Source organism: Moritella dasanensis ArB 0140 (assembly GCF_000276805.1).
Classification (GTDB): domain Bacteria; phylum Pseudomonadota; class Gammaproteobacteria; order Enterobacterales; family Moritellaceae; genus Moritella; species Moritella dasanensis.
Genome location: NZ_AKXQ01000029.1, coordinates 1 through 57,671, shown reverse-complemented (window position 1 = coordinate 57,671; position 57,671 = coordinate 1). Strand labels below are relative to the sequence as shown.

At 40.8% G+C, this 57,671-nt stretch carries 53 protein-coding genes, 2 tRNA genes and 1 pseudogene (1 of these 56 running past the window's edge); 20 read left to right on the top strand and 36 right to left on the bottom strand.

Going from position 1 to position 57,671, the window contains the following annotated elements:
* The 5 genes in view from A923_RS0119075 to A923_RS0119055 are tightly spaced (at most 41 nt apart) and all read right to left on the bottom strand, a layout consistent with a single transcriptional unit that may run on beyond the window.
* Positions 1 to 1,928 carry the 5' portion of an iron ABC transporter permease gene (locus tag A923_RS0119075; RefSeq protein WP_026006364.1) on the bottom strand. Its footprint begins 64 nt before the window's first position, so the window shows 1,928 of its 1,992 coding nt (coding positions 1–1,928); it begins with the start codon at positions 1,926 to 1,928; the stop codon falls past the left edge of the window.
* Positions 1,918 to 2,904, bottom strand: a complete 987-nt coding sequence (locus A923_RS0119070) for an ABC transporter substrate-binding protein (RefSeq protein ID WP_033197666.1) — start codon at positions 2,902 to 2,904, stop codon at positions 1,918 to 1,920. The genes A923_RS0119075 and A923_RS0119070 overlap by 11 nt, the downstream gene beginning before the upstream one ends.
* 20 nt (positions 2,905 to 2,924) lie before the next feature.
* The gene (locus tag A923_RS0119065) at positions 2,925 to 3,740 is read right to left on the bottom strand and encodes an ABC transporter ATP-binding protein (protein WP_017223295.1); all 816 of its coding nucleotides are present in this window, start codon (positions 3,738 to 3,740) and stop codon (positions 2,925 to 2,927) included.
* Positions 3,741 to 3,745: 5 nt separating this feature from the next.
* Positions 3,746 to 5,959 carry a TonB-dependent receptor gene (locus tag A923_RS0119060; RefSeq protein ID WP_017223294.1) on the bottom strand — a complete coding sequence of 738 codons (2,214 nt, stop codon included), beginning with the start codon at positions 5,957 to 5,959 and terminating at the stop codon, positions 3,746 to 3,748.
* Positions 5,960 to 6,000: 41 nt separating this feature from the next.
* On the bottom strand, positions 6,001 to 7,305 hold the full coding sequence (locus A923_RS0119055; RefSeq protein ID WP_017223293.1) for an MFS transporter: 1,305 nt from the start codon (positions 7,303 to 7,305) through the stop codon (positions 6,001 to 6,003).
* A gap of 118 nt (positions 7,306 to 7,423) precedes the next feature.
* On the opposite strand from A923_RS0119055, the gene A923_RS0119050 reads away from it, so the two are divergent.
* The 3 genes from A923_RS0119050 (at position 7,424) to A923_RS0119040 (ending at position 11,503) form a co-directional block, all read left to right on the top strand.
* A complete protein-coding gene (locus tag A923_RS0119050; protein WP_017223292.1) occupies positions 7,424 to 9,223 on the top strand; it encodes an IucA/IucC family protein in 1,800 nt (599 codons plus the stop codon).
* 93 nt (positions 9,224 to 9,316) lie between these two features.
* The gene (locus A923_RS0119045) at positions 9,317 to 10,321 is read left to right on the top strand and encodes an alpha/beta fold hydrolase (protein WP_017223291.1); all 1,005 of its coding nucleotides are present in this window, start codon (positions 9,317 to 9,319) and stop codon (positions 10,319 to 10,321) included.
* 324 nt (positions 10,322 to 10,645) lie between these two features.
* A complete protein-coding gene (locus tag A923_RS0119040; protein ID WP_017223290.1) occupies positions 10,646 to 11,503 on the top strand; it encodes a patatin-like phospholipase family protein in 858 nt (285 codons plus the stop codon).
* Between the two features lie 54 nt (positions 11,504 to 11,557).
* Here A923_RS0119040 and A923_RS0119035 read toward each other — a convergent pair whose 3' ends face one another.
* The 3 genes from A923_RS0119035 to A923_RS0119025 all read right to left on the bottom strand — a co-directional run bounded on the left by A923_RS0119035 (position 11,558) and on the right by A923_RS0119025 (position 14,460).
* Positions 11,558 to 11,821 carry a DUF5062 family protein gene (locus A923_RS0119035; protein WP_017223289.1) on the bottom strand — a complete coding sequence of 88 codons (264 nt, stop codon included), beginning with the start codon at positions 11,819 to 11,821 and terminating at the stop codon, positions 11,558 to 11,560.
* A 113-nt stretch (positions 11,822 to 11,934) separates the two neighbouring features.
* Entirely contained in the window at positions 11,935 to 12,276 is a 342-nt protein-coding gene (locus A923_RS0119030; protein WP_017223288.1) for a hypothetical protein, read from the bottom strand.
* A 147-nt stretch (positions 12,277 to 12,423) separates the two neighbouring features.
* Positions 12,424 to 14,460 (bottom strand): NADPH-dependent 2,4-dienoyl-CoA reductase, encoded by a 2,037-nt coding sequence (locus A923_RS0119025; protein ID WP_017223287.1) that lies wholly within the window; start codon positions 14,458 to 14,460, stop codon positions 12,424 to 12,426.
* A gap of 198 nt (positions 14,461 to 14,658) precedes the next feature.
* Here A923_RS0119025 and A923_RS0119020 point away from each other — a divergent pair, with 198 nt between their 5' ends.
* A complete protein-coding gene (locus tag A923_RS0119020) occupies positions 14,659 to 15,756 on the top strand; it encodes an AraC family transcriptional regulator (RefSeq protein WP_017223286.1) in 1,098 nt (365 codons plus the stop codon).
* On the opposite strand, the gene A923_RS0119015 is transcribed toward A923_RS0119020, so the two are convergent.
* Positions 15,737 to 16,198: a tRNA-uridine aminocarboxypropyltransferase gene (locus A923_RS0119015; RefSeq protein ID WP_017223285.1), complete on the bottom strand. Its 462-nt coding sequence runs from the start codon at positions 16,196 to 16,198 to the stop codon at positions 15,737 to 15,739. The genes A923_RS0119020 and A923_RS0119015 overlap by 20 nt on opposite strands.
* A 307-nt stretch (positions 16,199 to 16,505) precedes the next feature.
* Between A923_RS0119015 and A923_RS0119005 the strand changes: the two genes are divergently transcribed.
* Entirely contained in the window at positions 16,506 to 16,967 is a 462-nt protein-coding gene (locus A923_RS0119005) for a GAF domain-containing protein (protein WP_017223283.1), read from the top strand.
* A 45-nt stretch (positions 16,968 to 17,012) separates the two neighbouring features.
* On the opposite strand, the gene A923_RS0119000 is transcribed toward A923_RS0119005, so the two are convergent.
* The 13 genes from A923_RS0119000 to A923_RS22370 form a co-directional block, all read right to left on the bottom strand.
* Positions 17,013 to 17,591, bottom strand: a complete 579-nt coding sequence (locus A923_RS0119000) for a flavodoxin family protein (protein WP_017223282.1) — start codon at positions 17,589 to 17,591, stop codon at positions 17,013 to 17,015.
* 201 nt (positions 17,592 to 17,792) lie between these two features.
* The gene (gene der, locus A923_RS0118995) at positions 17,793 to 19,262 is read right to left on the bottom strand and encodes a ribosome biogenesis GTPase Der (RefSeq protein WP_017223281.1); all 1,470 of its coding nucleotides are present in this window, start codon (positions 19,260 to 19,262) and stop codon (positions 17,793 to 17,795) included.
* A gap of 111 nt (positions 19,263 to 19,373) precedes the next feature.
* Entirely contained in the window at positions 19,374 to 20,564 is a 1,191-nt protein-coding gene (bamB, locus tag A923_RS0118990) for an outer membrane protein assembly factor BamB (protein WP_017223280.1), read from the bottom strand.
* The gene (locus A923_RS0118985; protein WP_017223279.1) at positions 20,554 to 21,225 is read right to left on the bottom strand and encodes a YfgM family protein; all 672 of its coding nucleotides are present in this window, start codon (positions 21,223 to 21,225) and stop codon (positions 20,554 to 20,556) included. The genes bamB and A923_RS0118985 overlap by 11 nt, the downstream gene beginning before the upstream one ends.
* Before the next feature lie 50 nt (positions 21,226 to 21,275).
* The gene (gene hisS / locus A923_RS0118980; RefSeq protein ID WP_017223278.1) at positions 21,276 to 22,556 is read right to left on the bottom strand and encodes a histidine--tRNA ligase; all 1,281 of its coding nucleotides are present in this window, start codon (positions 22,554 to 22,556) and stop codon (positions 21,276 to 21,278) included.
* Positions 22,557 to 22,680: 124 nt separating this feature from the next.
* Complete coding sequence (gene ispG / locus A923_RS0118975) at positions 22,681 to 23,799, bottom strand: flavodoxin-dependent (E)-4-hydroxy-3-methylbut-2-enyl-diphosphate synthase (protein WP_017223277.1); 1,119 nt, start codon at positions 23,797 to 23,799, stop codon at positions 22,681 to 22,683.
* Positions 23,800 to 23,815: 16 nt separating this feature from the next.
* The gene (locus tag A923_RS0118970) at positions 23,816 to 24,754 is read right to left on the bottom strand and encodes a RodZ domain-containing protein (RefSeq protein ID WP_017223276.1); all 939 of its coding nucleotides are present in this window, start codon (positions 24,752 to 24,754) and stop codon (positions 23,816 to 23,818) included.
* Entirely contained in the window at positions 24,744 to 25,514 is a 771-nt protein-coding gene (gene pilW / locus A923_RS0118965; RefSeq protein ID WP_017223275.1) for a type IV pilus biogenesis/stability protein PilW, read from the bottom strand. The genes A923_RS0118970 and pilW overlap by 11 nt, the downstream gene beginning before the upstream one ends.
* 25 nt (positions 25,515 to 25,539) lie before the next feature.
* Positions 25,540 to 26,655: a dual-specificity RNA methyltransferase RlmN gene (gene rlmN, locus A923_RS0118960; protein ID WP_017223274.1), complete on the bottom strand. Its 1,116-nt coding sequence runs from the start codon at positions 26,653 to 26,655 to the stop codon at positions 25,540 to 25,542.
* 400 nt (positions 26,656 to 27,055) lie between these two features.
* Positions 27,056 to 27,481, bottom strand: a complete 426-nt coding sequence (ndk, locus tag A923_RS0118955; RefSeq protein WP_017223273.1) for a nucleoside-diphosphate kinase — start codon at positions 27,479 to 27,481, stop codon at positions 27,056 to 27,058.
* A gap of 224 nt (positions 27,482 to 27,705) precedes the next feature.
* Positions 27,706 to 29,043: a TIGR03503 family protein gene (locus tag A923_RS0118950; protein WP_017223272.1), complete on the bottom strand. Its 1,338-nt coding sequence runs from the start codon at positions 29,041 to 29,043 to the stop codon at positions 27,706 to 27,708.
* Positions 29,044 to 29,061: 18 nt separating this feature from the next.
* Complete coding sequence (dnaQ, locus tag A923_RS0118945) at positions 29,062 to 29,799, bottom strand: DNA polymerase III subunit epsilon (RefSeq protein ID WP_017223271.1); 738 nt, start codon at positions 29,797 to 29,799, stop codon at positions 29,062 to 29,064.
* Between the two features lie 91 nt (positions 29,800 to 29,890).
* Positions 29,891 to 30,640: a class I SAM-dependent methyltransferase gene (locus A923_RS22370; RefSeq protein ID WP_237716245.1), complete on the bottom strand. Its 750-nt coding sequence runs from the start codon at positions 30,638 to 30,640 to the stop codon at positions 29,891 to 29,893.
* A gap of 65 nt (positions 30,641 to 30,705) precedes the next feature.
* On the opposite strand from A923_RS22370, the gene gloB reads away from it, so the two are divergent.
* Complete coding sequence (gene gloB, locus A923_RS0118935) at positions 30,706 to 31,482, top strand: hydroxyacylglutathione hydrolase (RefSeq protein ID WP_017223269.1); 777 nt, start codon at positions 30,706 to 30,708, stop codon at positions 31,480 to 31,482.
* Positions 31,483 to 31,576: 94 nt separating this feature from the next.
* The gene (locus A923_RS0118930; RefSeq protein ID WP_017223268.1) at positions 31,577 to 33,181 is read left to right on the top strand and encodes a LysM peptidoglycan-binding domain-containing protein; all 1,605 of its coding nucleotides are present in this window, start codon (positions 31,577 to 31,579) and stop codon (positions 33,179 to 33,181) included.
* Positions 33,182 to 33,385: 204 nt separating this feature from the next.
* On the opposite strand, the gene A923_RS0118925 is transcribed toward A923_RS0118930, so the two are convergent.
* Both A923_RS0118925 and A923_RS0118920 read right to left on the bottom strand, forming a co-directional pair.
* A complete protein-coding gene (locus A923_RS0118925) occupies positions 33,386 to 33,937 on the bottom strand; it encodes a chalcone isomerase family protein (protein ID WP_017223267.1) in 552 nt (183 codons plus the stop codon).
* A 196-nt stretch (positions 33,938 to 34,133) separates the two neighbouring features.
* On the bottom strand, positions 34,134 to 35,549 hold the full coding sequence (locus A923_RS0118920; RefSeq protein WP_017223266.1) for an alanine/glycine:cation symporter family protein: 1,416 nt from the start codon (positions 35,547 to 35,549) through the stop codon (positions 34,134 to 34,136).
* Positions 35,550 to 35,869: 320 nt separating this feature from the next.
* Here A923_RS0118920 and A923_RS22810 point away from each other — a divergent pair, with 320 nt between their 5' ends.
* A complete protein-coding gene (locus tag A923_RS22810; protein ID WP_017223265.1) occupies positions 35,870 to 36,037 on the top strand; it encodes a DUF3545 family protein in 168 nt (55 codons plus the stop codon).
* Positions 36,038 to 36,129: 92 nt separating this feature from the next.
* Here the strand turns inward: A923_RS22810 and A923_RS0118910 are convergent, their stop codons facing one another.
* Together A923_RS0118910 and ung are read right to left on the bottom strand one after the other, a co-directional pair.
* On the bottom strand, positions 36,130 to 36,711 hold the full coding sequence (locus A923_RS0118910) for a hemerythrin domain-containing protein (RefSeq protein WP_017223264.1): 582 nt from the start codon (positions 36,709 to 36,711) through the stop codon (positions 36,130 to 36,132).
* A gap of 133 nt (positions 36,712 to 36,844) precedes the next feature.
* Positions 36,845 to 37,531, bottom strand: a pseudogene (gene ung, locus A923_RS0118905) (uracil-DNA glycosylase); the annotation flags it as partial.
* A gap of 115 nt (positions 37,532 to 37,646) precedes the next feature.
* On the opposite strand from ung, the gene nfo reads away from it, so the two are divergent.
* Together nfo and A923_RS0118895 are read left to right on the top strand one after the other, a co-directional pair.
* Positions 37,647 to 38,498, top strand: coding sequence for a deoxyribonuclease IV (nfo, locus tag A923_RS0118900; protein WP_017223262.1), 852 nt, complete (start codon positions 37,647 to 37,649; stop codon positions 38,496 to 38,498).
* 113 nt (positions 38,499 to 38,611) lie between these two features.
* On the top strand, positions 38,612 to 39,355 hold the full coding sequence (locus tag A923_RS0118895) for a methylenetetrahydrofolate reductase (RefSeq protein ID WP_017223261.1): 744 nt from the start codon (positions 38,612 to 38,614) through the stop codon (positions 39,353 to 39,355).
* A 47-nt stretch (positions 39,356 to 39,402) separates the two neighbouring features.
* Here A923_RS0118895 and A923_RS0118890 read toward each other — a convergent pair whose 3' ends face one another.
* Both A923_RS0118890 and A923_RS0118885 read right to left on the bottom strand, forming a co-directional pair.
* Positions 39,403 to 39,870, bottom strand: a complete 468-nt coding sequence (locus tag A923_RS0118890; protein WP_017223260.1) for a phasin family protein — start codon at positions 39,868 to 39,870, stop codon at positions 39,403 to 39,405.
* 171 nt (positions 39,871 to 40,041) lie between these two features.
* Entirely contained in the window at positions 40,042 to 40,716 is a 675-nt protein-coding gene (locus tag A923_RS0118885; RefSeq protein WP_017223259.1) for an alpha/beta hydrolase, read from the bottom strand.
* A 394-nt stretch (positions 40,717 to 41,110) separates the two neighbouring features.
* On the opposite strand from A923_RS0118885, the gene A923_RS0118880 reads away from it, so the two are divergent.
* Complete coding sequence (locus A923_RS0118880; RefSeq protein ID WP_026006361.1) at positions 41,111 to 41,554, top strand: DUF3010 family protein; 444 nt, start codon at positions 41,111 to 41,113, stop codon at positions 41,552 to 41,554.
* A 147-nt stretch (positions 41,555 to 41,701) separates the two neighbouring features.
* Here A923_RS0118880 and A923_RS0118875 read toward each other — a convergent pair whose 3' ends face one another.
* The 4 genes from A923_RS0118875 to trpR all read right to left on the bottom strand — a co-directional run bounded on the left by A923_RS0118875 (position 41,702) and on the right by trpR (position 44,748).
* Entirely contained in the window at positions 41,702 to 42,145 is a 444-nt protein-coding gene (locus A923_RS0118875) for an acyl-CoA thioesterase (protein WP_017223257.1), read from the bottom strand.
* Positions 42,146 to 42,182: 37 nt separating this feature from the next.
* Entirely contained in the window at positions 42,183 to 43,070 is an 888-nt protein-coding gene (locus A923_RS0118870) for an endonuclease/exonuclease/phosphatase family protein (RefSeq protein ID WP_017223256.1), read from the bottom strand.
* 168 nt (positions 43,071 to 43,238) lie between these two features.
* Complete coding sequence (locus tag A923_RS0118865) at positions 43,239 to 44,480, bottom strand: aromatic amino acid transporter (protein WP_017223255.1); 1,242 nt, start codon at positions 44,478 to 44,480, stop codon at positions 43,239 to 43,241.
* A 4-nt stretch (positions 44,481 to 44,484) separates the two neighbouring features.
* On the bottom strand, positions 44,485 to 44,748 hold the full coding sequence (gene trpR, locus A923_RS0118860; RefSeq protein ID WP_017223254.1) for a trp operon repressor: 264 nt from the start codon (positions 44,746 to 44,748) through the stop codon (positions 44,485 to 44,487).
* A 333-nt stretch (positions 44,749 to 45,081) separates the two neighbouring features.
* Here trpR and A923_RS0118855 point away from each other — a divergent pair, with 333 nt between their 5' ends.
* Complete coding sequence (locus A923_RS0118855; RefSeq protein WP_017223253.1) at positions 45,082 to 45,840, top strand: helix-turn-helix domain-containing protein; 759 nt, start codon at positions 45,082 to 45,084, stop codon at positions 45,838 to 45,840.
* Positions 45,841 to 45,941: 101 nt separating this feature from the next.
* On the opposite strand, the gene A923_RS0118850 is transcribed toward A923_RS0118855, so the two are convergent.
* Complete coding sequence (locus A923_RS0118850; RefSeq protein WP_017223252.1) at positions 45,942 to 47,264, bottom strand: OmpP1/FadL family transporter; 1,323 nt, start codon at positions 47,262 to 47,264, stop codon at positions 45,942 to 45,944.
* Between the two features lie 430 nt (positions 47,265 to 47,694).
* Here A923_RS0118850 and A923_RS0118845 point away from each other — a divergent pair, with 430 nt between their 5' ends.
* The 6 genes from A923_RS0118845 to A923_RS0118820 all read left to right on the top strand — a co-directional run bounded on the left by A923_RS0118845 (position 47,695) and on the right by A923_RS0118820 (position 53,498).
* Positions 47,695 to 48,225, top strand: coding sequence for an NUDIX domain-containing protein (locus A923_RS0118845; RefSeq protein WP_017223251.1), 531 nt, complete (start codon positions 47,695 to 47,697; stop codon positions 48,223 to 48,225).
* A gap of 109 nt (positions 48,226 to 48,334) precedes the next feature.
* Positions 48,335 to 49,834: an FMN-binding glutamate synthase family protein gene (locus A923_RS0118840; protein ID WP_017223250.1), complete on the top strand. Its 1,500-nt coding sequence runs from the start codon at positions 48,335 to 48,337 to the stop codon at positions 49,832 to 49,834.
* Positions 49,835 to 49,997: 163 nt separating this feature from the next.
* On the top strand, positions 49,998 to 50,501 hold the full coding sequence (locus A923_RS0118835; RefSeq protein ID WP_017223249.1) for a hypothetical protein: 504 nt from the start codon (positions 49,998 to 50,000) through the stop codon (positions 50,499 to 50,501).
* A gap of 76 nt (positions 50,502 to 50,577) precedes the next feature.
* Positions 50,578 to 51,012 (top strand): Rrf2 family transcriptional regulator, encoded by a 435-nt coding sequence (locus A923_RS0118830; RefSeq protein ID WP_017223248.1) that lies wholly within the window; start codon positions 50,578 to 50,580, stop codon positions 51,010 to 51,012.
* Between the two features lie 235 nt (positions 51,013 to 51,247).
* Positions 51,248 to 51,730, top strand: a complete 483-nt coding sequence (locus A923_RS0118825) for an SRPBCC family protein (RefSeq protein WP_017223247.1) — start codon at positions 51,248 to 51,250, stop codon at positions 51,728 to 51,730.
* Positions 51,731 to 52,112: 382 nt separating this feature from the next.
* A complete protein-coding gene (locus A923_RS0118820) occupies positions 52,113 to 53,498 on the top strand; it encodes a sodium-dependent transporter (RefSeq protein WP_017223246.1) in 1,386 nt (461 codons plus the stop codon).
* Positions 53,499 to 53,591: 93 nt separating this feature from the next.
* On the opposite strand, the gene A923_RS0118815 is transcribed toward A923_RS0118820, so the two are convergent.
* Positions 53,592 to 54,782, bottom strand: coding sequence for a hypothetical protein (locus tag A923_RS0118815; RefSeq protein WP_017223245.1), 1,191 nt, complete (start codon positions 54,780 to 54,782; stop codon positions 53,592 to 53,594).
* A gap of 224 nt (positions 54,783 to 55,006) precedes the next feature.
* Here A923_RS0118815 and A923_RS0118810 point away from each other — a divergent pair, with 224 nt between their 5' ends.
* Positions 55,007 to 55,636, top strand: a complete 630-nt coding sequence (locus A923_RS0118810) for a LysE family translocator (RefSeq protein WP_085984827.1) — start codon at positions 55,007 to 55,009, stop codon at positions 55,634 to 55,636.
* 130 nt (positions 55,637 to 55,766) lie between these two features.
* Entirely contained in the window at positions 55,767 to 57,200 is a 1,434-nt protein-coding gene (locus tag A923_RS0118805; protein WP_017223243.1) for an FAD-dependent oxidoreductase, read from the top strand.
* Between the two features lie 110 nt (positions 57,201 to 57,310).
* On the opposite strand, the gene A923_RS23025 is transcribed toward A923_RS0118805, so the two are convergent.
* Positions 57,311 to 57,411: transfer RNA gene (locus tag A923_RS23025), tRNA-Asp, on the bottom strand.
* A 77-nt stretch (positions 57,412 to 57,488) separates the two neighbouring features.
* Positions 57,489 to 57,589: transfer RNA gene (locus A923_RS23020), tRNA-Asp, on the bottom strand.
* Between the last annotated feature and the right edge of the window lie 82 nt (positions 57,590 to 57,671).

The following is a 57,671-nucleotide window of genomic DNA, read 5'->3' as shown; positions in this document are numbered from 1 at the left end:
CCAATGATTGATACTAAGATGCCACTGGCGATTTCAAAGGGAGCGATCAAGGTTCGACCCAGTCCGTCAGCAAGTACTAACAACCAAGCACCAATAGCACCACTACCGAGTAGTAATACCCAATGGCGAGTTTGTCCGCATAACCGTAATAAATGTGGAGAGAGCAATCCAACAAACGCAATTGCGCCAACAGAGGCAACCGCTGCAGCAGTAATTAAGACCACCAGCAGTAAGATCAACATCCGTAATTTTAATAACGGCTGGCCTAAGTTATGCCCCCATGTTTCACCGAGCGTGAATAAATCAAGATGACGTGAAAACGTAAACAGTAATAAACAACAAGGAATTGTAATGGCAAGTAGCAGTAAGCCTATTTGGCTATCCGCGCCATAAGTCGTGCCCGTTAACCACAGCACAGTCACCGATGCAGCGCCTGCGCCAAAGGTTAAGACCATCGATGCAACCGTGCCGCACCAAGCTGATATCGCAATACCTAACAGCGCGAGTTGAGATACGGTGAATTGATAGCGCATCGCAATGAATAAGATGGTAACCACGATTGCAGCCCCGACTAACGCACACGCAAACAGCAACAAACGGGATGCATCAGGCCAGACTTGTAAGGCCAAAATAATGCAGAGAACAGACGCCGATGTAGCACCTGAAATGTCAGGACTCGCCATTGGATTACGAAACAACGCCTGCAGAGTACAACCCGCAACACCTAAGCCAAACCCAGAAAAAACCGCAACGACAATGCGCCATTGAGTGAAATACTCACCATCAGCACTCGGCCAGAAATAAGCAATTGTCAGTGTTAGCGCGATCGCAGGTAAAGACAGTGCTAGCCATTTAGGTAACTGAATAAGCGATGCTAAGCCAAAGCCTGTTTCTTGCATCACCATGCCAGCTAAACCTTGCTTGCGCATCAGCAGGTATAAGAAGAAAGGTGTGCCAAGTAACACAGTTAATACGCCCGTTGGTAAGCGATAACCCGCCAACGGCATAGACCGAGAAAATAACTCAGCGAAGATAACCAATAATGCGCCAATCACACTGGCAAAAATCAACTTTTCACGATGACGATAATGACCAAATAACTTCGCCATATGCGGAGCCATTAAACCAATAAAGCCTAATACCCCCACCATCGCGGTGACTAAAGAGGCTTGTAATACCGCCAACATTAATAACCCCACTCGCCAGCGATTAACTTTTAAGCCAGCCATATTGGCAATTTCATCGCCCATGCTCAACATATCAAGGTGGCGATGACACAATAAAGGCAAGAGTAATAACAACAGTGCAGGCGTTAAAATAACAGCCGCTAAATCACCATCACTTTGACTTATGTTGCCACTGCCCCAGAGAAATAAACCATCCATACGCTGTTCTGCATAAAGCATAATGGCTGACGATACCGCACCAACCGCTAAACTCATTGCCATACCGATTAAGATCAGCTGTAACTTACCGCCACCAATTACTTGCGATAAAGTAAGGATTAATCCTGCTATCATCACCGCTGCCACAAATGCCGCGGTCCATACCATCCAAATACTCGGATCTGTGACAAATAAGTTAACCAACATTGCCCCTAATAAAGCACCAGAGCTGATTCCTATCGTAGAGGGTGATGCAAAATCATTGCCCAAAGTAACTTGTACCACGGTGCCAGATTGTGCCAATAACGCACCACTTAATACCGCGATTAACAGGGTCGGTAACAAAAGTTGAAATACATACGTTTGTTGGTAGCTATCAAACAGGTCCATACTCGGGACAACTGCAAAAGTACCAACCGACAGTAACGCCAGCATAAACAAACCCATTAACAGTAATTTTGAAAATACGTTCAAGGATGCCTTTGCTAATACCCTTGTTCGCACCGTGTTATCCTGCGTTTTATTATCAACATTAACTAACATCCGAGCCCCCTACTAAGGCCGCTGTAAATGCCCTTGCCATCCGGATCACAGATACCGGACCACCAAAACTCCACAATGCGGGCACGTAATAAATGTCATCATTTTGCACAAATTCATGTTGTGCCCACAGCGGTGATAACGTCATACGCTCACCTTTTGATTGCGTTTCCTTCACCAAAACCAATGCTGTATCTTCAAGCAATTGAATTTGTTCAAGCTGTAGATGGGTGAAGTCTTTACCCGGTAGGTGCGTGTCCCACGCATAATTCAAGCCGAGATCATGAACAACCGAAGCAGCTAAACTCTGAGTCGAAAATACTCGTAATCCATACCCCATACCGACAAACTTGCCATATGCGATCCGTTTACCAGCTAATCCAGCCAAGGTGATTGTCTGCTTAAGACGTGCTAATTCAACGTCCATATCATCAAGCTGCGCTTGGGCTAATTCAACCTTGTCGAGCTGCTCTGCCAAGGTTAAATAATTACTGCGCATTTGCTGCATATAACGGTATTGCGGCTGATCGACACGTCCAAACTGCTGTAGCAACAACGTTGGCGCTATACGATTAAGATCATCACTTATACGCGCATGGCGAAACGGGTAGCCGACGATCAAATCAGGCTGTAATTGCATCAATAAAGGGAAACTCGGAAACGCGCGATTACCGACATCAACGACATCAATAGGTAAGGCTGGAGAGTTAGACTGCCACTTGCGATAACCGTTACGAGATGTCACCGCTTGTGGTTGTATCCCTAACGACAGTAGCATTTCAGCCGCACTCCAATTAAGTGCAACCACTTTAGGCTGCTGTTGATAAGTCTGCGTTAATCCGGTCAATGGTAAGGGTTGAGCTAACGCAGTGAACACCTGCTTATTAATGTCGTTAGCCAATACGGCCGCAGGCAATAATGCAATGGCCACCAGCATGAGGTTGCTTGTTCGTTGCAAACGGGCCTTTGCGTTTTTCATGACGCTGATCACTGTACTTATCATTGCAATACCTGCTGCTCGAGTAACGGTTCATCACTCACCGCTTTAGTGCAGGGCCACAACAAGGTCTGATCATTCACTTGCACACGCATGATAGGCGTTTGGTATACATCACTTATACGCTCTGCAGTGAAGACATCATCAACGCGTCCACTGGCAACAACTTCGCCTTGCTGTAGCATAATGGCTTGATGGCTAAATTGTTGCGCGTGATTAAGATCGTGTAATACCCAAATAATGGTTTTACCGTAATCTTGGTTTAGACGTTGGACGATATGCAAGAGTTCGATTTGATGGGCAATATCAAGCCAAGAGGTCGGTTCATCCAATAACACAATGTCAGTATCTTGAGCCAATACCATCGCCAGCCAACAACGCTGCGCCTCACCACCCGATAAGGTTTCAATAGCAAGATCAGCAAACTCAAGCACACCAGCTTCAACCATCGCCCAGTGCATTCTTTCTTTATCTTCTGTTGAGAGTGGCGCGAACCAACGACGGTGTGGATGACGACCAAACTCAACTAGATCTGCCACCGTCAAACCAACAGGTACGGCATGACGTTGCGGCAGCATTGCGATACGCAAGGCTATATCAGCACGGGAATACTGCTTAATCCCCTTTCCTTCAAGTAATATCTCACCCTTTTCAGCTGGAGTGAGCCCTGCGATAATATTTAATAAGGTACTTTTACCTGAGCCATTGGGACCAACCAAAGCGGTAATTTTACCTTTTAAAAATTCGCAGCTAATATCCTTGAGGATTAACTTGCCGCCTAAACGGCAAGTTAATTTATTCACAGTTAACAAAGGCATCAATGCTAGAACTCAACACTGTAGTTAACAGAGTAAGTACGGCCTTGGCCTTGGAATTTCACTAATGACGTATTCGCAATCAAACTACTATAAGTACTTTGTGCACGCTGAGACCACAATGTATCGTATTCAGTATTAAGCAAGTTGGTAATACCAAATTGCAAAGCACCGACAGGTAATGCGACACCCGTTAATAAATCTACCGTGTTATAACCCTCAAGCTTGTTACCTGCTGAATCTTCATAGCTAAACATTTGCATCGTTTGTAAACGAGCTTGTAGTGAGTCAGCCTGCCAAGCAAGATACGCAGATGCTTTTGAAGGGCTAGCACTATCGATCGTTAGATCTTGCCATTCGCCCGAGTCTTTCGCTTCACTAATGATGTAGTTAAAGTTAGCCCCTAAGCTTAATTCATTCGTTAAGTAATAATCTAATTGTCCTTCTAAGCCATAAATACGGACATCATTATCAACAACATCGACGGTTTGATCGGCTTTATTGTATTGAACCTTTTTATCAGACAATGAGTAATAACTCACTAGCTGTGCAGATACTGCATCTTGATTTAAACGCCAACCGAGTTCAACGGCATTGGTTTTAACCCCTTCTAACGGGTTGTTCGATACATTAATGCTGCTGGTTAAATTACCACTATTATCATACGTACCACGGCCATAATATTTAGCCGGATCTGGTACTTCAAATGCTTGAGAAAAATTAAACCATAGCTGCTGCTGTTGCGTAATTTTATAAAGAAGTCCTGTATTAAATAAGGTATTACCGTAACCTTTCTTACCGCCAGGTACTGCGTCTGCAGATGCAAGTCTTCCTGTGAGCACTTTATACTGCTCACTAGCTGCAACAAAATCTTCCACATCAATTTCAATATACTGATAGCGCACACCAGCATTAACCGACAGTGATTTTATAATCTGATAATCAGCCTGTAAGAAACCAGAAAACGAAGTGTTTTTAATATCTGGGTAACGCCCTGTTTCGCCGATCTTTGTATGTACTAAACCACTAGTTGCAGCTGCTGTTCTAGGATCATACATATTTTGAGTGGCACTAAATTTTTCATAATCGGCATCCACACCATAAACTAAGCTAAGCGCATCTGTAGGCGTTGAAGTTAAGACTAATTTTGCACCTGTAATTTGCGTATCTTGCTCTGACGAACCCAATGAACCACTTGCGAAATCAGGAAATGGATTGAAATGTAACGATTCGCTGCGATGGAATAACTGTAGATTAAGCGTTTGGCCAAAAAAGTCCGCGTCACTATAGTTCGCCGAAATTAAACTTCTTACCGACTGAGCTTGATCATCCAATTGATAACCTTCAACCATACCAATATCTTTACTCGGATCGTTGATATAGCCATAGTTAGGACCATAATCAACACCATAATCACTGTCTTGGCCGCTATCATAATATTGCGCCATCAGTTCCAGACGCTTAGTGCTAGAAAGTTTAAACCCTACATTACCCATAATATCGAGTTGGCTATTAAACTGTGTGCTGGTTTGGGTGACATCATGCAATACCATATCGCCATTTGAATCATACATTCCGCCTGTATCAACATAAGATACAGCGAGACGACCATCCATATTTTCATTGTTCATTGATACAGACTGTGCAACTTGCCACTCTAAATCTTCGCTGCTATTAAAACCTGATTTAGCGCCTAACCAAGTCTCACTGACGCCATCCGCATCGCGGCCTTTTTTAGTAATGATATTGATAACACCACCAGTACTGCCACCACCATACATAGCTGATGCGCCAGAGATAACTTCAATACGGGCAATATTAAACGGATTAATCGAATCAAATTGACGGCTAATACTGCGTGTTGAATTTAATGAAATACCATCTATCATCACCAGTGTTTTACGGCCACGCATATTTTGGCCTGAGTTAGTTCGTGATTGACTACCCACATCTAGGCTGGGGATCAGATTAGCTAATAACGCTTTAAAATCCACACCAGACTTAGCCTGTTCAGCAATTTGTTCCCCTTCAATAACCATAACCGTTGCCGCAATATCACTGATACTTTGCGTACTACGGTTTGCTGTCACCACCGTCATACTTTCATCTTGATCGGCACTACTCACCGCAGCTTGAGCACTGAGGGAAACAGATAACCCTAACATTGCCGTAAGGATAGGGTTAAGTACAAATTTGGTTGTCGTTGACTTAGCAAGTTTCATTATTAATTCCATTTATTAAGAGTTGTTTTATTTTTTATTTTTTATTTTTCGATGACAGACTGTCGAGGCAAGTTCTCGACAGCATTATTCAACGGTGTTGATTGTCGATAGAGGCGTAACCACCCCAACACAATCAGCACCATCAGAATGACAAAACCAAGGAATAAATAATCACTATTCCAAGTCAGTAATAATCCCGCCAGCAAGGCGCCAAACGCATTACCCAATGTATGGGCCTGTGAAATAGAGGCGGATACTCGCGCTTTTCGCGTCTCCGTACTGCCCATTGCCGTCGCCGTGTACCAAACAGGCGCCATTGCAAGGGCTGAACTAATCAAAATGACGCTCAGCATTAGCTGTATATCCAATATCAGCAGCACAGTGCCAAGCACAAAAGACAACGTAATAAAGCTCAAAAAAACAGGTGTTGAACGGATCAGTAATTTATATAAAACGAATAATGAAAAAAGTGCGCTGATACTGGCAGACAAGAGTAGTTTCGCCGTCATAGCACTGGCTTGAAGGGCGGTCAATACGCCATTGGCACTGAGTATTGGGCCTAAGCTAAATTGTAATTGCGATGAGAATAGCGTGATGAAAAAGGCAGTCATCATAATCGTAGAACCAAGTCGTGCTATCGTATTCGTTGTTACCCTGGTCGTAACAGTTGTCGGAGATGCTGTAGGAGTTGTGTTCGAAGTTGTGGTCGAAAATGTAGCGGCCTCATAATCATCTTTTAATCGATATTTAAGAGAAGATAACAAGTTAAATTGTTTGTTATTACGGTGGTAACACATAATAAAACAACAAGATATACAAGCTGATAATGTGATAAACAATACAAACCACAAGCTAAAATAAGTGACATCAAGCGGTACAAATGTCAGTAATGGCGCAGTAACCCTCCCCATATTCGTTGATATCGTTACCCAAATAAGCTTCTCACCCTGCTTATCTTTTTGTGATAACCATAATTGCGCGGTCGGTATAACACCACTGCAGAACATCCCGTGTAATACGCGACTCAAACACAAACCTATAATTAAGTTTGTCCCGGTTAATTGATGACTTTCGAGTAAAGATAAAAAGCTTAATTGCGATAACGTAAAACCAAATAATATCAGCGTTAGTACCAAGCTCAGTGGGCGTTGATTGGCAACGCAGCGATCTAACCATCGGCCCCAATAACCCGAACCAACAACAAAGATAAATGTACCTAACGCTAAAGGGATTGCGATCATCCATGCGGTCACTTCGCCTTGTTCCATCATCACAGGTACAAGGATGAGAATTGCGCCTTGCAATGCCCCTAGTACCCAACATGATAAACCGACAATGACTTTCATCTCACTTAATCCCTTAGCTCAAAATTTCACATTTCGCAAACATACTATTGCAAATGAGAATCATTGTCACTAAGATTATTATACAAATCGCTCATAATTAAAAACAATGGATTTACAAATGACCAACATATGCAGTCAACAATGGACGAATATAAACAATGAATTGAATGCTAAAATCATCAGTGAATTACACTATGAAGAAGTGATCTTTCCCGAACAACTAGACACGAATAATTGGAGCTGGGAAGTGGATGGCATCACTTGGATATTTGTCGCACAACAGCATATTTGGCATAACATTATTGTCGACCCAAGCACCATGACGCGTAATGGGGTAGCTAACATACCGAGTGCAATGTTGATCAAAGATATTGCCAACGCCATTAAACTAGATGGTATAATTCTGGGTAATTTAATTGAGGAAATACAGCAAACATTATATGCAGATCTTATCTCCCACCAGCATCGAAACAGCTATTCCCTTAGCCAATTAACGGCATTATCAGGCATTGCTTTGCAGTCTGTATTGAAAGGCCACCCAAAAGCAATCGCAAACAAAGGGAGACTTGGATGGGGAGTTAATGAACTCGCCCGTTACGCACCAGAAGCCGCGAAATCATTCCAATTACATTATGTGGCCATTAACAAATCTATGACCCAGACAGGTATAGAATTGCCAGTATCAAGCAATAGTTCGATGTCCTCAGACCAAGTAAATCCCCAAGCATTATTATTGGCGCAATTGATGCCGATTGAAGATAAAAACCAGCTTATAGAAAATTTAACTCAGCAAGGCATTAACCCAGAAGAGTACTGGATTATCCCCGTGCATCCTTGGCAATTCAGTCAATTTATTGTGCCACAATTCACTGCTTTGCTTGCGAGTAAAGACATTATTGACTTAGGTGTAACAGGTGATATTTATCAAGCACAACAATCTATTCGAACACTATCAAACATCACATCCCCGACTAAAAATGACATTAAATTGCCGATCACCATTTTAAATACTTCCTGCTATCGTGGTATTCCGGGTAAATACATCACCTCAGGCGCTCTGCTATCAAAAACCATTAATCAACTCTGCCAAGAAGATACTTTTTTAACTCAATCTAACTTACAGGTATTACAAGAATGGGCAGGGATTCATGTACCCCAACCGTTACAAGAAGATGTCATCAATACCCCTTATCGTTATAACGAAATGCTCGGTGTTATCTTTCGTCAAAGCCCTGCGGCGCTATTACAATCTGGTCAACAAGACAAACTCGCTGCCGCGTTAATGCAAACCGACAATCAAGGCAATAGTCTCATTGCAACTTACATCAAAGACAGTCAACTTGATGTACAAACGTGGTTAACGAAACTGTTTGATTGCACTGTTATTCCGCTCTATCACCTTATGTGTCAATACGGGATTGCTTTGGTATCACACGGTCAAAATCTGACAATCATATTTGAAAATAATATTCCGACCGGACTAGCGATTAAGGATTTCCATGGCGACTTACGGCTTATTGATCAAGAGTTTGACGAGTTAGCTATTTTTCCAACACACATAAAACAAGCGCTTACACGATTACCTGCTAATTATCTGTTACATGATTTATATACCGGCCATTTCGTGACGGTTTTACGTTTTGTTTCACCTTATTTACAAGCTGAAATGGGCTATAGCGAACGTGATTTCTACCAACTTATCAACACCAGAATTAGGCACTATCAAGGACAATTTCCAAACTTGAAATCACGGTTTAAATTATTTGATTTACTGGCACCAACAATGGAAAGAATATGCATTAACCGTGTGCGCTTTAAAGTCGGTTATCAAGATACCAGTGAACGTTTATTACCAGAGCTCGGTACTGCGATCGATAATCCTTTATTTAGTGATCAAGCGCCACTTAATGACATTTAGCCAATTAATTAGGCATAAGTTTAAAATTAACTGATTTATGCTACGTCATTACTCTCAATACAGAGCCTGCCAGATTTCAAGGATGAAACAGTGATGATGACCTTTAGACGAGCGAAAATATTACCTTTAACAATCGCCCTAACCGTGACAGCGAGCCTCAATTTAACCGGATGTTCGAGTATGCAAGATGCTGTAGCAGCAAGCCCGACAGTCAGTAGCGTGTGGGGCGTTGGCGAAATGCCAATTGAAGATCTTAATAGTTTGTATGCCAATGAAGAATCGCAATGGATGGATGTTAATGGCATGCGTATTCATTATCGTGACGAAGGTAATCCTAATGGTCAGCCAATTGTATTAATACATGGTATTTTATCGTCATTACATACATGGGATGATTGGAATAAAAGTTTAGCGGCCGACTATCGGATCATCAGCCTTGATGTGCCCGGCTTTGGATTAACTGGCGGGCCTGAGAACCCTGATGACTTTTCTGAAGATCTGTTACACGATTCATTTGCACAATTTATTAACCAACTACAACTTGAAAATTTCATTTTGGCGGGTAATTCATTGGGTGGTTATATTTCAGCTCACTATGCAGCGAACAATCCCGATAACGTAAAGAAACTGATTTTGATTGATCCTGCAGGCGCACCTCAAGATCTGCCGTTTATTTTGAGTTTAGCCAGCATGCCCGGAATCAACAGTCTTGCTGCGAATGTATTCCCCCCTTTCATTGTAGCTATGGGCGTCAAAGACGTCTATGGTGATCAAGAACGGATCACCAAGGCCAACATGGATCGTTATATCCATCTTTCATTACGCCCAGGTGCTAAACAAGCCTATGCGAATACGATTGCCATGTTGGATGAAAAAAATAGTAAACAACAACCACTCAATTTTGCCACTATCACTGCGCCGACATTACTGATGTGGGGAGAAAAAGATATTTGGGTTCCGCCGGAATTAAGTGAACTATGGCTCGTGAATATTTCGGGATCAACCTTGATCACTTACCCTGATGCTGGCCATGTACCTATGGAAGAGATCCCGGATAAAACCTTACAAGACGCGCTCGATTTCATTGATTTGAAATAATTACTCACCTTGAAAATTGAATGATGGAAAGGCTACTGCCTGCTTCATCATTCTGCCCCCCACTATTAGTCAATTCCTTCTAATTTTTGTCACTATAACATCATCCTTACTTCACGTAGCTGTCACAGTCTTGTCCAATACTGTTTAGCGATACTGATTAACAAGACTGGTCACTTAAATACAGCACTATGCTAATCACAATCAGATAACGCACTAAACATATCTACCAAATACTGGTATTTACTCTACGCTTGTTGGTACTTGTACAGTTATAACCATTGCGATACAAAGGTGGTTAAGGCAAGCAAATATATCGAGGTTGCTATGATTAAAACAGCACTTGTTGTAGAAGGCGGAGGTATGCGCAGCGTATTTACTGCTGGCGTGTTAGATACCTTTTTAGACCATGGTTACGATCCTTTTGATTTGTTTATTGGCAGTTCTGCCGGCACCTTAAATTTATCCGCATTTATTGCAGGGCAAAAAAAATACTCTGTACGTCTTATTAACCGCTTGGCTAAATCAACCACTTTTGTGGATTGGAGACGTTTTATCAAAGGTGGTAATGCCATGGAGCTTAATGAATTACATGATTTATTAGCACTACATGATCCTATCGATCTCACTCAAGCAAAACGACGATTAAACTCCCGCCCTTTTGTGATCACTAGCTGTGACAAATTAAAAGGCAAAGCCAGTTATCAAAATGCAGAACCGAGCCGTTGGTTTCAACAGATAATAGCCTCGTGTGCCTTGCCTATCGTATTTCGTCCTGGTGTTAAACTTGGTGATGATGTGCATATCGATGGCGGGCTAGTCGATCCAATTCCAGTCAGGAAAGCCGTCGATTTAGGGGCGAATAACATTATCGTCATTAGAACGCGAACCAAAAAATGGATAGAAAAATTATCGATTTTAGAACGCCTACTTACGATCTGGGTGAGGCACGATACCGTACTCACCAAGTTGCTCGATAACTACAGTGAAGAATATAACAATACTTGCGAGTTTATGCGTAATCCACCAGCAGGGATCAATATTATCGAAATTGCGCCTGATGAAGAACTACAAACCCCAACATTAACGCGTCAAGTATCCACGCTCGAAAATGATTATAGTGCAGGGATCAAAGCGGCAACGTTATTCTTACAGTGTCATAAATCACCAATAAAAAAGGGCTGAACACGTATGTAACATGTTCAGCCCATCAATGATTTTAATAAACAGTCGTCGTGACTAATCACTGTTAAGTAGGGGATGGTCAGCCGGTAATTTTCTTGAGATCCAAATTGCTAACTTATGTTTAATATTTAAGGTCGTTTCTTGATCTTTAGCAAGAGGTTGCATCAGTTTATCAAACACTAAGGCTTTATAAATATATTGCGCTTTAATGTCTTCTGGATCTGTTGCTGTAAATGTACTGCCACGTTGCTGTAGATACTGAGTACCTAATGTGATCGCAGCTTTAAATAATTTTTTTTCATTTTTCAGTTTAGCCATCATTTCCTCTTCACATAACAGACAGTTAATCTTACTGAGCACACTCTGTTATAGCACAATTAGCAGAAAATAAATGTGACATTTAAATGATAGGTCTGGTTTAAGTTGATAGCTCAGGTTTTAATCGACTGATATTGTTCAGCATCAATAAGCTGATGTGCTTCCATCGCATAAATATCATTATACTCGTGCTCAATCAGCAAGCCGAAATGCACAGAAAGTAACCCGATATCTTGCAATGATAAGTCTTCAAGTGACCAGACTGGCGTAGCGTAATCACAAATATAATAACCTTGTAATTGTGCACTGGGATTTTCAACGATCATCAGTCGATCAATGGCATAACACTCATCAATACCAGTCACAGACAAGCAGGCTTTATCTGCAATGAGTAACACACTAAATGCCACTTTAGAATCAGGTAGTTCCAATAAATAACACAACTTTCTGGGCATTCTTACACTCATCATTAAAGTTAAATTCAGACTTCAAGACTAGAGTAAATTTGCACGACCGCACTGATATTAAGTGAAATAATTTAATTTTTATCAGCGCGATAATGCGGCCCTCATATATGCATTAAAATCAGAATACTATCTAGACTAAATCACAGCAGCCAACTCAGATCCTTGTTTGATCGCTCGTTTGGCATCGAGTTCCGCGGCAATATCAGCACCACCAATAAGATGTACCTGTTGATCTGCAGTCTCCAGTTGAGCTTGTAACTCACGTAACGGATCTTGACCCGCACAAACAATAATATTATCCACATCTAAGACTTGTGCTTCACCAGCAACCAAAATATGTAATCCTTGATCATCTACTTTCACATACTCTACGCTATTCAGCATAGCGACCTTTTTACTTGCTAACCCAGCTCGATGTACCCAGCCTGAGGTTTTACCTAGTCCAGCGCCAACCTTAGTCGCTTTACGTTGCAATAAATAAATATCACGCACTGCAGCCGATTTTTCTGCAGCGATTAAACCACCCCTATTTTGCACCGTTAGATCAACCCCCCACTCGCGCATAAACGTATCTATATCTAGACTTGCAGCAGTCGAAGTATGATCATGAGCAAGATACTCAGCGACATCAAAACCAATACCACCAGCGCCAATGATCGCTACCTTCTGACCAACTGGTTTTTTATCCCGTAATACATCTAAATAAGACAGTACCTTACTGTGACCAATTCCCTCAATCGCTGGGGTGCGGGGGGCGATCCCGGTTGCTAATACCACCTCATTAAAACCGTTAGCGATAAGTTCATCTGCTGATACGCGTTTATTCAGTATAATTTCAACGCCCAATTTAGCCGTCATTGTTGAATAATAACGTAAGGTTTCAAAAAACTCTTCTTTGCCGGGCACTTGCTTGGCAATGTTAAATTGTCCGCCAACCTCTGCTTTATCATCAAAGATCGTCACCTTGTGTCCACGCTGCGCAGCCACTGTCGCAAATGCTAAACCAGCAGGCCCAGCGCCAACCACGGCAATACGCTTACTTACTGGTGATTTAACGTAAATAAGTTCAGTTTCACGACAAGCACGCGGGTTCACTAAACAAGAGGTAAGCTTCATACTAAACGTATGATCTAAGCATGCTTGGTTACACCCGATACAGGTATTGATCTCATCACTTTTACCCGCAATGGCCTTACTCACAAACTCAGGATCAGCCAAGAATGGACGTGCCATCGACACCATATCAGCATGACCTTGCTCGAGTACAGACTCTGCGATCTCTGGGGTATTAATACGGTTTGTGGTGATTAAGGGGATCGATACTTCCCCTTTTAATTTTGCCGTGATCTTGGTAAATGCCGCTCTTGGTACTTTAGTCACAATCGTCGGAACTCGCGCTTCATGCCAACCGATACCGGTATTAATAATGGTTGCACCTGCTTTCTCAATGGCTTTTGCGAGAGCCACGACTTCCTGCCACGAACTGCCTTTTTCAATCAGGTCAAGCATCGACAAGCGATAGATAATAATAAAGTCAGAACCCACTTTTTCACGTACCTGTCTGACAATTTCAATCGGGAAACGAATGCGATTTTCAAAGCTGCCACCCCATTCATCATCACGCTGATTGGTGTGTTCCACAATAAACTGGTTAATCAAATAACCTTCCGACCCCATGATCTCAACACCATCATAATTCGCCGATTGCGCCAGCCCTGCACACTTAACAAAGGCAGCCACTTGTTGATAAACTTCTTCGGTCGTTAACGCACGTGGACGCGCTGGATTAATCGGCGCTTGGATCGCAGATGGCGCAACAGGTTGCTTACTATAAGCATAACGCCCCGCATGTAAGATCTGCATACAAATTTTACCGCCCGCTGCATGCACAGCGGCGGTGACTTCTTTATGCGCTTCAGCTTCTTCAGGTGTATCCATTTTCGAGCCACCTTGAAAAACCGCACCTTCAGGATTGGGACCTATGCCTCCAGTCACAATAAGTCCAACACCACCCGCAGCACGTTCAGCAAAATAAGCAGCCATGCGGGTAAAGCCATTACTGACTTCTTCTAGCCCGGTATGCATAGAGCCCATTAATACGCGGTTTTTTAGTTGGGTAAAACCCAGATCAAGTGGTGCTAATAAGTTCGGATATTTATTGTGTGCAGACATGATTCACTCCATTGCATTGAGTATTTATTTTAGCGTTTATGCTTTTTATTTTATTATTATGTTATGAAAAGTAGCGCTAAAGCACGGCGGATACAATGCTCATGATATACAATTAATTATCTTTAGTTAGCAATCAGTATTTAACTAGCTAATTGCTAACATTGTTAACTCGCATTTGTGATAACGGATATGATTAGTATGACGGAAGTGAAAGAGTCAAAAGTAAGTTTAGGGGATATTTCGGTTAATTTTTTGCAACAAATGAGCTTAACCAGTCATAAAATCAATGGCGATATGACGTCTATTTTAGCCAAATATAACGTCTCTATCTCGCAACTTAGTGCTCATAACGGACGTTTATCCATTCCCAAATATATGCGTATCGGTTTTGATCTTATCCAACAAACCCAGCGAGACGATCTGGGTTTATTGATGGGGGAAAATGTCTGCTTTCAACATTACGGCATGTTAGGGTTTGCAGCTATGTCTGCGCCTGACATTAGTACGATGGCACAAGTCTTGGCACAATATGAGAGTTTATTAAGTCAAAATGTACGCGGGCACTCCACCTTTACCCCTATTACTAATGAGAATAAACATGAGAATACGAATGTCACGACACCAGAGCCGACGCTAAGTTTCTACTCTATAGCACCATACAATCTCTATAATTGTTTTGTCGTGGACTCGGTGCTGGCTAGTTGGTTTACCTTGCTAACATCCCGAGCTAAACATTTAACCCAGTCTGCTACTATTATCAAAACAGTGCATATTGAATATCCCGAACCGCACAACAGCGAACGCTACCATGCATTTTTTCAATGTCCGGTGATCTTTAATTCGGCCTTTAATGGCTTAGTATTAAATAGTCAGCATATAGACATACCACTACCAGATGCTTGCATGAGCAGTTATTTACAAGCGCAACAACTATGTCATCACGAACTAAACCTACTACAGCAAAACCAAGATTGGCAAAGCAAAGTAATCGAAAAGGTAAGTCATAACTTAGTGGGTAATATGCCGGACATTAACCAAGTCGCAGCACTACTGGGCACATCGCCGTGGACGTTAAGAAGACGGTTATACAAAGAAAATACCAACTATCAACGCATCATGGATACAACGAGGCAGGGGCTAGCATTGAGTTATGTTCGTGACACCCTACTGAGCTTTAGTGAGATATCGTATTTGTTAGGCTTTGCGACTCCAGCTGCATTTTATAAAGCCTTTCGCCGTTGGACCCAGAGCACGCCGAAAAACTATCGCCAAACGATTATAAACAAGCGCGAATAAATGCTTTAAATTCGATTTTTAGTTGCTCTGCTTCTGGTTCACGTTGTTGCAAACGTAGTAATTCTATTACACATTCAACGGTACTTAACCCGCCGTCAACTTGATTAGCGCGTAAAATAAATTCGGATGCCTGTGTCGCCGTTAATGTGACCTTAGGTAAATCTTTTAGATAGTCACTGCGACTATACATCTTCCGTGCTTCTTGCCAGGTACTGTCCAGCAATACCAAACTATCAAAATCCGTTATTTCATGTTCGCCTTCTGCGCCTGGTGCTAAAATAGCCACACGACTGGTTTTGATCGCCGCTAACAATTGAGTGTCCGGTTCTTTCCGACGCCAAGCGACGATACTGGTTTCATTAGGCAAAAACTGTTGAACGAGTTTGCCGGTATTACTGCGGCGCGAGAACTCTTTCTCGTGAGTAACTAGGTATATATGCATGAATTTATAACTTCAGTCGACGAAACAGGATAAATATTAAATAAGAGGTAAAGTAACCGCTGTCATTTTGCCCTACAGTAAGTCTTAACTAAGCTGTAAGTATGACGAGGATCTACTATGTTCGCATTTAGTAAACACATTTTCAGTAAATTAAGCTATATCTTATCACTGTTTTTTAGCCCTAACGAGTCGGCTAAAACCAATATGGTCTTTATGACGATATAATCATCAGATAAGATAAAGGTAATCATTATCATCGATAAGCTGTATCTTACATTACTGTCTTATCTGTTCATCAAGGGAATACATGTCCACGATCCAACTTTATCAGCGTCTTGCCCAACAAGCGGACGCTTTAATGGCAGAAGAAACACATTTAATTGCCAATCTCGCGAATCTCAGTGCGTTGTTATTTATGGAACTAGAAGATGTTAACTGGGCTGGTTTTTATCTCTACGAGAATAACGAGTTAGTATTAGGTCCTTTCCAAGGGCTACCCGCGTGTATCCGCATTCCAGTCGGCCGCGGCGTGTGTGGGACAGCAGCAAGTACATTGCAGAGTCAATTGGTTAGTGATGTACATGACTTCCCTGGTCATATCGCGTGTGACGCTGCCAGCAACTCAGAAGTCGTGGTACCGATTGTGGTAAATGGTAAATTAATCGGCGTGCTGGATATCGATAGCCCAAGCATAGGTCGTTTTGATCAAGATGATTTAGCCGGTGCTGAATTACTGGTTACTCAGCTCGTTAAACGCTTGAGCGCTTAACTCATGATTAATATTAATCACACTGATAGCACTTATAAATAAGCATCACAAAGCCTGTAAGTTAATACTGCAGGCTTTAGCGATGATAGCGACACGACGCCCTAAGTACTTCGCCGTATCAAGATCACTACGATGGACCTCGCCTTCTGGATTATGTCCTACCGCACCTAACTGACAGCCCAAGCGATTTAATCCAACACTGTTATAACCGCCCGCAATATCGAGTCCAACCCATAACATGCCATGCTGACTCGCTAACGTCGCCATGTATTGAATGGTATTAGTTTGGTCACCGTTAAGACAGCTGCCGACCGTAAAACCGGCACAGAATTTATTGCGCCATTGCTGACTATCCCAACGCTCGCTAGTGGCATCGGCAAATGCTTTGAACTGCGCAGAAACGCCGCCCATATAGGTGGGGGAACCAAAAACGATAGCATCGGTATTATCGAGCAAGCACATGAATTCATCATTATCAAAGCGACCTTCAAACATGTCCCAAGGTTCTATTTGACACTCCATCACCTTCACATCTTCAACGGTGCTAATACCTGAAATCACTTCACGCGCCAGCGCCTGCGTTGACCCAGACTCCGAAAAATACACCACTGCAACTATGGTCAACTAAAACCTCTCAAACTATCCATCTTGATTCGTTCGCATCCCTATCAATAAGACTCAAATAGTAGCAGTCTTTACATAAAAGTAGATACCTTAACGTGAAGAATATGCCTTAATCATCACTGAAACTACGCTTTTACTGATTTATAGGCATAAAAAAAGGTCTGTAAAAACAGACCTTTCTATCAATAATAATCGAGACTATTATTTACGACTCTTATAATGTGACATCATACGACGACGTTTTTTCTGTTGCGATAATGATAAATTATTTTTCTTATCTGCAAACGGGTTTTCACCATCACGGAATTCAACTTTAATCGGCGTGCCCATAATTTTTAATGAACGGCGGAAATAGTTAATTAAGTAACGGCGATAAGAATGCGCTAATTTTGTTACTTGGTTACCATGCACGACGATAAGTGGTGGATTGTAGCCACCCGCATGCGCATAGCGTAACTTAACACGACGACCTGCGTGCATTGGCGGTTGGTGATCATCAACAGCCATACGTACAATACGCGTTAGCATAGACGTTGATACACGTTTCGTAGATGAATCAAATGCTTCTGTGATTGATTCAAATAAGTTACCCACACCAGTACCGTGTAATGCCGAGATAAAGTGGATACGTGCAAAGTCAATAAAGCCTAAGCGACGGTCTAATTCAGATTTAATGCGATCTTTCACATCAGAATCTAAACCATCCCACTTGTTCACTGCAATTACAATTGAACGACCAGAGTTAATCGCAAAACCTAATAATGTTAGATCTTGAGCGGTAACACCAACACGTGCATCAAATACCATCAATACAACGTTAGCATCATCGATTGCTTGTAATGCTTTCACGATTGAGAATTTCTCAACAGCTTCATTGATATTTTTACGACGACGTACACCGGCAGTATCAATAAGCATGTAGTTACGACCATCACGCTCCATTGGAATGTAAATACTGTCACGTGTAGTACCAGGCATGTCATAAACAACAACACGTTCTTCACCTAAAATACGGTTAACCAGTGTTGATTTACCTACGTTAGGGCAACCAATCATCGCAAGTTTAATCGGTAAACTTGAATAATCGTCAGGACGTTCTTCCTCTTCTTCTTCAGGTAATAATTCACCATCAATGAAAGGGTCTGCGTCAGAGAATTCTTCCTCTTCTTCAGGATTAACAACTTCAACGTGTGCTAATGCTTCTTCAATTAGAATATTTGTGCCACGTCCTTGCGCTGCCGCAATTTGGTAAATGTCACCAAGTGCAAGCGCATAGAATTCAGCAACTGCAACATCGCCATCTAGACCATCTGTTTTGTTCGCAACAAGAAATACTTTCTTATGTTGCTTACGTAAATGTTTAGCAATTGCTTGATCAGCTACCATTAGGCCTGCTCGAGCATCTACCATAAATAATATGGCATCAGCTTCTTCAATCGCAAGTAGCGACTGTTCAGCCATTTTTGCATCAATCCCTTCTTCATCGCCGTTTATACCGCCGGTATCAACAACAATGAACTCACGACCAGCTAAGTTAGCTTGTCCATATTTACGGTCACGAGTTAACCCTGGGAAATCGGCAACAAGTGCGTCCCGGGTACGAGTTAAGCGGTTGAACAATGTTGATTTACCAACATTTGGGCGTCCAACCAATGCAATTACAGGGGTCATAGTTAACCTCAGCCTCAATACGGCTCTAGTAAAATAAAGTCACTTATTTAAAAGGACAAAATGCGCCTCTCGGCGCAATAAAATTAGTTTGATGGTATTCTATCTAATCAGTTAAATTGGTTTCTTTACAGCAACCAAGTCACCACTGCGACTTTGAACATAGAGATATTCATCTGAATTCAACGCTTTAGAAAATAGTCCATCACTATCAATTAACTGTTGTGCTACTAACTTGCCAGTCTTACGATCTAGCCAGTGCAAGTAGCCTTCTTTGTCTCCGACAACAATATTGTCGCCTGAAACAACCGGTGCTGTTACACCCCGCAATGCTAAACGATTCTGTGACCATAAGGTCAAACCATTACGACGGTCTATTGCATGAATACGACCTTCGGTATCGGTTAAGAATAGTTCAAAACCAGCAACGGTAAGATCTTTTACTGACGCATAAGCACGCTTCCAAAGTACCTTACCAGAACGCAATTCAACAGCCATTAGCTCACCGTTAAACGCAGACGTATAAACATCTGTGCCACGTGCTACCGCTTGGCCATTCACATCAACTAAACGGTCAATGTCATTCGCGCCTTTTGGCTTTGCAACACTTACTTCCCAGATCAATCGACCATTAGCAATAAATACTGCCGCTAGTTTACCATCACTGCGACCATAAATCGCTGCTCCATTGGTGGTGATTGGTGAATTATTACCACGTAATGTCAAAGCAGGTAGTTCTGAGCTTTGGATCCAACGTTGTTCACCCGTCTGAACGTCAAAACCAACAAGACTACCACTGCCCGTTTGGATAATAACCAGACCTTCATCAACCACAGGACTCGCGATCACTTCGCCGTCAGTTTCAATCTGCCAGATCACTTCACCAGTTTTATCGTTTAATGCAAATAATACTGCATTTTCACTACCAACGAACACCATGCCGTAACCAGCGGCAATGCCACCAGAAAGTAATGCATTATCACTGTCATCAAAACGGTTAAAGACTGCTTGATCCGCTAAATCTTGTTGCCAAATAACGTCACCAGAAATAGGATCTAAGGCTTTAACGATACCAGCGCGACTCGCAGCAAAAAGTTGATCATTTGCAAGCAAAGTTCGAGTCTGTGAGTAATACTCACCAACACCAGAACCGATGCTCTTACGCCATTCTACTTCAGGCGTAAATTTAGCTTGGATAACAGGCAGTGGAGAATACACGTCCTCGTCATCACTAAATAAAGAGCAACCTTGTAAAAATACTGAAAGCACCGCAGCTGTTGTAATTACTTTCAGCTTATTGGCCATTCAACTCACCCGCGATTTCAGCATCAAGATCATCTGCAACGTCGACAATAGCAAGGTCATCAAGCTTCAGTTGTAATAACTGCGTATTAGCACCAACACCAGCAAGTGCGGTTTCATATGCACTACGCGCGGCATTTAAATCACCTTGTTGCACATAGATATCACCTTTAACTTCAGCCGTTTTACTTGCAAAGGTATCTAACGTTACTTTCTCTAATGTTGCCAGTGCAGCATCAAAGTTTTGTAGTTGTGCTTGAACACGCGCTAAACGAATATTCGCAATTGGTAAGATACTCGCTTGGTTGCTGTTTTTAGCTACCCAGCTAAGTTGTTTTTCAGCTTCAGCAAAATCTTGTTTTTTAACTGCTTCAGCAGCAAGTTGTAATGCTGTTAATGTTGCGTAAGCATTGCCGCTGTTGGCATCAATAAACGTTTGAGTTGTCGCTTTCGCTGCAAGTCCATTTTCAGATAATTCAGTTACAACAGTATCATAAGCAGCTGACAGCTCTTCTTGTCCTGTTAACTGGCTCGCGTTGTAATAACGAAAACCCACTAAGCCAGCAAGGCCTAGTACAGTACCAAAAATAACTGCACTACCATTGGATTTCCACCATGATTTCAGCGCTTCAACTTGTTGTTCTTCAGTAGCGTAACCTTCCACGTCTCACCCTTAATTTTTATACACAATTAAACCGTAATAATTACTTGTTATTATTTGTTTAATAGCGTTGTTAATAGATTCACTAACTCAGTTACTGCGATAGTCTGTTGCTCTGTTTTACCAGTCAGATCTTTCACTGTCACTTGTTTGTTTTCGATTTCGTCGCCACCCAAAATAAGTGCAATTTTAGCGCCATTTTGGTCTGCACGTTTAAGTTGTTTCTTAAAATTACCGCCGCCGTTATGCATCATCACTTTCGCTGATGGCATTTGGTCGCGTAACTGTTCCGCTAATAACATACCGTGAACATCAGCGCCTTCGCCTAATGCCGCGATATAAACATCAACAGCACCAGCAATATCAGCAGTTAACTCTAATGTTTCTAATAATAATACTAAACGTTCAATACCCAGTGCAAAACCAACTGCCGGTGTTGCTTTGCCACCCAGTTGTTCAACTAAGCCATCATAACGACCGCCGCCACACACAGTACCTTGCGCGCCTAAGCTTTCTGTTACCCACTCAAATACAGTGTAATTGTAATAATCCAGGCCGCGAACTAAACGATCATTCACTTGGTATTTAACGCCCGCAATATCTAATATCTTACATAGACCGCTAAAATGCGCTTTAGTTTCTTCACCATAATAATCAGTAAGACTTGGTGCATCAGCCAATAACGCTTGTACGCTCGGATTTTTGCTATCAAGTACACGCAACGGGTTAGTGTACATACGACGTTGACTTTCTTCATCAAGTTCGTCTTTAAAGCCTTCCAAAAACGCAATGAGTGCTTCTTTGTGGGCGATACGTTCTTCAGAAGAACCCAGTGAGTTCAGCTGTAATGTCACGTGTTGATCGATACCAAGTAATTTCCACAGACGCGCTGTTAATAAAATAACTTCTGCATCGGTGTCCGCGCCTTTCAGACCAAAAATTTCTACACCAAATTGGTGGAATTGACGGTAACGACCTTTTTGTGGACGCTCGTGACGGAACATCGGACCGATATACCACATACGGCGCTCTTGGTTGTAAAGCAAACCATTTTGAATACCAGCACGTACTGTTGATGCAGTGCCTTCAGGACGTAATGTAAGGCTATCACCGTTACGGTCTTCAAACGTGTACATTTCTTTTTCAACAACGTCTGTCACTTCACCAATCGCACGCTTAAATAAATGCGTAGATTCAACGATTGGCATACGAATTTCAGAGTAGCCATAGGCTGCAACAGTATCACGTAATACTGATTCTACTTTTTGCCATACCGGCGTTTGTTCTGGTAAGCAATCATTCATGCCACGAATTGCTTGGATAGGTTTAGCCACGGTCACTCTCGAAAATTAAAAAAGACATATAACCCCAGATTATAAGGAGTTTCTACGTCGAGGTAAAATATTCAAAGGTGTTAGTCGGATATTTATCCTCATTTCAACACCTTTATGGGTAAAATTACGCTTTTGCGTCAGTTACGATGATATTTTCAGGATCCATCATCGCTGCTTTTGCGCGAATTTTAGCCTCAAGCTGATCAATCATATCGTTATTATCAAAGCGTTCTTTCTGACGTTTGCCATCAAGGTAGTAACCGCTCTTATTGCTGCCGCCCGTCACACCGATTTGAGCCGCTTCCGCTTCACCCGGTCCATTGACCACACAACCGATGATAGACACATCCATTGGGATAATAATGTCTTCTAAACGTTCTTCTAATGCATTCACGGTACTGATCACATCAAACTCTTGACGTGAACAAGTCGGACAAGCAATAAAGTTAATACCACGGCTACGAATACGTAATGATTTTAGAATATCAAAACCAACGCGAATTTCTTCAACCGGATCAGCAGCTAATGAAATACGTATGGTATCACCGATACCTTCAGCAAGCAGCATGCCTAAACCAACAGCAGACTTAACCGCACCACTTCTGAAACCACCGGCTTCAGTAATACCTAAATGCAGAGGCTGTTCGATCAGTTTCGCCAACTGACGATAAGATTCTACCGCCAGAAATACATCCGATGCTTTAACACTGACTTTAAACTGATCAAAGTTCAAACGCTGTAGAATATCAACGTGACGCATTGCTGATTCAACTAATGCAGCCGGAGTAGGCTCGCCATATTTCTCTTGGATCTCACGCTCTAATGAACCACCGTTTACACCGATACGGATCGGAATATTCATGTCTTTTGCACAATCAACCACAGAACGAATACGACTTTCGTTACCAATATTACCTGGATTGATACGTAAGCAATCTACGCCGTACTCTGCCACTTTAAGGGCAATACGGTAGTCGAAATGAATATCAGCCACGAGCGGCACGTTCACTTGTTGTTTAATTAGTTTAAATGCTTCTGCCGCATCCATCGTCGGCACAGACACACGCACAATATCAGCACCAACTGCTTCTAATGCTTGGATCTGTGCAACGGTTGCAGCCACATCCGTCGTCAACGTATTTGTCATTGACTGTACTGCAATCGGTGCATTTCCACCGACGGGCACGTTGCCAACCATAATCTGTTTCGATTGGCGGCGAATAATTGGGCTTTCCTGATGCATATTTATAACTCGTTAATTAAGCTTCAAAAGGTAATTTAAATTTAGCAAGACGACCTTGTTTAAAGGTTGATAAATCTACTGGCTCACCGGCATAACTCAGTGTTACTTGCTCTGGAGCGCCGAGTTTGATTGATAATGGTGCTAAACCTTGTAATTCAATTGTCTGACCGGCTTTTCTAACACCTGTCGATAATGTTTTGCCGCTACTATCTTTAACTTGTATCCAGCAATCACCCGCGAATGTCAGTACCAATGACTGAGCAACAATAGCGGGTTTATTATTAACGGTATTCGTAATAACGGGACTAGCCACGGCAGGTTGTGTTACCACAAGCGGCTGTTCTGGCTTTACAGCAAGCGTTTCCGTTACCGAGGTTGGCTCGATAACAACTTGCTCAGGGCTAACAAGTATAGGGGTTGATTCTTCACTTGTAATAACAACGTCACTCGCAACCGTAGAGTCAGGCGCGACGGCGACTTGTGTTGCGATAGGCTCTGGCACGACAACATCAACATCATCGCCACGTAATCCCCAAATTAAAAATACGATCAGCATAAAACCAATAATACCGTAACTGACCAGCATTAAACGGTTATCGTGCGCTTCTAATTTAGTTCGACGGGAAAAGCTCTGTAATTCAGCTTGTTGCTCGCATACCACATTCTGGCAATCATACGCAGCAATCACTTCGTCTTCGGATATTTTAAGAAAGCGAGCATAGCAACGAATGTAGCCACGCATGAATGTCGGTGAGATATGCTTATCACAAACACTTTGTTCAATATTGTTAATAACAGAGAGCTTAAGGTGAATATTATTACTGACCTCTTGCACACTGATACCGGATGCAATACGCGCATCTTGCAATATTTGGCCTGCAGTCACCACGTCGATATTGTCCTGCAATTCAGCAGTTTTATCGGGATCTTTTAAGGTTTCTAAATCAATAGTCATTTGATATATATTTTTGTGTTTGGAAAGCTAATGGGAATTGGGCTAATAATTGGCGACTATAAACTTCGGCAACGGCCGATTCTTGCTGTTTGTCGGCAATTTTAAAACCCAACCAAAGACTGCGTGCGGTTGCCTTACTGACTGATTCATACTTTATTAATTGTTGTTTGGCGACTGCAAAGTCGGCCAATGTATAACTTAACTCAGCAATAGATAACCGTACGTCTAAGTTTTGCGGTGCATACGCGAGAGATGATTGTAAATAGGTGAGCGCTTGTGTCTTATCACCGTTTTCAAGCGCGCATCGACCCGCATTTTCATAACTATTCGCAATCTGATTATAACTCGGTGACGCGATCGCAGCTAAAAATTCAGTTTCAGCTTCATCGTATCGCGCAACGCCACACAGGAACACCCCAAAATTATTGTGTATATTACCATCATCAGGGGCAAGGTCGAGTGCATACAAATAGGCGGTCTCGGCTTGCGAATGCTCTTTTACCTTCTGATAGTAATAGGCATAAGCTAAGTAAATATCGGCATTGTCAGGTGCATAACTAACGGCTCTATCAAGATTTATTTTCGCTTCTTGATACTTTTCAATTTCAATGTACTTTAACGCTAAGGTTAAACGGCTTCGGGCCGCGGACATCTTATCAACCGAGTTTTCACTTAAACCAGCGCTGGTTTCAATGTAACTTTGTGTGCTACATCCAGCCAGCGCGACTACCATCAATCCTACTACAGCAAAACTTTTCATGCCTAAATCCATCTAGTCAAAAGTATTAGTCACTCATCTTGACTGAAATCTCTTCACCTTGCATCCGTTTTTTTAATGTTCTCTTCGTTCTGTCGATTACATCACCCGCTAATTGACCACAAGCAGCGTCAATATCGTCACCACGCGTTTTACGAATCGTCACGGTATTTGGATACGTCATCAACACTTTATTAAAGCGATCGATACGGCTATTACTTGGCTTGCCATAACCACTACCTGGGAATGGGTTGAATGGGATCAAGTTAATTTTACACGGCGTATCTTTTAATAATGCCGCTAATTCATGTGCTTGGTCAGTCGAATCATTTACATGATCAAGTAACACATACTCTATGGTTACTTTCTGACGATTAGCATTTGATTTGCTGATGTAGCTCTTAACAGAGGCTAATAACGTTTCAATATTGTACTTTTTATTGATTGGTACAAGCTCGTTACGTAGTTCATCATTTGACGCGTGTAATGATACCGCTAATGCAACATCGATTAAGTCACCTAATTTATCGAGTGCAGGTACAACACCAGATGTAGAGACTGTTACACGACGTTTTGATAGACCAAAACCGTAATCATCTAACATCAAGTTTAATGCTGGCACTAAGTTTGTCATGTTAAGGAGTGGTTCACCCATACCCATCATCACAACGTTAGTGATTGCACGTTTCTTATTATTAAAGCCGATAACTTGCGTTGCACGCCATACTTGACCAATAATTTCTGATACTCGTAAATTACGGTTAAAACCTTGCTGCGCAGTCGAGCAGAATGTACATTCAAGTGCACAACCTACTTGTGACGATACACAAAGTGTTGCACGGTCACCATCAGGAATATAAACCGTTTCATATTCTTGACCATCAACTTTTAATGCCCACTTGATCGTACCATCTTCACTGCGCTGCTCTTGGCTGATTTCAGGTGCTTGAATAACCGTTTCACGTAATAATTTTTCACGTAATTTTTTATTCAAGTTAGTCATTTCATTAATGTCATCACAGCCTTCATGATAGATCCATTTCATCACTTGATCGGCACGGAATGGTTTTTCACCAATGTCAGCAAAATATTGGCGCATCGCTTTGCGATCTAAGTCTAATAGATTAATTTTTTTATTACTCATGAAGTGAGCCTCTATAATGTATTTTATTCGGTTTGAAACAATTTAAGACTCAATTTTAAACAATATTTTAAGAATACCGGGATAAAAAAGACGATGCTAAAATTGAGGTTTCAGGGCGCGGGATTGTACAAAGTTTAACGCCCAGACGCTAGCGCATTAGCCGAATTAAACAAAATAATTTATTAAGCGTTATTCCCCACAATAAGGAATCGGCAACAAGAACAAACAATTAAGGCTAAATATCGTATTTAAGCAGGGTGTGTAGCCATGTGGGTTAATAACAAATAGAAGAGTAATAGAGGAATAAAGAGATACATAAATAGAAAGTAATGATAAAACCGGGCAGTAAATCAATCGCGTATCACTACACCACTGCTTTACAACCCGTTACGCTAGTTGATTAGCGTGGGCATACTTCGTTTTCAGTAAAGAAGTAAGCTATTTCACGTGCAGCAGATTCTTCACTATCAGAACCGTGTACCGCATTAAAACGCATGCTCTCAGCATAGTCACAACGTAACGTACCCGCAGCGGCATTTTCAGGGTTAGTCGCACCCATTAATTCACGGTAGAAAGTGATCGCATTTTCACCTTCTAATACTTGCACCATGATAGGACCAGAAGTCATAAATTCCATCAACGGTTCGAAGAATACTTTACCTTCGTGCTCAGCATAAAAACCTTCAGCCTGTTCACGCGTAAGATGAAGCATTTTTGCTGCAACAACACTTAAACCAGCAGATTCTATACGTGAGTAAATAGCACCAATTAGATTTTTTCTTACTGCATCTGGCTTAACAATAGAAAAAGTGCGTTGAATCGCCATAATTTTTAACCTTAATTTGAGAAGTTGACTATTTAAACCTGACCATCGGATATGAAGGTCAGTCAGATAACCTTTAAAAATAAAGGTTATCTTAATTAACATCGACTTTAATTGCATTACAATTTTTAAACAAGTATTAATCGCAAAACAGTAATTAAATAATCCGGAATGCGAGCCCTATACAGCACAAACACCACACATGACTTAATTGTTTAAATATCAAACTATTTATCTAATGAATTAAGGTCTAAATCTGTCATCTTATTTGACCCATCACCGCTGTCTAATGGCATCGATGAAGTGATATCACCATCTATTTGGTTTGATATTACTTTTTCAAATTTACGTTTTTGCCAAAACTTAATAGCAAATAATGCGGCCACCGCTAAAACCAGTAAAGCGAGTAAGCTACCAACAACCCATAATACTAAATTCCAGTCACTCTCGGTATCTTCTAATAACGTCATGCTGGTTTCTGTCGTCTCAGCTTGAGAAACGATTGCTGCTGGAATCAATGCACTATCAATAACAATCGGCTTTGGAATCACAAATGCTTCTGGCGGCAAGTTAATAATGATTTCACGCCCTGCTTGGGTGGTAGCAAATAACATCAAGTCAATGCTATAACTATCAATGTCGCCAGGTCGTTCAAAAGTATGAATTTGCTCTACCATATCCGCTTCACCATAGATGATAAAGTCAGTACTTTGACCGCGATTAACCGATAGCAAACGTCCTTTAATCACGATACTCTCGGGTTTTAATTCATCAGTATCGTAAGTCAGTTTTAACTGTGGGTCTTCACCCACCAGCAACGGCAGCATCTGCGTTTTGATTGGTTTAGGAAAGAGGATAACGTCTTGGTTAAAACTGCGGGCAAAAGCGTGGTTTTTTACCGCAACTTCAAATTTATATTTACCGGTTTCTAAATCAAGTTGTAAAAACGCGGTGAAAAGACCATCTTCAGGTATTTCATCATAAGACACGCCTTTATCATTAAATTTAGCTAGTTCTTGAGAAGTAAAATTAAAATTTTCATCTTCACTGCGATTATAACCATAAGCGGTCATAATCAATTCTGCATCACGTAAATAGCTTGCCGTTAAGCGGTCTTGCGAATGTAACAATTCGCCACTGACTTTCAAACGTTCGCCACTGTATAATTGAATCGGTAAGCGATTAACTTGCAATTCGATGTCAGACAACAATTGAATACGGTTATCACCACGTATTTTACCAATGGCTTGCCAAGGCCCAGCCATCGGTTCTTCAATGGTGATGATGTCGTACTCCTCACCTTCAATCCAATGAACTTTGTCTGATTTATCCCAAATATAGACTTTACTGCCATCCGGACGTACTAAAATAACCGCTTTAGAAAAACGTTCACGCGCAATAATAAACGTAATTTGCTCAATGCCATGATCAACTCGAAAGCGATTATCCAACAACTTGATATCACTGGTCTGATAAATATTCGCTTGATCAACACTTTTAGCTGATGCAAAGGTACTAACGCTAACGGCACCAATAAGTGCCAATAACAACCAAATATTACGCATGCGTTTCCTTGTTTTTATTTAGTGTACTTGCCACAACGGATTACCGACGATGCCAAGTCGTTCATCATGTGCTTTCAATTCATCATCTGTTGCGTGCACCACTTTCAATGGCGCGCGGCTTGCTGCAACTCGGCGCACACCACTACCTTGTCCATGCGCGCTATCTTGCGATAAATTCAGTTTAGTTTGGCCACCTGTCATATACAGATAAACGTCTGCCAAGATCTCCGCATCCAGTAACGCGCCATGCAGGGTACGATGAGTATTATCAATACCGTAACGATTACAGAGTGCGTCTAAGTTATTTCGTTTACCCGGAAAAAGTTTCTTCGCGATAGCTAATGTATCGGTCACTTTACAAATTTCTTTAGTTGCTGGTAGGCCTTTATTTAACAACCTAAATTCATGATCAATAAAGCTAGTATCAAACGAGGCGTTGTGGGCGACGAGTTCTGCACCATCAATGAAGGCAATAAACTCGTTAGCAATACTTGAGAAGCTAGGCTTATCTTGTAAAAACGCATCGGTAATACCGTGTACCGCGATCGCCTCTGGATCAACCAAACGATCAGGCTTGATATAAACATGGTAAGTACGACCCGTTGGGCGGCGATTGATTAATTCAATACAACCAATCTCAATCACTCGGTGACCAACATGAATGCCACCCGCGCCATCATTCATACCCGTTGTTTCGGTATCAAAAACGATTACACGACCAGCGCCCTGCATTAACTCTACATTGTCTAAAGACATAAATTTCACCACTTCAATTAAACTGTCGCTATTCTAATATGAATTAGCCTGTGATTCACCTGATAACATAGCTAAATCAGATCAAGTCAAACTAAGAAGGCTTATGCGGCAATTTTTGGGTGGCGCCCGTGGGTATAAAACGGCGTTTAGCATGGCGCACTTGCCACCAATTCTTGACCGGTGATATTGGCGCTCGGCGTTTGCGAGCCACAATAAAGTAGACCGATGAAAAAGAAGGGAAATGCATTTGGCCGAGACTTTCAGACCACCAGGTTAATGGCTTCTTGCCGAGGAAAGTCGTAAAGGCAAAACGGTCATCTTGAATAACTTCAAACCCCAATAATTCTAACCAATCTTTAATCCGCGCAGGGGTAAACATTCTCCCCGACCAAGGTGGGTGATTACGCTTGACCCCAAATAATTTCACTAAGCCACACAGTGACAGCGGATTATAACCACTTAGAATCAAGTAACCATCCGCGGTTAATACCCGCTCTACCTCGCGTAATACTTGGTGAGGGTCGGCAGAAAAATCCAATGATTGCGTCAAGATACAGGCATCAATACAGTTTTCCTGAAAAGGCAGATGAGCAGGATCAATAAACAGCCCGCCCATACCTAACTCTGACGTTGCTGTGACCTGATGTTGTATACTGCTGCCAAAACAATTAAGCTCACCACTTAACGAGCCTAATTTTAGTAGATGATAACCAAATATTTTGGGGCACCAGACATCAAGACGATCCTGAATCTGGCTAGCAAGCCACGCTCCCATTGGCAGATCATTCCAAGAATGGGGAATTGTTATCTCATGTTGATGCTGTGCAGGTTTTATTAACACGACAATATCCGCTAAAATTTTGTTTTATATATAATTAAAGATAATCCCATAAAGAGATCGATGCAATGCTTGAAGTCATTTCTATACCAACATTTAACGACAATTATGTCTGGTTGATCAAAAATACTGAAAATAATCACTGCTGTATCGTAGATCCCGGCCAAGCCGACGCTGTATTACAAGTCATTGACCAGCAGCATTTAATCCTTGATGCGATTTTAATTACCCATCACCACTTTGACCATATCGATGGTATTAGTGACATTCTTAACGCAACGTCGCATCCCGTGCAAGTATATTCATCAATCGCTATCGATGTCGATGCACCCGTGACCTTAGTCACTGAAAATAGCCAGTTAAGCTTACTTAATGATAGTTTAGCATTAACCGTCATGGCGACTCCGGGACACAAGCGCGAGCATGTTGTTTACTACAACCAAACGATGTTGTTCTCTGGTGATACGTTATTCTCTGGTGGTTGTGGTCGGACCCTAGATGGTAGCGCAGCAGAGCTGTTCGCGTCATTACAACGCATTAAAGCCTTAGATGAAAATATTTTAGTCTACCCCGCCCACGAATATACCCAAGCAAATTTAATGTTTTGCTATGCCGTAGAACCACAAAACAAAGTGCTCAAAAAACATATTGAACATACTGCAAAACTGCGTCAACGCGGATTACCAACCGTACCAAACAGTCTCAAAAACGAAAAGGAAATCAATGTTTTCTTACGTACTGACGAAGCCACGGTCAGTATGGCGATGGAACATAAGCTGCTTGATATCCTGACCAGCGAACAAGCGGTATTCACTGCATTAAGAGCCTGGAAAGACCATTTTTAACACAAAAAACACGCTAAACGGCATAAACGATAAGCTTGCTTTGTCGGTTATTGCCGATTAGCATAGCCCTGTTTTTCACTAACATAAGATGTATATGAAATTTAAATTATCCATTCCGGTATTGATATTACTGACCGGGTGTCAAATGACGCCTGAAGATCGCAGTAACGATGTGCAAACAACTATAACGCCTGTCGTGGCCCCTTCTGCACAAGCCAGCAATAAAGACAGCGGTTTAGATAGTGCAACTGAAGAAAAAATTGCCAAACTCATTGTCGCCGAAGACGTTACTGTCGAGCCAATTGATAATGTTTGGGTTCGCATTGCAGAACAAATGACCATTCCGATTCCGGATAATGCGCGCATTGCCAAGCACCGTAAGTGGTTTTTGGAGCACCCGCAGCATTTAATCACGGTATCGAAACGCGCCGAACCCTTTTTATATCTTATTGTTGAAGAACTCGAACGTCGTAACTTACCATTAGAACTCGCGCTACTGCCCGTCGTAGAGAGTGCCTTTGACCCCTTTGCTTACTCACATGGCAGTGCATCGGGTATGTGGCAGTTTGTACCCGGCACAGCAACCCAGTACGGTCTAGAGCAAAACTGGTGGTACGATGGTCGTCGTGACGTACTCGCATCAACAAGTGCTGCGCTTACCTATATGGAATACCTCAGCCGTCGTTTCGATGGAGACTGGTTACAGGCCCTTGCTTCTTATAATTCAGGTCAAGGTCGCGTTGGTCGTTCGATTAAGCGTAACAAAAAAGCGGGCTTAGCCACAGATTTCTGGTCATTGTCCCTACCGACAGAAACAGAAGCATACGTACCGAAATTATTAGCACTTGCAGACATTTTACAAAATGCTGAAAAATATAACCTGACGCTACCTGTGATTGATAACGAACCTGCGATTCAGCAAGTTGACGTTGACAGTCAAATTGATTTAGCGCTTGCTGCCGACTTAGCAGGCATGGACGTGGCTGAACTACAGCGTCTTAATCCCGGTTTTAACCAATGGGCAACAGCACCTGATGGACCACATACATTATTAATTCCGAATGAAAAAGTAGAAAAGTTTGAAGCTGCATTAGCCAAAACAGACGCGAAAGGCCGTTTAAACTGGGTACGTTATAAAGTTAAATCAGGCGATAGCCTAGGTGAAATAGCCCAGAACTATAATACCTCAAGCAAGATCATTGCCTCGGTGAATAATCTAGACAGCAGCATGATCAAGATTGGCCAAGCGTTATTGATCCCAATGGCGGCTAAAGATCTCGATTATTATAAATTTAGTGAATCATCGCGTATCACCCGCCGTCAGGATAAACCTGCAGGTCGTTTCAAAGTTGTCCATAAAGTACAGTCAGGTGATAACTTATGGGACATTTCACGTGCCTACAAAGTTAATTATAAAAGCCTAGCAAAATGGAACAATATCGCGCCTAAAGACGCTTTGAAGATCAATCAAAAATTGGTTGTGTGGCAAGGTAAGAAAAAAGGCAGTGCTAACGGTAAAGGCATTATGCGTAACATCACCTACAAGGTCCGCCAAGGTGATTCGCTTGCACGTATTGCCGATAAGTTTAACGTGAAGGTAAAAGACGTTGTAAGATGGAATGGACTGGCTAATCAGAAGTATATTCAACCAGGACAAGCACTACGTCTTTATGTTGATGTCACTAAGGTGAATACCTAACGAGTCATTCAACGCCGAGCTATGCCTAACTATACCAATCAAAACTTAGTCATGGCGGCTAAATAATCCAAGCATAAAAAATGGCTTACGCTAAGATTTCACTCTTAACCGTAAGCCATTTTGTTATTACATTGTCATGTTCAATGACAATGTAAACTGTAGCGTCAACTTCAGCGTCAACTTCAGCGTAAATCTTAGCGTAAATTAAAGACCAAGCATATCTTCTTTCAGGTCATCATCTGCTGGTTTGTCGCCTAACCAAATAGCCAATACCGCTTGACGGAAAATATCGTTATTAATCGTCGATAATTTTTCATTATTTTTATACGTTATCAAGCCTTTGCCTGGCGTGCTCACTAGCGTAAATTGGTCGCCTTTGGCAATCTCTGCACTAAACACGCCAATAAACTCAGCGATTTCAGCTGAGATAGGGGCTGTATTACCCGCCGTAGCGCCGTCAAAACCGTCATTGATAGCCGAGATCATTTTCTCAGAAGTAATAAGACCAGAGATGATATTAAGACGAATAGCGCTTACATCTTGGCTTTTGATTACATCTTTATCCGCTGCTTGTGTGAAAAGCGAACCAACATACAGATCAATAAAGAACTTACTACGAACACCTGCCCCTTGATAATTAAGTGATGTGCCTTCAACAGATACATTATCTGGTACTGATACGCCAGACACTTCCTGTGCAGCATTAACAGAGAAACTTAATAGCATTGCAGAAGCGAGAGTTGCTAATTTATTCATGACTTGATCCTATATGAGTCGATATGAAAAGCCAATTTAACCACAAAGAGGATAGAGCTAAAACTCTAACCTTTAGGATTAAACAAATTTAATACAATTTCATTACCCCATAATTAATACCTAATAAAAAAGCCACTCATTGTAAAATGAGTGGCTTTTATAATTTTAAAACGCTAATTTAATCTGTAATTACACACTACTTTTTAAATTTAGAGTTCCAAATTTCACTGTTAATGATTTTATCAATTTCAGGGTATTCAGCACTATCAAATGTCGGCGTCTTACCAGCATCTAATTGCTTGTTGTAATCTTTCGCTATAATGATAACAAACTTAGATAACATCAAGATAGCAATGATATTGACCAGCGCCATGAGGCCCATTGATGCATCCGCCATATTCCAAATCAGATCTGATTTAGCAACCGCACCAAACATAACCATACCTAATACCGCTGCACGGAAGATCCAGACCATTACTTTCGAATCGCGATTCAAGAATAAAATACTGGTTTCTGCGTATGAGTAGTTCGCTACAATTGACGTAAATGCAAAGAATAGAATGGCAATAGCCACGAAAGTACTACCCCAATCACCCACATGAGATGACAATGCATGCTGGGTTAATTCGATACCACCAATACCTGATGTATCACCCAGATCAGACAGTAGAATAATAGATGCTGTCGCTGTACAGATAACGATAGTATCAATGAACACACCTAACATCTGTACATAACCTTGAGATGCTGGGTGGTTAGGGAATGGAGCCGCACTTGCCGCAGCATTTGGTGCACTACCCATACCCGCTTCATTCGAGAACAAACCACGTTTAATACCTTGCATCATAGCAACACCAAGTGCGCCACCAGCAGCTTCATCTAAGCCGAATGCTGATTTAATGATTAATTCAAATACCGCAGGTAACTCTGAAAAGTTCATTGCCACAACAACAAAAGCAATCAGGATATAAGCCAATGCCATGAATGGCACTACGATTTCAGCAAATGCACCAATCACACGTAGACCACCAAAGATGATCACACTCGTGAATACCACTAATACAATACCAACAATCGTTTTATCAAAACCAAACGCGTTATTCATAGAGTTAGCAATCGCATCAGACTGCACGGCATTAAATACTAAACCAAATGCAACGATTAGACAGATTGAAAATACAACGCCCATCCAACGACGGCCTAAGCCTTTTTCCATGTAGTAAGCGGGGCCACCACGGAAATTACCATCTGCATCTTTGGTTTTAAATAATTGTGCTAATGAACTTTCAGCAAAGCTCGTCGCCATACCGATAACAGCAATTAGCCACATCCAGAATACAGCGCCTGGACCACCAGCAGTAATTGCAACTGCAACACCTGCAAGGTTACCCGTACCAACACGCGCAGCTAAACTTGTACATAATGCTTGAAATGATGAGACACCTTCATTGCTGCTTTTACGGCTACCAGCAAGAACAGAGAACATGTGAGTAAAGTGGCGGAACTGAATAAAACCTAATTTAAAGGTAAAATACAGACCGGTACCGATAAGTAAATAAATCAGTACTGAGCCCCATAACAGCCCATTTATAAAGTCGATAGTTTCCGTCATATTGTCCTTTCCACACTCTTATTAAAGTCCATAGATGGCAGTAAAAATAACACCACCATCTAAACAAGGCGCGAAATATAACATAAAAAACCAATAAATTGTTAATAAACAGGTGTTAAAATTATCGAACTCGCAATCCCTACCCTAATTAGATACATATATGTCAAATCTACACGGCATTCTTTAGATAAACTATTTTATACTTTTTTCATTCTAGGTCTTTTTCCGTGATCTGCCACTCAAATCCACAGTAAAATATGACAGTCGGCATTAAAAAAATGCTATAGAGGGTAGGTAACTATCATTACAAAGGTGATCCCATGGAAGGAATAAATCAAGTGTCGATAGAAAATACAAAAAAAGAAGCTAAATCAGCGTCAAAACGAAAATGGCGTGAGATTGAAGCGATTAAAGATAAGCTTAATTTAGAAAAGGAAATGGACGGTTATAACGATCCTTTAAGTTACTACTCTGATCTTATCGCTTAATAAAAAAGCCGCATGTCATCATGCGGCTTTTTTTTATTCATAAGAACGTCTGTAGGATAATTCCTTTACCAGACCATGCTCTTAAATCACAACTAAACTAAGCACAACTCTTCGTCAATATCATGCATAAATCCGGCATCAATAATACGTTGTTTAAGTCGATCGTATACCTCATTAAACACCGCCAATGTTTTTATATCTTGTACATCACCATTCTTCCACAAATGCTCAATCTGACACCAGTCATCCGGCGTGAATTTCTCTGCCATTAACGGCATAACAACATTGTTTTCATATTGAATATGGCTGCGTTGTTTATCAACAAAGCTTCTTAATTGTCTCGCGAATTCATCGAATGGCATCACAGAGTCAAGTTGGATCATATTCAAAGCACTTGAAAGTTCACGACTCAGGAAATTCAGACTTTGATGCTCCGATGCTAAACGATTCGGCATGCTCGCATCTTCGACATAGTTTTCGAGGTAATATGAATAGATCAAGTCTTCTTTAGGGTGATGGTAACGGTCAATATAATTACGTAGATAATGAACAATATCATCCATCAATTTAAAATTAACACCCTGCTGCTCAGATTCGAGTTCCGCTAACTGCTCAGTTAATACATTTAACAGTAACTCTACTTGTTCATGATCTTTAGTAATGAGAGATAACATATAAACTCCAATTTGAAATTATCTGCCTCCATGATATACCCATATAGTATTAGTTTCTTTGATCCGCTTCACTATTTATTTATCTATTTACCACTTCACACTGACCTACCAATATAAGCTATAAAGGTAATATTTAGACTAGCGTCTCAACAGCGCTGACTTGCCAATTGATCGGCGTTTGTTGGCGAGCTTGTAAACGCTGGTTAATAGCAGAGAAATGCTGGCTACCGAAGAAACCACGACTAGCAGATAATGGTGATGGGTGCACGCCCTCTAAAACATGATGGCGACTGCGATCAATATGGCGGCCCTTTTTCTTGGCATGATTACCCCATAGGACAAAAATGATTTCTTCATCTTGCTGGTTTAACTGTTCAATCACATGATCAGTGAACGTCTCCCAACCCGATTTAGCATGGGAATGAGCTTGCGCTTGTTCAACAGTTAACACGGTATTTAACATTAAAATACCTTGTTGCGCCCACTCAATTAAATAACCGTGGTCAGGTGTGGCAAAACCGTCGATATCGGTTGTCAGTTCTTTATACATATTACGCAGCGAAGGCGGGATCTTAATACCGGGTAATACCGAAAAACACAAACCGTGGGCTTGATCTGGTCCGTGATAAGGGTCTTGCCCTAAAATGACCACTTTGACATCTTTTAACGGGGTTAATGAAAATGCTTGAAATACATCGTCTTGTTTAGGATAAACCACTTTTCCAGCCGCTCTTTCTGCAGCAATAAAATTATCTAGCGCTAAGTAATACGGTTGCTGTTGCTCATGCAACAAAAATTCTGCCCAAGTTTTCATTAATAATTCCCAAAGATTAGCATTGCCAAAAAACTAATTTTATCGTAAAAAGTCTCCTTTAAAACTGTTTTGTCACTAAATTGACTAAAAATGCGGAATACCTAAAACAATGGAGCAAAAAATGACTAAATTTATTGGCGCGCACGTGTCTGCAGCAGGTGGCGTATGGAATGCCCCTAAAAACGCGCATGATTTAGGGGCCACTGCATTTGCTCTATTTACCAAAAACCAACGTCGCTGGGATGCAAAAGCGCTGAGCCCGGATGATATCCGTAAGTTTAAAGCCAATTGTAAACGCTACAATTTTACCGCCGCGCAGATTTTGCCTCACGATTCTTATTTAATTAACCTTGGCCACCCTGAAACTGAAGCCTTAGAGAAATCGCGCAATGCCTTTTATGATGAAATGCACCGTTGCGAACAGCTCGGTTTAACCTTGCTGAACTTCCATCCTGGTAGCCACTTAAAAAAGATATCGGAATCAGAAAGTTTAAAACGCGTCGCCGAATCGATTAACCTCGCACTCGAAAAATCAACGTCAGTCAAAGCCGTTATCGAAAACACCGCAGGCCAAGGTACTAACTTAGGTTACCGTTTTGAGCATCTCGCCGAGATCATTGAACAAGTAGAAGATAAGAGCCGTGTGGGTGTATGTATTGATACTTGCCACACCTTTGTCGCCGGATATGACTTACGTACCTTTGCAGCGTGTGAGCAAACCTTTAATGATTTTGAACGTATTGTCGGCTTTGAATACCTTGCAGGTATGCACATTAATGACAGTAAAGTTGCGCTAGGCACAAAAGTTGATCGCCATCACAGCTTAGGCCAAGGTTTTATTGGTGAAGAAGCCTTCAAATTTATCATGCAGGATGAACGCTTTAATGGTATACCTATGGTATTGGAAACAATAGATGATACTATTTGGGCCGCTGAAATTGCTTGGTTACAGCAGTTAGCCGCAAATAAATAAGAAATAGTTATACAAACTATATCAATGATTGGAAAAGCCCAAACACGCGGAGTCGAGTTTGGGTATTAAAAGGATTATCAACCAGGACTGTTGATAACAAAAAGGGATGTAATTTGAAATACTCAATAGAGCTTGTACCCCGTTCATGGGAAACCTTAAATACTGAAGTCGAAGAAGTTAGCCAGTTTGGTCAAATAAATACGCTGAATATTCCAGACTTACTGCGCTTTGATGTCCGTAGTTGGGATGCTTGCGATCGCTTACAAGACAAGTTTGATGAAGTTATTCCCCACCTACGCGCTATCGACTTTGATCTGCGAAACGGTTTTCCATTAACGGATTTTTTCCGTCACAGTAAAATCAATTCAGTGCTTGTCGTCGAAGGTGATCCACCGCAGGATATTTCGCACCGAACTTATCGTAATACCTCATGTGAACTCATTCGTATTATCAAAAAAGAACTGCCATATATGAAGGTTTACGCGGCGATCGATCAATATCGAACCAGCATGCGTAAAGAGCTCGATTATATTCACGATAAAATCGATGCTGGTGTGGATGGATTTTTCACACAACCATTTTTTGATTTGAAATTTCTCGATGTATATATGGATATGCTGCAGGGTACGGAAGTATTTTGGGGGATGAGTCCGATTCATAGCGAAACGAGTCAATCATATTGGGAAAACAAAAATGATGTGGTTTTTCCAAGTGATTTCGAACCAACAAAAGAGTGGAATATTAAGTTTGGCCGCGCCATGATTAAAAAGGTGCAAGCCAGAGATGATAATGTCTATTTTATGCCTATCAGAGCCAATGCCAGTGAATATCTGGGAAAATTACTCGCCGAAGATTAATCTTACCACGGCCAGTATTTAATGAAACAAACCACTTCAGAGCCCCTCTAAGTGGTTTGTTTTTTATCTGCTAGTTCTGCGAGTAAAGCATCAAGTTTATCGTTCAACTGCGTCAGCTTATCACTTTCAACGCCCGTTAATTTTGCATAAGTTCGCTGAATCAATTTTTCTAAACCATGCAAGGATATATGCTCCCCCGTGGTATGCAATTTAAAAGCACTATCGACTTTCTCACCTTGCAGCAACAGATCTTCAAAATACATTGACGATTTTTCACCCGCCGTATTAAGCTCATCAACGCTATGGCTATATGCCCCCAGTCCGGCCAACCAAATCTGTCTGACAAAATTCATTTTAGTGGCAAGCGTGACTTCAATATTTTCGCTATCTTGATTAGATTGACTCTCTTTAAGCAATTCCATATCTGGATTATGAATGTCATTAATCGCAACAAAGTTATCAATTAACACATTATTATTAACATCACTTGAGTTACGGTTTTCATTCTGACGCATCGTTCAATCTTATCAATAATACTAGGAACTTTAAGCATAGATGTAATCGTCACAAATGGATCACTATACCCTTGAAAACCCCTGTCATTGTGATCTTGATAACAAAAAAATCACAGCATAAACTACCGAGATCTATTCAACCTCGGTAGTTTAAGATACGACAAATTAGCGCTAGCTTGTGGTATTAATCGCTAAAAACTGCTGTATATGTTGTGATATATCATTTATCTGCTGTGCGGTAACCGTATGCTCTGCAGCGTAGCGATGATACTGCGGTTGATAACCGAGCGTTTCTAAATATGTCATCGCATTTAACCCAAGCGATTCAGCCACAACAGGATCCGCACTACCATGATAAATATGGACCGGTAACGCCAGATTCTGCGAATGTGGCTTAATGGTTTTAGCCGTTGCGAAATAACTCGACATCACCATGAGCCCAGCTAATGGCTTGGTAAAAGTTAACGCGCTTTGATAAGCCACCGCACCGCCTTGAGAAAAACCAGCAACAACGATCCGTTGACTATCAATACCTCGATCAATCTCACGCTGGATCAGTTTTTGTACCTGTTCAACGCTTGCCATTAAACCTGACATATCAATTTTACGCTCTAATGTCATCGCCAAAATGTCATACCAAGCTGGCATTTTGTAACCATTATTAATCGTGACGTTTATTTCAGGGGCATGCGGGAAAACATAACGCACTTGATGCTCGCTAGATAATGCGATCATTGGCACCACGCCAGCAAAATCATGGCCATTGGCACCCAATCCGTGTAACCAAATAACACTCGCGTTTGCAGCCTGTTTAGGTTCAATTTCAACACAAGGTAAATATGTCATTCTGTTTCCTTACAATTAAGTTGTTTATATACCCAAACTACTTCTAAATGCACAATCAGCAAACCGAAAGAAGAGGATATTCAAGGCGTGAAGTCGAGGATTTAGTTATTCTTAATCAAGACTTCATAACGCAGAAGATACCTTCATTCGTTTTGCCCAGCGGGAGGCGAGCAGGAATAACAGCACAGCGTTACAATATTTTAAAATGGAATAACCATTCTCTACATATTGTGCCTTGTCCTGATATCCCTGCTCGTCTCTGATACAGCATTTTGAAGTAGCTTGGGTATAGGATACTATCGTATAAATTCACAACGAAACAACGATAACCATGTTAACTGACAACAAAGTGGTTATAATAGCGAAGTTATCTTTATTTATGGTGAGTTATTTAATGAGAATTTGTAGTGTTGAACTAGCAGGCAATGAAGTAAATCTATGTTTCCTATCTTTAAAAGACGGAATGTTTGAGCTTATTGAATGTCGAAAAAGAAAAATTACCTTAGCAAGTTCAACTGAAGCGTATCAGATGCGTCAGTTTCATAAAGAATTTGCCCAGTTAATGACAGATTATAAAATTGACAATGTAGTGATCAAAGAACGTCTGACAAAAGGCAAGTTTAGTGGTAGCTCAACAAGCTTTAAAGCTGAAGCGGCAATCCAACTTGTAACTAGCGTTGAAGTGAACATGGTTTCACAAACGTTCTACAAGCAATTAGTACAAGATCACCCGATCTTTGTTGATTTTGCTGAAACGGGTCTGAAAAAATTCCAACAGAATGCATTCACACTTGGTTGCCTATTCTTAAATGAAAACGCAGCAAAAAACAGCCTTTAATTACAACTCGTTGTAAAAACAAAAAGCTGCAGCAGACTACATTTTTTAGTCTGCTTTTTTTTGCCTTATTTTTCTTACTTTGTCTTACTTAAGTTAACTTAGTAAATTAAAGTGAAGTGAAGTTAAGTTAAGTTAAGTTAAAGTCAGTTAAGCAGTAAATAACGCCGGTTGTAACAGCTTAATCTTATCAACAATATCTGCAGGTACCGGCATTTTCTTATGCGCGCTGTAATCCACAAATACAATCACGCCTTCCCCTTCTGCAACGACACGTTGTAAAGTATTACTCCACACTGCATATTTCATTATTAGCTTATGTTCAGCAAACTCTGACACAGTCGCACCAATTTTAATGGTATCAGGTGACTTTAACGGCGCTTTAAAACGGCAATTCGTTGCAGCCAAGATAGGACCAATACCATGGGCTTGCATGTATTCCATGGCTTTTATTTGTTCAAAATAGCCTATTCGCGCTTGTTCAAAATAGCGAAAGTACACCGTATTATTAACATGACCAAATGCGTCCATCTCACCCCAACGCACGATATCATCAACAATAATGGGATACTGTTGTTTAAATTTTTCCATCATATTCATTTCCTAATTGCTCTCAAGCTACATCAAAAAGCTAAAGCTGTGGGCCAAAGCGCGCAACAATAGGGTTGTGGTCAGATGCATCGGTTTCATAAGACGATGCACTTAGCTGTTGCATGCCTCTATAGTAAATATCATCAAGCGGATTACCAAATGCGGTTCTACGTACATCCTTTTGATAAACCGATTTTTGTAAGTCGACACTCGTTGTCATCGTATGCAATTGATCTAAACGCTTATTCGTCCAAGTATTAAAATCCCCAGCCATGATCACTGGCCCATTATGCTGACGGATCACAGCAATAACCCCTTCGAGTTGTTGATTAAACTCATCAACACCTAAGGTGAAGTTAATCATGTGCATGTTAGCGACAAGCAGAGGTTCATCACTGCCAGCCCAAGGGTAATAGCTAATCAATGTCGATTTAGGGAAACGTAACCAAGGTTCTGTGATTGCTTGCTTACAAACAGAGATAGGCGCAACACGGCTTGCGGTTAATACACCCATTGATTGATTGTAAACACTAAAAGCTTCGACTTGTGTCCAGCTCAATTCATATTGTTGCATCAGCTGCTCTAACAAAAAGCTTAACTTTGCTTCTTGTAAGACAATTAAATCGTTATCTTCAATCAACTTCGTCAACTCACGACGCCAGTTGTCATCTTCTTGCTTATAAATATTCCAATCGGTAATGCTAAACTCAGCCGGTAATTCATCACTCGTCACAGTCGTATTATTTATAAATACCGGACATGTCGCAATCGTGTCAGTAACAAAACCACCTTGCTCACTACTTTCAGATGTCGCGCCTGCAACTTTCCATGAAGAATTTAATTTGGGGATATCGGCAATATCAAAACAGCCCGACAGGGAGAAAACCAGCGTTGAAATAGCTGCAATGCGAGAAAAGGAATAATTCATATTAAAGTCACGTAATCAAAATATATTTTATTATACTTAATAAAATATAATTAACTCAAAACTAATCGCGTAAATAAACATTATTCACTAAATTAACGCATATTAATTAGCTAGTTTGCCGTTAATGAACTCTCACTAACGGCAATATACTACCGACCTAACTGCAAATTAAGCTAATAAGCCCATCATAGAGAGTACTTGGAAACTGACAACACACACCGCAAATACCAAAACGACAGCCATACGAGCATGACCACCCGAAACAAGAAAGTCTGTGGTTGGTAAATATTTACGCGCCTGAAACGCTAATGCCACGGGTGTAAACAAGGCAAATACGGCCGCTGCAAATCCAGCATAACCAATCGCGTAGATAAATCCATTTGGCAGTAATACCCCACCAATCATCGGCGGTACAAACGTTACTAATGCCGTTTTACTGCGACCCGATAAGCTATCATCCAATTTCAACAGGTCTGTTAAGAAATCAAACAGACCCAGTGCCACGCCCAAAAATGAAGTCGCGACAGCAAAGTTAGCAAATAGTTGTAAGGTCACGGCCAGTGTCGCACCTGAGCCAGCAGACTCTAACGCAGAAACTAACGCGCCCATGTTACCGCCTTGTGCAATAACACTAGCGAAACCGTCACGACCAATAACAGTAAAGCTTGCTAACAACCAGATTAAATAAATAGTTAGCGCCAACAAACTACCGTAACGAATTGAGTTAACAACTTTAGAGCTGTCTTTATTATAATATTTAACCAAGCTTGGGATATTAGAATGAAAACCAAAACACACCATTAACGATGGAATTGCTGCCCAGCTATACGGTAATCGCTCCGTCATTTCAGCAAGCGGCTGTAATAATGAAAGGTTTGCGCCACTCAATAAACTATAAATAGCGATACTAAACGTAATAACCATGCCACCCAGCATTGCTGAAGTAAAACGGTCTACGGCTTTCGTACTAAAGCTCACGATAAGCCCCAATAACACCGCAAAGACAAAACTCGCAACAGACTGATCGACCTCAATCCCCAAACCTGACTGCAAGCTGTGTCCTAGCATTGAGCCACCACCAGAAATGTAGGCGTAGACTAAGATATAACTCACGAACAACACAGACAAACCATTAAGCAGTCGTAATGAGGTTGGTAGTAGTGCTTTGGTCATCGAATCAAAATTAACACCATGTTTAAATTTCTGGTTCGCTTCCAGTAAGTAAAGTGCAGAACTGTACATGCAGTACCAAGACACACACAAAAACAATACAGCCCAACCAAACCACATGTTTGATGTTAAGACAGGTAAAGAAAACATACCGGCACCAATACTCGTACCGGTAATGATGAAAACACCGCCAAGAGAAGATGGTTGCACTTCTTGATTGGCCGTCATTACGTCAGACATATCCCTACTTCCTAATTAATAATGTTTGTAATAATTTTTTTTCTTTATCACTCATGGATTTCAAATTGTTTGAACCGCGAGTAATAGTGGCAATACTAATGTTGTGTTTTTTGGCAATTTCACGCTGTGATATCTCTGCAAGCAACAGTTCTTTATAAATCAAAGCTCGCGCATTAATAGCATTTAATTCTTCGCAAGAAAGCAACAAAGGAAGGACGATAGATATATCTTCTTCACTTGATATATCTCGGAGTAATGCGTTAATCATAACCAATAAAACCTTCACTTAGACTGTAATGGTGCAATAGTACAGTATTACATGCTAGTGCGGCAAGTTTAATTATTTCATCTCTCGAATTAGTGTTACATTATATAAACATCGATATATGAAATAAATTGCACAAATTTACACCCAGAGATACAATATCTAATAATATTTTATTCTTATATAAATAACCCTTATACAAATAGATTACTCTAGGTGCGTGAATGATTTGGTTATCACTACAGCAATTAAACTTCTAATTATGTTATCTTTTTTAGCTAAACATAAACTTGAGCAAAAATATAGCAACTAACGCTTTAGTACCAAGGACAATAAATGTTTAAAAAAGAAGGTTTTGGCGCTAAATTACGTCAAACTCGTAAAGATCATAAACTGTCTCAGTTTGATTTTGTATCACAGTTAGCTAACTCACATAAAGAGTTTACCGGTCTGTCACAGACCACATTATCCCTCTGGGAAAATGGCAAACGTGAACCGTCTTTTTTACGCCGCATCGCTATCGCTCGCTTCTTTGCTGAAGGCTATGAAATGAGCGAGCAAGAGAAAAAATTCGTCAGTAAAACGAAAGCCACAGAAGTGGGTGCAAGACCGTCATTTTATCCGGTGAGCATCACTGATATCGTCATCACTGATTTCGTTAACTTAAGTGAGAAACAAGCCGACGTTGTCGCGCAAGGCCACGAACATTTTTATAAAGAAGCGCTAACAGAAACAATGGCCGCTTTTCCGCCGTCACACTACGCTGTTAGTTTATTGATGAATGAGAATGCGATTGTCGGCCATTATATTTCCAATAACGCTGGTATTATTGTGTCGTTTTGCTTCATTGATAACAGTGTGGCTTTTAAGATGGTTTTAGACTTGGATGGTAAGTTTTCATCGGTTGTCCTGCCAACCAGAACTACCGCTATCGCGTCATTTTTTCAAGATTTGCACTTTGAACCTTACCCAACTGCATCACGCGTTAAGTTTTATAAAGGCAGCTTAAAAGACCTTTATAATAATCCGTTCTTTAAAGACTTATTGAATAACAATGCGGATTTAGTACGTTTTAGTAAAGCGCAGAAAGGCTAAGCTAACCACCGACGGTTAGCAGAAATAAAAACGCTATAACGAAAAAGGCCCAGCTAATAAATTAGCTGGGCCTTTTTGTATTTATCTGAAATTAATTCAGATTAAAATACCATGTTCATTTGTGCAGATACGATAATAGCAGTTGCTGTTGAAGTGAATGCTACATCTTGAAAGCCAGCTAAAGCACTCTCTTCTTTAAAGTCAATTTCTTCACCTAAAATATAAGCGGCACCAAAGTCGAAACTCATTGTTTCACTTGCAGCATAACTCATACCAGCAGATACTTGATGGCGGTCAGTATCCGGCATTGCAACAATGGCGTCACCCGCTTGTTGATCATATGCATAACCAGCGCGTAGTGTTACAGATTCAGAAACATACATAGTTGTACCCACCGCATAACGCATGCTATCAGAGTAATGTAATGGTTTTTCAAAACAAGTTCCAGCAGGGTTTAAGGCACCAGCACAATCACTGCTTGTTGCTTTCAGTTCTTCTAACGCACTCCACTGTGTCCACATAGCACTATAATGCACTGCAAAAGTATCATTTAACTTGTGAAAACCAGACAACTCTGCAATAGCAGGTAAAGTAATATCAACAGTACCTGTTACAGTACTTGTAAGTTCAGGATCTCCAGGTATCACCCCCCCCCCTGGTCCTGGTACGAATGTAGGAGGTGTTGAATCTTTGATCGGATCAAAGGCTAGACCTTCACCAGTGAAATCGCCTTCAAAACTCATATCGACTGCAGAGCGATAAGTTAAGGCTAAACGGTTGTTTTCATTGAATGTAAATAAAGTACCAACATTCCAACCATGACCAATGGAATTTCCGCCCATATCAAAAGAACCAGCAGGACCAGCGTCTCTAGTCATTTCAGCTTGACCTACAACTAAGTCATAACCTGCGCCTATGCTTAATAAATCATTCACTTTATAAGCAATATTAAAGCTACTATCAATAGTAATAACACTTGTAGTACCACCAACATCACTATAAGTAAACTCATCACTTGCTTCAGTGCCAGTCCCGTAGTTTGAGAACATCGCAAAACCAACGGCTACTTTATCGTTGATAGGCATGATAGCCGCGAAGCTTGGTACAAATTGATCTGGAGCATAATCTGATTCAGTTTGAGCATTTCCGCCCATATCTTCATAATCTGTATCAACATCAGGGGCAATGAAAGCAAGTTGGCTTGATACCGTGATTTTATCAAACATCGTCATTGCAGCCGGATTCTTCGTCAATACTAAAGCAGTATCAGCGATTGCGCCTTCACCTGCGTTAGCACGGCCTAAACCTGTTGCTGAATGTTCGCCAACTTGGAAACCAGCAGCAAGTACAGAGCTAGATGCAGTTGCCAATGCCAGCGCGATTGCTGAACTAAGGTATGAAGTCACTTTCAAATTGCGTGTCATTACATAAATCCTGTTGTTATTATTTGGGTATGCCGAGGATGTTAATGTATTGTGACAGGTCGTAATATATCGTTTAGAAACAATATTACCTAAACGATATATTTACTCATAAAGAGGTGTTTTTAGTTATACTTAGCGTATTTTAGCGTCGTTATCGCGACAATAGCATTAGAGTTAAGACTCCATAGTACATTTTAAACAATTAAGAAAAGTCCTACTAATTACCATAAAAGTAAGCGTAAACTTACATATTGCAGTGACAATGTATGAATGTGTTACTATAGCGCCCTATTTGAAAGCGCATTCGATGATTAATAACCAATACGGTTAGCCCTCTATGCGTAAACTCAACAACAAATTATCTATATCAAGTATTGAAGCTTATCAACTTACTTGAATATCAAATTAATAATGACAAGAGCCGTTTATAATGATCAATCAAATGTCCGTCCTTCGTTCAACTATTCATCCCGACGTAACAACCCCTAAAAAGACTGATCAACGCGTTGCTGCACGCGGCATCATTACTCAAGGTGACGAAATATTACTCATCTTCACAGCCCGCTATCATGACTACAGCTTACCCGGTGGCGGCATGCATGAAGGCGAAGACATTGTGACCGCTTTAATTCGTGAAGTAGAAGAAGAAACTGGCGCTGAAAACATTCATAACGTTGTCCCTTACGGTTGTTATGAAGAAATGCGTCCTTGGTATAAAGGTGACTTTGACAGCATCCAAATGCTTTCTTATTGCTTTACTTGCGATGCCAACAAACAACTCGGATCGCCAAGATTAGAAGAAAATGAAATAAAAAATGGCGTGAGCGCGATGTGGATTAATATTCATGAAGCGATTGCCCATAATCTTGAGGTAATTAAGAGCTACCCAAAAGCGGGTCTATCCATTGAACGTGAAACCTATTTATTACAGAGAATCGCGAAAGAACTTGTCACTGCATAATCGCGTACCTGCTAGAACGCCATAAATATGTTATTAAATTGTTATTAGTTATGCAGCAACCTTTATTGTATTCTTAACTTAAGGATAGAATTTAATAAAGGGTTAACCTATGCAACCAGAATTTAAATCACAAATCGATATGCTACTGTATGGCCTCGATATTATGACAGGCCTGTTCATTTTAGCACTCGGTGTTGGGATAATCAGTGTTATCTATATGTATATAGTAGATAAAACACAAACCAAACAAGCGATCAGACACAACTACCCCGTCATCGGCCGATTCCGATATTTATTTGAAAAACAAGGTGAATTCTTTCGCCAATATTTCTTTGCACAAGACCGTGAAGAAATGCCCTTTAACCGAGCTGAACGATCTTGGGTTTACCGCGCAGCAAAAAATGTCGATAGAACCGTCGCATTTGGCTCGACACGTAATCTCGATCAGGTCGGCACGATCATGTTTATGAACTGTGCATTTCCAACATTAACTGAAGATGCTATCCCGCCACAAAAAATCACTATCGGTGCCAATTGCGCCCAGCCCTACTCGACAAGCTCGCTGTTTAATATTTCAGGCATGAGTTACGGCGCAATTTCAAAACCCGCGGTATTAGCATTATCGCATGGCGCCAAAGAAGCGGGTTGTTGGTTAAATACCGGAGAAGGGGGTTTATCCGCTCATCATCTTGCTGGCGGCGCCGATCTGGTTTATCAAATAGGTACTGCAAAATATGGCGTTCGTGATGACAATGGCCAGTTAAGTGATGAAAAACTAAAATCACTAGCTGCAATTGAACAAATTAAGATGTTCGAAATAAAACTAAGCCAAGGTGCGAAACCAGGTAAAGGCGGGATCTTACCCGGTAAAAAAGTCACGGCTGAAATAGCCAAGATCCGTGGTATTCCCATCGGTGAAGACTCTATTAGTCCAAATGCGCACCCAGAAATAAAAAATGTCGGTGATATTCTGGATATGGTTGAGCGTATTCGCCAAGTGACTGGCAAACCAGTCGGTTTTAAGTTTGTGCTTGGTCACAGTCAGTGGATAGATGATCTATTAACCGAAATTAATCAACGAGGTGCGGCCTCCGCACCAGACTTTATGACTCTAGATAGTGCAGACGGTGGTACGGGCGCAGCACCACAACCCTTAATGGATTATGTCGGTTTACCGTTAAAAGAAAGCTTACCTTTATTGGTGAACATGCTGGAAAAATACCATTTACGCGAGCAGATTAAAATCATCGCATCAGGAAAATTAATAACCCCTTCGAAAGTAGCTTGGGCATTAGCAGTCGGCGCTGATTGTATTGTATCAGCGCGCGGTAACATGTTCGCACTAGGGTGTATCCAAGCACTACAATGTAACAAAAATACCTGTCCTACCGGTATTACCACGCACAATCCTAAACTACAACAAGGGCTCAATGTAAAAGACAAAGCGCAGCGGGTAGCAAACTATAATAAGTATATTCATTATGGTGTGGGGCTCATTGCTCATTCTTGCGGTGTCAATGAACCACGAAAACTACGACGCGATCATGTGCGTATCGTCACTGAAAATGGTCTTTCTATCGCACTTGATAAACTTTACCCGATAGAATAAATAACCCATCCAGCTGAGCTTAGGTTTTTGTTTTTAATGCTTTTTAACCAATTTCAAATCTAAGATAAAATAACTTGTGCTCTTGGTTAATATTTCTAATAGTTCAGCGTATAACTGTATCCCTAGCAACCGGTTTTAACGATCGTAATGAAAGGGAACTAAAATGAAGCTATTAGTAAAACAAAACGTGGGGGATATTAATAAAGACCACTTAAAGATTTTAGACAATGTCATCACCTTTTTACAGTTCAACATTGATGGCCTTGAATTCCTTCCTTTTAATCTCGGTGAAGAACAAGATGATTACCAGCAAGCTTTTCAGCGACAAACTGGGATCATCTTTACACCCGCTAATTACCGCCATTATCGCTTACGCTTATTATCGGTTGTTGATGCCCTGCTTTATATCCATACATCATCCAATGATAGCGATGCCTATGAACTTTCTTATAATCTAAGTTCAATCCACCCTAAACCGGTATTTTTTGCTGTCTGGCGTGGTGCTCCAATTAAAAGTCCACTGCTAAAAGAACTCGATCAAGATTATCCAGTGACCTATTGTCAGTTCAGTCACCCTAGAGAGCTACTCGAAGGTTTTAAACTGTTTTTACAAAAATACGGTAAAGAAGCACTAAATGATCAAGTTGAAAAAGAGTTGGTATCCTAATTTCGGATAATAACAGTGATTTCTAACTCTCTTTACGCATAATTAATTAACGATAACTCTGCTAATGGTGATAAAAGTGAAGATAACGACTTATACAGATTTTGGTATACGCACATTAATGTACTTATCCACGCTGCCAAAAGGACAACGCTCAAGTTCTGCAGAAGTTGCTGAGGTCTATCAAGCATCACGAAATCATATTGCCAAGGTGATTGCGCATCTTTCTTCGCTCGACTACATCAAATCGTCTCGAGGAAAAAATGGCGGGATATGGTTAGCAAAATCGGCATCAGAAATCAACGTTGGACAACTAGTACGCGCGTTAGAAAATAATTTAAGAGGGTTTGATGATAATACTGAAGACAGCGACTTAGTACCGACTTATCAGTTAAAAAATCTATTACAGACGAGTATCGAAGCTTTTCTTCAAACACTCGACCAATACACGCTTGCTGATTTACTCGATGAACAGCATGAATTTGAATCATTACGCTACATGAAACAAGCCTAATTATCATGAAATACATGGGTCATCGATAATATATAGTAGAATTATCGGTAGTTTTCCCATGCACTCTTTCAGTGCATTGTATTATAAGAAAAAAACGTTAAATACCCCGCTCAATTTCAACGTCTCATTCTTGACAATAATCACTATGTCGTGCAATGTAGCGACAATAAATACTACTTCTAGGATATACTCTCTAGAAAAGTAAACGCTATTATTCATAAAAGGGACATTTAAAATGGCTTTCGACGTAAAAATACAACTTAATAAAAAGTTCTCAGTACCAGCAGATATCGATACCGTTTATAACCTTTTAGCTGATGTGCCAGCATCGACAAGTCACTTTCCAGATTTAGAAAATTTGATCGAAGAAGCAGCGAATACTTACCGCTGGGAAATGAAGAAAATCGGTCTAGGTCCAATTCAATTACAAACAATTTACGCATGTGAATATACGTGTGATCCAGAATCTAAATCAATTACTTGGGTACCGCGTGATACTGCCAATAATAGTGCAAAAGTATCCGGTGAATGGATCATAACTGAAACAGCTACAGGCTGTGATATTAACTTATTAACAGATGCAGTCATTACAATTCCACTACCTAGCCTTGCTGGTATCGGTTTGAAACCTGTCGTTAAAATTGAATTTGAAACACTATCAAATACTTACATTAAGAATCTCGCGAGAGCACTTTCAAATGTAACGGCAACGGCTTAATTACGTTTTAAATAACACAGATTCTGTTTTATTTTATCAACCTGAATTAGACACTAATTCAGGTTGATTTCCCCCATTCCAGTTACTACCTACCTAGTATTACCCTAGTTCACGCATAGAATAAAAAACAATCAAATCACAGCCCACTTATGCAAAAATAGCAAAAAACTGCAATATAAAGCCCATACTAAAATTATAAGCATTTAGTTCTGAACTGAGAAGCTCAACTGAAACCTTTAACCAGCTACAGGCCGATACAAAGAGTTAAGTAAATAAATAACCGCCTTTTTAGAGTTATCATCTAATTAAAGAGCTTATCTCGGTGTTTTTAATATGTTATTAGTATGTACATAACTATATGTACATAACCCAGGACGGGAAAATGACAACAAGCACAACAATTGACAGCCGCTGGTCTAGCGAATTTAAGTACGTACTTGCAGCTGCTGGCGCAGCTGTAGGTTTAGGTAACCTTTGGAAGTTCCCTTATATTATGGGCGAAAATGGCGGTGGTGCATTCGTACTAGTCTACCTATTCTGTATTCTACTTATCGGTATCCCGGTTATGATGGCAGAGGTAATGATTGGTAAACGAGCACGTACTTCACCAGCAAATGCATCAGCAACTGTAGCCAAGGAATCAGGCGGTTCAAGCATTTGGTCTCTACTCGGTGCATCAGGCGTTATCGCTGGGTCACTGATCTTAAGCTTCTATATAGTTATTGCCGGTTGGGCAGCTGCTTATATCTTCTTTGGTATCAGCGGTGACTTCCTAGCGACAGTCGGTTCAGAAATATCACACAAAGATGAGATCGGTGCGCTATTCACTGGTTTAATCACAGACACAACGCAATTGATCATCTGGGCTTCAATTACGATCATTGCAGCAATGTTAGTATTAATTCGTGGTGTTACGGCTGGCTTAGAAAAAGCAGTAACTTACCTCATGCCATTACTGTTTATTCTTCTTACTATCATCATGGTTTATGCTGCAGCAACAGGTAATTTTGGTCAAGCAGCAGAATTCATGTTCTCACCAGATTTTTCTAAACTGTCATTTGACGGTGTATTGACTGCTCTAGGTCATGCATTCTTCACGCTAAGTTTATCATCAGGTATCATGATGGTTTACGGCGCATATATGCCAGAAGGTACATCAATCGCGAAAACGTCTATCTATATCGCAATAATGGATACAGCAGTAGCACTTATCGCAGGTATGGCTATCTTCCCAATCGTATTTGCTAACGGTATGGAACCTTCAGCTGGTCCTGGTCTACTATTCGTGTCATTACCAATCGCGTTTGGTCAAATGCCACTAGGGTCACTGTTTGGTACGTTATTCTTCATCATGGTGACATTCGCTGCATTCACATCAGTGATCGCACTGCTTGAATCACCAGTGGCATACCTAAACGAACGTCTTGGTTTAACTCGAGCGAAAGCAACTATCGTTGCAGGTTGTACAATTTGGGGACTGTCACTATTAACAGTATTCTCACTAAGTGGTGCACCTTGGGCTCAAGATGTTGTGATGGGTCTAAACTTCTTCGATGCATTAGATAAATTAACAGCAAACATCATGCTACCACTTGCAGGTCTATTTACTGCGGTATTAGTTGGTTGGGTTGTTAATGAGAATATCACGCGTGAAGAGTTTGCTTTACCTGAAATTGCTTATAAAGCGGTTATGTTCTGCCTACGTTACTTATCGCCAGTAGCGATTGCAATTGTATTCTTGCAAGCAGTAGGTCTCATTAGCCTTTAATAGCTAAAACACAGAAACTAAAAAGGCTTCATTATGAAGCCTTTTTTATTTCTACGATTAATCAAATCTTAATTAATCACTTTGTATTTCAGATTAACCAAAAATAGCACGTATCAACTGCATCACTTCTGTCGCACTTTTACCTTTCTCTACTTCAACAATCATAGAGTCTCGCTTACTTTGTAAATAAGCAGGCAAATCAGGTTCAGTCAATAGACGGTCTACCGCTTCCGTTGCGCTTTCTTTAGTACGTTTTTGACGTACAGCACCGGCAACACGCGTACGGCCACCAGTAGCGCTACGAACAACCACTGGCTTATTTTTCAATTTTAGATAGTTTGATTTACCAGCGAAATCTTTATCAACAAAAAAGAACAGGTCAAATAACACAACACGGTTATTCCATAGCTCAAGTTCGGTTGCATCTTCTGGCTGTGCCGATTTAAACCAAGGTTGACGATGAAGCCCTTCAATCACATCGACCCAGTAACGAGAAAAATCTGTTGCTTTTAGCTTAACAAGACCAAGACCTTGACATAACGCATCTACTTTTGTCGCAGTAAGTACCATAAAGACATCAGGTCGATGCATTGCTAATAAACGCGTAGCAGCAAACAAGCCAGCCTTGCCTTTATCTAATGTAGCAAAAGCGGCTATATAGAGTTTTACAAACGCTTTATAATTCGCTTCAGTTACTTCACCTTCTGATGGAATTGCAGATAATGCATCATCAAGTAGAGAGGGTGTATGTTGTAATAACTCGTGCAAACCTTTTGCACCACGTGTACTACCGAACAATTCAACATCGAAATCAAACTTTGCAGGTTCATGTGCAGATAAGTGTTTACCGGCAAACGCGAGGCGTTCCACATCTGACATATCTGCGAACGTGCTTACACGCAATGATCTGATGTAGTTTAATAAGCGTAGGCGCTCTGCTAATGCTTGGCGTTCGGCTTGATCAAGTATGAAATTTTTCAGAAAAGGCCAAGGTGTTATACGTGACGTTTTAACCTGGCGGCAAGTAATTGATGCTTCTAATAACTGCAGTAATTTTTGCAACGGTTTTTCATGTTTTGCATCAAGCAAATCCATATTTATACCGTAACGCACGTAATTGTATAACTCATTACACCAACCAAGAAAATCTCCAGGTCGGTTAGTGACTTTAACAGCCATTAAGTTCAAGCTGATTTCAGTAACATAATCGACGATTTGATCATACTGTGCTGTTTCAACATCAGAGAGTCGCATTTCTTGCGGAGAAGTAATAAATTTTATCATTAAGGCGTCATTCCAGTCTAAATACTAAATACAATTGCAGAAGTAATAAGTATAGGCTTAAGGATAATTTTTTAAACCTATACTTGGATAAATTTAAAAATGAATACTTCGATTAAATGAACAAAGTAAAAAATGGCTAATTTATATTCATCCAACAATAGAATACAGAAAATTGATTAAATAGTGATATTATCAACTCTCGACCCCACAACTAAGCTTGCATAATGTCCGCCATCGATTTACAACTTTTAGCAATTTTTATTCCTACCTTTTTCTTCGTTTCGATTACACCAGGTATGTGTATGACATTATCGATGACATTAGGCATGACGATTGGTGTGAAGCGTAGCTTGCACATGATGTGGGGTGAATTACTCGGAGTTGGTTTAGTTGCTATTTTAGCCGTTATTGGCGTGGCTACTGTGATGCTGAAATACCCGAGTGCATTCTCAGCACTTAAATATCTAGGTGGTAGTTATCTTATTTATCTTGGAATCCAAATGTGGCGTTCAAAAGGTAAATTAGCTATCTCAGATAGCGCTGGTGTTGAAGACAAGATGAAGCCGATGCAATTGGCCAGTCAAGGTTTTGTAACCGCGATTGCGAACCCAAAAGGCTGGGTATTCATGATTTCATTATTACCGCCATTCATTAATCCAGCACAAGCATTAACGCCGCAACTATCAGTGTTAGTCGCCATTATTCTGGTTACCGAATTTAGCTGTTTGTTAATGTATGCCAGCGGTGGACAAACATTACGTCTGTTTTTACAAAAAAGTAATAATGTACGTTTACTCAATAAGATTGCCGGTTCACTGATGGTGTTTGTTGGGTTCTGGTTAGCAACCGGATAAAGTTCATGCTAATACTTAAAGATCATCGTAATTTAGTTAGTATATATGCACTTTAACTAAAAATAAGTTTCATTCCCGTATAAATAATTGGCATAATAAATTATCTAATTATTTATACGTTGCGAAGAGCATGATCAAGAACATACCTTCAACTCTAAAATCAAAACGCATTGCAGTTATCGGCGGTGGTATTGCAGGTAGCACCATCGCGCTGCGTTTGGCAGGGTTAGACATTAATGTCACATTATTTGAAGAAGGTGTTAGCTTAGTTAATGGACCACCAGTATGTCATTTGCATGCAGGCGGTAACCTTTACCCTGATATATCTGATCACCAGTGCCTAACGTTATTAGAACAATCTATCGCAACAATGAAAATCTATCCGCATTGCATCAATAAACGTCCGACCGTTATTGCCATCCCCCAACGTGATGCTGGTAATATCGAAACTTTACTGCCAAGACTTGAGTTGCTCACTCAACGCTACAAATCGTTAATTCAAGCGGATGAAAGCAATAAAGTACTCGGTGATGTAGATGATTATTATCAGATGTTTAGCCGTGATGACCTCGAGTTATTAAAAAATACACCACAACCAGCAGAGATAACGCAATTCTCAGATTGGATGATCCCACTTGCTAAAACGTTAAATTTTGATTCCGTAAAATTCCCATTACTCATGGTACAAGAATACGGTTTAAGCTTATTCCGTATAGCAGCAAGTACTGAACTTAGCCTAAAAGCCTCATCATCTTGTCACTTACTGGTAAACACAAAAGTGACCAACGTGAACTACACTGCCGATAAAACGTGGTTAATCACACATTCTGAAAATGGTAATCAAGCGACAACCGAAGTTGATTATTTGATTAATGCCTGTGGTTATAGAACAGGTGTTATTGATGACATGGCTGACACGCCAAAAGAACGTATGGTTGAGTTTAAAGCCGCTTACATTACTCATTGGCAACAAAGTGAACGTTGGCCAGAAGTAGTCTTTCACGGTCAGCGTGGGACACCTGAGGGCATGGCACAATTAACGCCATATCCTGATGGTTATTTCCAGTTACACGGCATGACTGAAGAAATTACGTTATTTAAAAATGGACTCGCTAAGACAACAGATGACAGTGCCCAACCTAAACTGGATAAAAGCTTTATTAACAAGCTTGTGCAAGGTTGGGATAAGGAAGAATCTGATAGTCGAACGCAAAAAGCCATTAACCACATCGTGCATTTCATTCCGAGTTTTAATGATGCAACGATTGCTGGTAGACCTTTGTTTGGTGCACAGCAAATACCGGGGAAAGATGTCTCTCTACGAGCTTATGACGTGTCATTTGAGGGTCAACAATATGCGAGAGCTGAAATCGTTAAAGCTTCGTCAGCACTCACTGTAGCAGATCAAATCATTCATAAGCTTTTTAACTATTCATATGCACAGCTAAGTGATTCAAATAAGCCTAATACGAATTTCATGACGCTCTCTGAAAGCGATATAGATAAGCTGGCATGCAGCATAGCTCAAGATAGAAACTACCCAACATCGCTCGCTAAGATCTAGCTGTAAATTAAGCCAAGGATGGCTAGCACTCCGCATAATCTGTATTTTTGTATCCCTAAATTTCAGGCATAAAAAAACCTGAATCAATGATTCAGGCTTTCCTTGTTTGTTGGCGGAGTGGACGACTTTTTGTAAACCACAACTCGTGGCCCACGGCGTGATAGGCCGCTTATCTTTTTATGAGGAGTCTAACCAACTGAACTACCACTCCTTACAATCTGTGTTTCTGTATGCCTAAATTTCAGGCATAAAAAAACCTGAATCAATGATTCAGGTTTCTTTATTAGTTGGCGGAGTGGACGATTTTTCGTAAACCACAACTCGCGGCCCACGGCGTGATAGGCCGCTTATCTTTTTATAAGGAGTCTAACCAACTGAACTACCACTCCGTACAATCTGTGTTTCTGTATGCCTAAATTTCAGGCATAAAAAAACCTGAATCAATGATCCAGGTTTCTTTATTAGTTGGCG

Excerpts from the sequence above, each read along its gene's own strand:
- A923_RS0119070 (WP_033197666.1), bottom strand. The coding sequence starts at position 2,904 with ATGAAAAACGCAAAGGCCCGTTTGCAACGAACAAGCAACCTCATGCTG.
- A923_RS0119065 (WP_017223295.1), bottom strand. The coding sequence starts at position 3,740 with ATGCCTTTGTTAACTGTGAATAAATTAACTTGCCGTTTAGGCGGCAAG.
- A923_RS0119060 (WP_017223294.1), bottom strand. The coding sequence starts at position 5,959 with ATGAAACTTGCTAAGTCAACGACAACCAAATTTGTACTTAACCCTATC.
- A923_RS0119055 (WP_017223293.1), bottom strand. The coding sequence starts at position 7,305 with ATGAAAGTCATTGTCGGTTTATCATGTTGGGTACTAGGGGCATTGCAA.
- A923_RS0119050 (WP_017223292.1), top strand. The coding sequence starts at position 7,424 with ATGACCAACATATGCAGTCAACAATGGACGAATATAAACAATGAATTG.
- A923_RS0119045 (WP_017223291.1), top strand. The coding sequence starts at position 9,317 with ATGATGACCTTTAGACGAGCGAAAATATTACCTTTAACAATCGCCCTA.
- A923_RS0119040 (WP_017223290.1), top strand. The coding sequence starts at position 10,646 with ATGATTAAAACAGCACTTGTTGTAGAAGGCGGAGGTATGCGCAGCGTA.
- A923_RS0119035 (WP_017223289.1), bottom strand. The coding sequence starts at position 11,821 with ATGGCTAAACTGAAAAATGAAAAAAAATTATTTAAAGCTGCGATCACA.
- A923_RS0119030 (WP_017223288.1), bottom strand. The coding sequence starts at position 12,276 with ATGCCCAGAAAGTTGTGTTATTTATTGGAACTACCTGATTCTAAAGTG.
- A923_RS0119025 (WP_017223287.1), bottom strand. The coding sequence starts at position 14,460 with ATGTCTGCACACAATAAATATCCGAACTTATTAGCACCACTTGATCTG.
- A923_RS0119020 (WP_017223286.1), top strand. The coding sequence starts at position 14,659 with ATGACGGAAGTGAAAGAGTCAAAAGTAAGTTTAGGGGATATTTCGGTT.
- A923_RS0119015 (WP_017223285.1), bottom strand. The coding sequence starts at position 16,198 with ATGCATATATACCTAGTTACTCACGAGAAAGAGTTCTCGCGCCGCAGT.
- A923_RS0119005 (WP_017223283.1), top strand. The coding sequence starts at position 16,506 with ATGTCCACGATCCAACTTTATCAGCGTCTTGCCCAACAAGCGGACGCT.
- der (WP_017223281.1), bottom strand. The coding sequence starts at position 19,262 with ATGACCCCTGTAATTGCATTGGTTGGACGCCCAAATGTTGGTAAATCA.
- bamB (WP_017223280.1), bottom strand. The coding sequence starts at position 20,564 with ATGGCCAATAAGCTGAAAGTAATTACAACAGCTGCGGTGCTTTCAGTA.
- ispG (WP_017223277.1), bottom strand. The coding sequence starts at position 23,799 with ATGCATCAGGAAAGCCCAATTATTCGCCGCCAATCGAAACAGATTATG.
- A923_RS0118970 (WP_017223276.1), bottom strand. The coding sequence starts at position 24,754 with ATGACTATTGATTTAGAAACCTTAAAAGATCCCGATAAAACTGCTGAA.
- pilW (WP_017223275.1), bottom strand. The coding sequence starts at position 25,514 with ATGAAAAGTTTTGCTGTAGTAGGATTGATGGTAGTCGCGCTGGCTGGA.
- rlmN (WP_017223274.1), bottom strand. The coding sequence starts at position 26,655 with ATGAGTAATAAAAAAATTAATCTATTAGACTTAGATCGCAAAGCGATG.
- ndk (WP_017223273.1), bottom strand. The coding sequence starts at position 27,481 with ATGGCGATTCAACGCACTTTTTCTATTGTTAAGCCAGATGCAGTAAGA.
- A923_RS0118950 (WP_017223272.1), bottom strand. The coding sequence starts at position 29,043 with ATGCGTAATATTTGGTTGTTATTGGCACTTATTGGTGCCGTTAGCGTT.
- dnaQ (WP_017223271.1), bottom strand. The coding sequence starts at position 29,799 with ATGTCTTTAGACAATGTAGAGTTAATGCAGGGCGCTGGTCGTGTAATC.
- gloB (WP_017223269.1), top strand. The coding sequence starts at position 30,706 with ATGCTTGAAGTCATTTCTATACCAACATTTAACGACAATTATGTCTGG.
- A923_RS0118930 (WP_017223268.1), top strand. The coding sequence starts at position 31,577 with ATGAAATTTAAATTATCCATTCCGGTATTGATATTACTGACCGGGTGT.
- A923_RS0118925 (WP_017223267.1), bottom strand. The coding sequence starts at position 33,937 with ATGAATAAATTAGCAACTCTCGCTTCTGCAATGCTATTAAGTTTCTCT.
- A923_RS0118920 (WP_017223266.1), bottom strand. The coding sequence starts at position 35,549 with ATGACGGAAACTATCGACTTTATAAATGGGCTGTTATGGGGCTCAGTA.
- A923_RS22810 (WP_017223265.1), top strand. The coding sequence starts at position 35,870 with ATGGAAGGAATAAATCAAGTGTCGATAGAAAATACAAAAAAAGAAGCT.
- A923_RS0118910 (WP_017223264.1), bottom strand. The coding sequence starts at position 36,711 with ATGTTATCTCTCATTACTAAAGATCATGAACAAGTAGAGTTACTGTTA.
- nfo (WP_017223262.1), top strand. The coding sequence starts at position 37,647 with ATGACTAAATTTATTGGCGCGCACGTGTCTGCAGCAGGTGGCGTATGG.
- A923_RS0118890 (WP_017223260.1), bottom strand. The coding sequence starts at position 39,870 with ATGCGTCAGAATGAAAACCGTAACTCAAGTGATGTTAATAATAATGTG.
- A923_RS0118885 (WP_017223259.1), bottom strand. The coding sequence starts at position 40,716 with ATGACATATTTACCTTGTGTTGAAATTGAACCTAAACAGGCTGCAAAC.
- A923_RS0118880 (WP_026006361.1), top strand. The coding sequence starts at position 41,111 with ATGAGAATTTGTAGTGTTGAACTAGCAGGCAATGAAGTAAATCTATGT.
- A923_RS0118875 (WP_017223257.1), bottom strand. The coding sequence starts at position 42,145 with ATGATGGAAAAATTTAAACAACAGTATCCCATTATTGTTGATGATATC.
- A923_RS0118870 (WP_017223256.1), bottom strand. The coding sequence starts at position 43,070 with ATGAATTATTCCTTTTCTCGCATTGCAGCTATTTCAACGCTGGTTTTC.
- A923_RS0118865 (WP_017223255.1), bottom strand. The coding sequence starts at position 44,480 with ATGTCTGACGTAATGACGGCCAATCAAGAAGTGCAACCATCTTCTCTT.
- trpR (WP_017223254.1), bottom strand. The coding sequence starts at position 44,748 with ATGATTAACGCATTACTCCGAGATATATCAAGTGAAGAAGATATATCT.
- A923_RS0118855 (WP_017223253.1), top strand. The coding sequence starts at position 45,082 with ATGTTTAAAAAAGAAGGTTTTGGCGCTAAATTACGTCAAACTCGTAAA.
- A923_RS0118850 (WP_017223252.1), bottom strand. The coding sequence starts at position 47,264 with ATGACACGCAATTTGAAAGTGACTTCATACCTTAGTTCAGCAATCGCG.
- A923_RS0118845 (WP_017223251.1), top strand. The coding sequence starts at position 47,695 with ATGATCAATCAAATGTCCGTCCTTCGTTCAACTATTCATCCCGACGTA.
- A923_RS0118840 (WP_017223250.1), top strand. The coding sequence starts at position 48,335 with ATGCAACCAGAATTTAAATCACAAATCGATATGCTACTGTATGGCCTC.
- A923_RS0118835 (WP_017223249.1), top strand. The coding sequence starts at position 49,998 with ATGAAGCTATTAGTAAAACAAAACGTGGGGGATATTAATAAAGACCAC.
- A923_RS0118825 (WP_017223247.1), top strand. The coding sequence starts at position 51,248 with ATGGCTTTCGACGTAAAAATACAACTTAATAAAAAGTTCTCAGTACCA.
- A923_RS0118820 (WP_017223246.1), top strand. The coding sequence starts at position 52,113 with ATGACAACAAGCACAACAATTGACAGCCGCTGGTCTAGCGAATTTAAG.
- A923_RS0118815 (WP_017223245.1), bottom strand. The coding sequence starts at position 54,782 with ATGATAAAATTTATTACTTCTCCGCAAGAAATGCGACTCTCTGATGTT.
- A923_RS0118810 (WP_085984827.1), top strand. The coding sequence starts at position 55,007 with ATGTCCGCCATCGATTTACAACTTTTAGCAATTTTTATTCCTACCTTT.
- A923_RS0118805 (WP_017223243.1), top strand. The coding sequence starts at position 55,767 with ATGATCAAGAACATACCTTCAACTCTAAAATCAAAACGCATTGCAGTT.